47 protein-coding genes, 1 tRNA gene and 1 riboswitch (1 of these 49 only partly in view) are annotated in these 57,671 nt (G+C 66.9%); of the genes, 25 read left to right on the forward strand and 23 right to left on the reverse strand.

The genetic code is table 11. The features are described 5' to 3' along the window. Positions 1-12: 12 nt before the first annotated feature. Genes metG through nth form a run of 3 tightly spaced genes read left to right on the forward strand, consistent with a single transcriptional unit; the run spans position 13 to position 3,387 of the window. Positions 13-2,118: a methionine--tRNA ligase gene (metG, locus tag BMX32_RS00440; protein WP_089973880.1), complete on the forward strand. Its 2,106-nt coding sequence runs from the start codon at positions 13-15 to the stop codon at positions 2,116-2,118. Positions 2,119-2,143: 25 nt separating this feature from the next. After that, complete coding sequence (locus tag BMX32_RS00445; RefSeq protein ID WP_089973881.1) at positions 2,144-2,752, forward strand: RnfABCDGE type electron transport complex subunit B; 609 nt, start codon at positions 2,144-2,146, stop codon at positions 2,750-2,752. Between the two features lie 20 nt (positions 2,753-2,772). After that, complete coding sequence (gene nth / locus BMX32_RS00450) at positions 2,773-3,387, forward strand: endonuclease III (protein WP_089976757.1); 615 nt, start codon at positions 2,773-2,775, stop codon at positions 3,385-3,387. A gap of 84 nt (positions 3,388-3,471) precedes the next feature. On the opposite strand, the gene BMX32_RS00455 is transcribed toward nth, so the two are convergent. The 4 genes from BMX32_RS00455 to BMX32_RS00470 form a co-directional block, all read right to left on the reverse strand. Further along, positions 3,472-4,989: a SulP family inorganic anion transporter gene (locus BMX32_RS00455; RefSeq protein ID WP_089973882.1), complete on the reverse strand. Its 1,518-nt coding sequence runs from the start codon at positions 4,987-4,989 to the stop codon at positions 3,472-3,474. Positions 4,990-5,003: 14 nt separating this feature from the next. Then, positions 5,004-5,693, reverse strand: coding sequence for a carbonic anhydrase (locus tag BMX32_RS00460; RefSeq protein WP_089973883.1), 690 nt, complete (start codon positions 5,691-5,693; stop codon positions 5,004-5,006). A gap of 138 nt (positions 5,694-5,831) precedes the next feature. Next, positions 5,832-6,182, reverse strand: coding sequence for a hypothetical protein (locus BMX32_RS00465; protein ID WP_089973884.1), 351 nt, complete (start codon positions 6,180-6,182; stop codon positions 5,832-5,834). A 283-nt stretch (positions 6,183-6,465) separates the two neighbouring features. Next, positions 6,466-7,836, reverse strand: a complete 1,371-nt coding sequence (locus BMX32_RS00470; protein WP_089973885.1) for a hypothetical protein — start codon at positions 7,834-7,836, stop codon at positions 6,466-6,468. 209 nt (positions 7,837-8,045) lie between these two features. Here BMX32_RS00470 and rnt point away from each other — a divergent pair, with 209 nt between their 5' ends. The 6 genes from rnt to phoU all read left to right on the forward strand — a co-directional run bounded on the left by rnt (position 8,046) and on the right by phoU (position 13,452). Then, complete coding sequence (rnt, locus tag BMX32_RS00475) at positions 8,046-8,705, forward strand: ribonuclease T (RefSeq protein ID WP_089973886.1); 660 nt, start codon at positions 8,046-8,048, stop codon at positions 8,703-8,705. A gap of 145 nt (positions 8,706-8,850) precedes the next feature. Next, positions 8,851-9,867 (forward strand): phosphate ABC transporter substrate-binding protein PstS, encoded by a 1,017-nt coding sequence (gene pstS / locus BMX32_RS00480; protein WP_089973887.1) that lies wholly within the window; start codon positions 8,851-8,853, stop codon positions 9,865-9,867. Between the two features lie 118 nt (positions 9,868-9,985). Beyond that, positions 9,986-11,017: a phosphate ABC transporter permease subunit PstC gene (pstC, locus tag BMX32_RS00485; protein WP_211664158.1), complete on the forward strand. Its 1,032-nt coding sequence runs from the start codon at positions 9,986-9,988 to the stop codon at positions 11,015-11,017. Then, positions 11,018-11,887, forward strand: a complete 870-nt coding sequence (gene pstA, locus BMX32_RS00490) for a phosphate ABC transporter permease PstA (protein ID WP_089973888.1) — start codon at positions 11,018-11,020, stop codon at positions 11,885-11,887. A gap of 82 nt (positions 11,888-11,969) precedes the next feature. Beyond that, positions 11,970-12,713, forward strand: coding sequence for a phosphate ABC transporter ATP-binding protein PstB (gene pstB, locus BMX32_RS00495; protein ID WP_244511461.1), 744 nt, complete (start codon positions 11,970-11,972; stop codon positions 12,711-12,713). Between the two features lie 22 nt (positions 12,714-12,735). Next, positions 12,736-13,452: a phosphate signaling complex protein PhoU gene (phoU, locus tag BMX32_RS00500; RefSeq protein ID WP_089973890.1), complete on the forward strand. Its 717-nt coding sequence runs from the start codon at positions 12,736-12,738 to the stop codon at positions 13,450-13,452. Positions 13,453-13,494: 42 nt separating this feature from the next. Here the strand turns inward: phoU and sugE are convergent, their stop codons facing one another. The 4 genes from sugE to rnr all read right to left on the reverse strand — a co-directional run bounded on the left by sugE (position 13,495) and on the right by rnr (position 17,696). Then, complete coding sequence (gene sugE / locus BMX32_RS00505) at positions 13,495-13,809, reverse strand: quaternary ammonium compound efflux SMR transporter SugE (RefSeq protein WP_089973891.1); 315 nt, start codon at positions 13,807-13,809, stop codon at positions 13,495-13,497. A gap of 226 nt (positions 13,810-14,035) precedes the next feature. After that, on the reverse strand, positions 14,036-14,308 hold the full coding sequence (locus tag BMX32_RS00510) for a CBU_0592 family membrane protein (RefSeq protein WP_089973892.1): 273 nt from the start codon (positions 14,306-14,308) through the stop codon (positions 14,036-14,038). Beyond that, the gene (gene rlmB, locus BMX32_RS00515) at positions 14,305-15,051 is read right to left on the reverse strand and encodes a 23S rRNA (guanosine(2251)-2'-O)-methyltransferase RlmB (protein WP_089973893.1); all 747 of its coding nucleotides are present in this window, start codon (positions 15,049-15,051) and stop codon (positions 14,305-14,307) included. The genes BMX32_RS00510 and rlmB overlap by 4 nt, the downstream gene beginning before the upstream one ends. Further along, a complete protein-coding gene (rnr, locus tag BMX32_RS00520) occupies positions 15,048-17,696 on the reverse strand; it encodes a ribonuclease R (RefSeq protein WP_089976762.1) in 2,649 nt (882 codons plus the stop codon). Before rnr ends, rlmB begins: the two co-directional genes overlap by 4 nt. A 234-nt stretch (positions 17,697-17,930) precedes the next feature. On the opposite strand from rnr, the gene BMX32_RS00525 reads away from it, so the two are divergent. Then, positions 17,931-18,015 (forward strand) — tRNA-Leu (locus BMX32_RS00525). A gap of 163 nt (positions 18,016-18,178) precedes the next feature. Here BMX32_RS00525 and BMX32_RS00530 read toward each other — a convergent pair. Together BMX32_RS00530 and BMX32_RS00535 are read right to left on the reverse strand one after the other, a co-directional pair. After that, positions 18,179-18,853, reverse strand: a complete 675-nt coding sequence (locus BMX32_RS00530; RefSeq protein ID WP_211664159.1) for a Rossmann-fold NAD(P)-binding domain-containing protein — start codon at positions 18,851-18,853, stop codon at positions 18,179-18,181. Positions 18,854-19,059: 206 nt separating this feature from the next. Further along, positions 19,060-19,767, reverse strand: a complete 708-nt coding sequence (locus BMX32_RS00535) for a TetR/AcrR family transcriptional regulator (protein WP_139206644.1) — start codon at positions 19,765-19,767, stop codon at positions 19,060-19,062. A 12-nt stretch (positions 19,768-19,779) separates the two neighbouring features. Between BMX32_RS00535 and BMX32_RS00540 the strand changes: the two genes are divergently transcribed. Together BMX32_RS00540 and BMX32_RS00545 are read left to right on the forward strand one after the other, a co-directional pair. Then, positions 19,780-20,511, forward strand: coding sequence for an SDR family oxidoreductase (locus BMX32_RS00540; protein WP_089973895.1), 732 nt, complete (start codon positions 19,780-19,782; stop codon positions 20,509-20,511). A gap of 183 nt (positions 20,512-20,694) precedes the next feature. After that, positions 20,695-21,663, forward strand: a complete 969-nt coding sequence (locus BMX32_RS00545) for an NmrA family NAD(P)-binding protein (protein ID WP_211664160.1) — start codon at positions 20,695-20,697, stop codon at positions 21,661-21,663. Positions 21,664-21,709: 46 nt separating this feature from the next. Here BMX32_RS00545 and BMX32_RS00550 read toward each other — a convergent pair whose 3' ends face one another. Next, a complete protein-coding gene (locus BMX32_RS00550; RefSeq protein WP_139206645.1) occupies positions 21,710-23,650 on the reverse strand; it encodes an RICIN domain-containing protein in 1,941 nt (646 codons plus the stop codon). Positions 23,651-24,038: 388 nt separating this feature from the next. Continuing rightward, positions 24,039-24,133, forward strand: a riboswitch (glycine riboswitch). 42 nt (positions 24,134-24,175) lie between these two features. On the opposite strand from BMX32_RS00550, the gene gcvP reads away from it, so the two are divergent. From gcvP to BMX32_RS00570, 4 genes are all read left to right on the forward strand, one after another. After that, positions 24,176-27,046 carry an aminomethyl-transferring glycine dehydrogenase gene (gene gcvP / locus BMX32_RS00555; protein WP_089973898.1) on the forward strand — a complete coding sequence of 957 codons (2,871 nt, stop codon included), beginning with the start codon at positions 24,176-24,178 and terminating at the stop codon, positions 27,044-27,046. A 282-nt stretch (positions 27,047-27,328) separates the two neighbouring features. Continuing rightward, the gene (locus BMX32_RS00560; protein WP_089973899.1) at positions 27,329-27,994 is read left to right on the forward strand and encodes a carbonic anhydrase; all 666 of its coding nucleotides are present in this window, start codon (positions 27,329-27,331) and stop codon (positions 27,992-27,994) included. After that, positions 27,991-28,866 carry a bestrophin family protein gene (locus tag BMX32_RS00565; RefSeq protein ID WP_089973900.1) on the forward strand — a complete coding sequence of 292 codons (876 nt, stop codon included), beginning with the start codon at positions 27,991-27,993 and terminating at the stop codon, positions 28,864-28,866. The genes BMX32_RS00560 and BMX32_RS00565 overlap by 4 nt, the downstream gene beginning before the upstream one ends. Before the next feature lie 96 nt (positions 28,867-28,962). Continuing rightward, positions 28,963-31,359 (forward strand): GH92 family glycosyl hydrolase, encoded by a 2,397-nt coding sequence (locus BMX32_RS00570; protein WP_244511462.1) that lies wholly within the window; start codon positions 28,963-28,965, stop codon positions 31,357-31,359. 98 nt (positions 31,360-31,457) lie between these two features. On the opposite strand, the gene BMX32_RS00575 is transcribed toward BMX32_RS00570, so the two are convergent. The 3 genes from BMX32_RS00575 to BMX32_RS00585 all read right to left on the reverse strand — a co-directional run bounded on the left by BMX32_RS00575 (position 31,458) and on the right by BMX32_RS00585 (position 35,143). Then, positions 31,458-33,779: a heavy metal translocating P-type ATPase gene (locus BMX32_RS00575; RefSeq protein ID WP_089973902.1), complete on the reverse strand. Its 2,322-nt coding sequence runs from the start codon at positions 33,777-33,779 to the stop codon at positions 31,458-31,460. After that, positions 33,776-34,192 (reverse strand): heavy metal-responsive transcriptional regulator, encoded by a 417-nt coding sequence (locus BMX32_RS00580; protein WP_089973903.1) that lies wholly within the window; start codon positions 34,190-34,192, stop codon positions 33,776-33,778. Before BMX32_RS00580 ends, BMX32_RS00575 begins: the two co-directional genes overlap by 4 nt. Before the next feature lie 81 nt (positions 34,193-34,273). Next, positions 34,274-35,143: an aldo/keto reductase family oxidoreductase gene (locus tag BMX32_RS00585; protein ID WP_089973904.1), complete on the reverse strand. Its 870-nt coding sequence runs from the start codon at positions 35,141-35,143 to the stop codon at positions 34,274-34,276. A 116-nt stretch (positions 35,144-35,259) separates the two neighbouring features. Here BMX32_RS00585 and BMX32_RS00590 point away from each other — a divergent pair, with 116 nt between their 5' ends. Further along, positions 35,260-36,162: a LysR substrate-binding domain-containing protein gene (locus tag BMX32_RS00590; RefSeq protein WP_211664192.1), complete on the forward strand. Its 903-nt coding sequence runs from the start codon at positions 35,260-35,262 to the stop codon at positions 36,160-36,162. Between the two features lie 77 nt (positions 36,163-36,239). Here the strand turns inward: BMX32_RS00590 and BMX32_RS00595 are convergent, their stop codons facing one another. Beyond that, positions 36,240-36,704 (reverse strand): hemerythrin domain-containing protein, encoded by a 465-nt coding sequence (locus BMX32_RS00595; protein ID WP_089973906.1) that lies wholly within the window; start codon positions 36,702-36,704, stop codon positions 36,240-36,242. 941 nt (positions 36,705-37,645) lie between these two features. Here BMX32_RS00595 and BMX32_RS00600 point away from each other — a divergent pair. The 3 genes from BMX32_RS00600 to BMX32_RS00610 are packed head-to-tail and all read left to right on the forward strand — an operon-like array spanning position 37,646 to position 45,125. Continuing rightward, positions 37,646-40,816 (forward strand): TonB-dependent receptor, encoded by a 3,171-nt coding sequence (locus tag BMX32_RS00600; RefSeq protein WP_089973907.1) that lies wholly within the window; start codon positions 37,646-37,648, stop codon positions 40,814-40,816. Positions 40,817-40,876: 60 nt separating this feature from the next. Continuing rightward, on the forward strand, positions 40,877-43,240 hold the full coding sequence (locus tag BMX32_RS00605; protein WP_089973908.1) for a GH92 family glycosyl hydrolase: 2,364 nt from the start codon (positions 40,877-40,879) through the stop codon (positions 43,238-43,240). Between the two features lie 19 nt (positions 43,241-43,259). After that, positions 43,260-45,125, forward strand: a complete 1,866-nt coding sequence (locus BMX32_RS00610; RefSeq protein WP_211664161.1) for a glycoside hydrolase family 2 protein — start codon at positions 43,260-43,262, stop codon at positions 45,123-45,125. A gap of 21 nt (positions 45,126-45,146) precedes the next feature. On the opposite strand, the gene BMX32_RS18580 is transcribed toward BMX32_RS00610, so the two are convergent. After that, positions 45,147-45,302 (reverse strand): hypothetical protein, encoded by a 156-nt coding sequence (locus BMX32_RS18580; protein WP_170843526.1) that lies wholly within the window; start codon positions 45,300-45,302, stop codon positions 45,147-45,149. A gap of 157 nt (positions 45,303-45,459) precedes the next feature. On the opposite strand from BMX32_RS18580, the gene BMX32_RS00615 reads away from it, so the two are divergent. Further along, the gene (locus BMX32_RS00615) at positions 45,460-46,623 is read left to right on the forward strand and encodes a zinc-dependent alcohol dehydrogenase (RefSeq protein ID WP_089973909.1); all 1,164 of its coding nucleotides are present in this window, start codon (positions 45,460-45,462) and stop codon (positions 46,621-46,623) included. Between the two features lie 21 nt (positions 46,624-46,644). On the opposite strand, the gene BMX32_RS00620 is transcribed toward BMX32_RS00615, so the two are convergent. Then, positions 46,645-47,451, reverse strand: coding sequence for an SDR family NAD(P)-dependent oxidoreductase (locus BMX32_RS00620; protein ID WP_089973910.1), 807 nt, complete (start codon positions 47,449-47,451; stop codon positions 46,645-46,647). A 78-nt stretch (positions 47,452-47,529) separates the two neighbouring features. Between BMX32_RS00620 and BMX32_RS00625 the strand changes: the two genes are divergently transcribed. Next, a complete protein-coding gene (locus tag BMX32_RS00625; RefSeq protein WP_089973911.1) occupies positions 47,530-48,111 on the forward strand; it encodes a TetR/AcrR family transcriptional regulator in 582 nt (193 codons plus the stop codon). 80 nt (positions 48,112-48,191) lie between these two features. Then, positions 48,192-49,913, forward strand: coding sequence for an MOSC and FAD-binding oxidoreductase domain-containing protein (locus BMX32_RS00630; RefSeq protein ID WP_089973912.1), 1,722 nt, complete (start codon positions 48,192-48,194; stop codon positions 49,911-49,913). Between the two features lie 19 nt (positions 49,914-49,932). On the opposite strand, the gene BMX32_RS00635 is transcribed toward BMX32_RS00630, so the two are convergent. From BMX32_RS00635 to BMX32_RS00645, 3 genes are all read right to left on the reverse strand, one after another. Beyond that, positions 49,933-50,316 (reverse strand): YidH family protein, encoded by a 384-nt coding sequence (locus tag BMX32_RS00635; protein WP_089973913.1) that lies wholly within the window; start codon positions 50,314-50,316, stop codon positions 49,933-49,935. 174 nt (positions 50,317-50,490) lie between these two features. Continuing rightward, on the reverse strand, positions 50,491-51,021 hold the full coding sequence (locus tag BMX32_RS00640) for an SRPBCC family protein (protein WP_089973914.1): 531 nt from the start codon (positions 51,019-51,021) through the stop codon (positions 50,491-50,493). Beyond that, on the reverse strand, positions 51,018-51,401 hold the full coding sequence (locus tag BMX32_RS00645) for an ArsR/SmtB family transcription factor (protein WP_244511354.1): 384 nt from the start codon (positions 51,399-51,401) through the stop codon (positions 51,018-51,020). The genes BMX32_RS00640 and BMX32_RS00645 overlap by 4 nt, the downstream gene beginning before the upstream one ends. A gap of 83 nt (positions 51,402-51,484) precedes the next feature. On the opposite strand from BMX32_RS00645, the gene BMX32_RS00650 reads away from it, so the two are divergent. Further along, a complete protein-coding gene (locus BMX32_RS00650) occupies positions 51,485-54,112 on the forward strand; it encodes an excinuclease ABC subunit UvrA (RefSeq protein WP_211664162.1) in 2,628 nt (875 codons plus the stop codon). 41 nt (positions 54,113-54,153) lie between these two features. Here BMX32_RS00650 and BMX32_RS00655 read toward each other — a convergent pair whose 3' ends face one another. The 3 genes from BMX32_RS00655 to BMX32_RS00665 form a co-directional block, all read right to left on the reverse strand. After that, positions 54,154-55,164 (reverse strand): NAD-dependent epimerase, encoded by a 1,011-nt coding sequence (locus tag BMX32_RS00655; protein WP_089973916.1) that lies wholly within the window; start codon positions 55,162-55,164, stop codon positions 54,154-54,156. Between the two features lie 10 nt (positions 55,165-55,174). Further along, a complete protein-coding gene (gene tviB / locus BMX32_RS00660; RefSeq protein WP_089973917.1) occupies positions 55,175-56,452 on the reverse strand; it encodes a Vi polysaccharide biosynthesis UDP-N-acetylglucosamine C-6 dehydrogenase TviB in 1,278 nt (425 codons plus the stop codon). A 114-nt stretch (positions 56,453-56,566) separates the two neighbouring features. Further along, entirely contained in the window at positions 56,567-56,983 is a 417-nt protein-coding gene (locus tag BMX32_RS00665; RefSeq protein WP_089973918.1) for a hypothetical protein, read from the reverse strand. A gap of 190 nt (positions 56,984-57,173) precedes the next feature. Between BMX32_RS00665 and BMX32_RS00670 the strand changes: the two genes are divergently transcribed. After that, a protein-coding gene (locus BMX32_RS00670; protein WP_089973919.1) for a DUF6630 family protein crosses the window boundary here: on the forward strand, positions 57,174-57,671 show its 5' portion. It continues 36 nt past the right edge of the window; only the first 498 of its 534 coding nucleotides appear in the window; it begins with the start codon at positions 57,174-57,176; its stop codon lies off the right edge, out of view.

Raw genomic sequence — 57,671 nt, forward strand, 5'->3', positions numbered from 1 at the left:
ACCGTGCGAATCATGGCCCGCCGCATCCTCGTCACCAACGCCCTCCCCTACGCCAACGGCCCGCTGCATCTGGGCCACATGCTCGGTTACATCCAGGCCGACATCTGGGCGCGCGCGCAGCGCATGCAGGGCAACGAGGTCTGGTACGTCGCGGGCGAAGACGCCCACGGCACGCCGATCATGCTGGCCGCCGAGAAGGTGGGTAAATCCCCCGAGGATTACATCGCCGGCATCCGCGCGGGGCACGAAGCCGACTTCACCGACTTCCACTTCAGCTACGACCAGTACCACACCACGCATTCGCCCGAGAACCAGGATCTCGCGACGACGATCTACACGCGCCTGCGCGACGCCGGCTACATCGCCCGGCGCGACATCCAGCAGCTGTACGATCCCGAGCGCGACATGTTCCTGCCGGATCGCTACATCAAGGGCGTCTGCCCGAACTGCGGCACGCCCGACCAGTACGGCGACAACTGCGAGAACTGCGGCGCCACCTACGCACCGACCGACCTCGTCAATCCGTACTCGGTGATGTCGGGCGCCACGCCGATCCTGCGCGACTCCGAGCACTATTTCTTCGAGCTGTCGAAGTTCGAGACGCTGCTGCGCGACTGGTTCGCCGGCAGGCTCACCGACGGGAAACCCGTGGCGAACAGCGGCGTGTCCGCGAAGCTCGCCGAGTGGCTCGACGGCGGCCTGCGCGACTGGGACATCTCCCGCGACGCGCCCTACTTCGGCTTTCCGATCCCCGATGCCCCGGGCAAGTTCTTCTATGTCTGGCTCGACGCGCCGGTCGGCTATCTCGCGTCGTTCAAGGCGCTGTGCGAACGAACGGGCCTGCGCTTCGACGACTTCCTCGGCACCGACAGCACGGCCGAGATGCATCACTTCGTCGGCAAGGACATCATCAACTTCCACGGCCTGTTCTGGCCGGCGATGCTTCACGGCGCGAACATGCGCACGCCGACGGCGCTGCACGTCAACGGTTACCTGACCGTCAACGGCGCGAAGATGTCGAAGTCGCGCGGCACGTTCATCCAGGCGCGCACGTACCTCGACGCGGGACTCGATCCCGAGGCCCTGCGCTACTACTTCGCCACGATGCTCGGGCCGCAGCCCGTCGACGTCGATCTCGATCTCAAATCGTTCGAAGAGCGCGTCAACTCGCACCTCGTCGGCAAGTGGGCGAACATCGCCAGCCGCACCGCGGGCTTCCTGCACACGCACTTCGCCGGTCGCCTCGCCGATCGCTTCGACGACGAGGCCACGGCGCTGTGGAACGACCTGCTCGCACAGTACGACGGCATCGAGGCCGTTTACGAAGCCGACGAATTCGCCGAGGTCTCGCGCCGCTTCGTCGCCATGGCCGATGCCGTCAACGGCTACATCGCCGCGAAGGCGCCGTGGGTCATCGCGAAGGACGAAGCACGCCGCGACGAGCTGCAGCAGGTCTGCACGTTCGCCATCAACGCGTTCCGCCTGCTGTCGGGCCTGCTGAAGCCGATCCTCCCGATCACGGTCGCCGCCGCCGAGGTGTTCCTCGCCGCACCGATCGCGAGCTTCGCCGATGCGCGCCGCGAGCTGTTCGGCCACACCGTCGCCGCGTTCACGCCGCTGTTCGGCCGCCTCGATCCGAAGAAGATCGATGCGATGGTCGATGCGTCGAAGGAATCCCTCACCCCCGCGGAGCAGGCTCGCGCCAACGCCGCGGTGGCCAAGCCCCCCAAGAAAGCCAAAGAAGCTCCGAAGCCCATGACCGACGCCGCCACCGACACCGCTGCCGCCACCATCTCCATCGACGACTTCGCGAAGCTCGACCTGCGCGTCGGCAAGGTGACCGCCTGCGAGTTCGTGGAGGGTTCGGACAAGCTCCTGCGCTTCGAGCTCGACGCCGGCCCGCTCGGCACGCGCCAGATCTTCTCGGGCATCCGCGCCGCCTATGGCGAGCCGGGGTCGCTCGTCGGTCGCAACGTCGTATTCATCGCCAACCTGGCGCCGCGCAAGATGCGCTTCGGCCTGTCGGAGGGCATGATCCTCTCCGCCGGCGACGGCGGCGCGGACCTGTTCCTGCTCGACGCCGACCAGGGCGCGGCGCCGGGCGCCACCGTCCGCTGACCGCACCCCATCGGCCGCGCCAGCCATGACGCCAACGCTTGCCGACCGGATCGACGACCTGCTGCCGCAGACCCAGTGCGAACAGTGCGGTTTCCACGGTTGCCGTCCCTACGCCGACGCGATCGCCGCCGGCGACGCGCCGATCGATCGCTGCCCGCCGGGCGGTGCCGCCGGCATCGCCCGGCTCGCAGCCCTGCTCGACCGGCCGATCGTCCCGCTCGACACCACGCGCGGCATCGAGAAACCGCGCACGCTCGCGCGCGTCGTCGAGGCCGACTGCATCGGCTGCACCAAGTGCATCCAGGTCTGTCCCGTCGACGCGATCGTCGGCGCATCGAAACAGATGCACACCGTGATCGCCGACCTGTGCACCGGCTGCGAGCTGTGCGTGCCCGCGTGCCCCGTCGACTGCATCGCGCTCGATCCGATGCCACTCGCACAGGTGGACGACAGGCGGCACGCGGACGCCGCGCGAGGTCGGTTCCAGCGTTGCGAAGCACGCCTCGTCCGCGATGCGGAGCGGCGTGAGCGACAGCTCGCCGCGAGCAAGGTCGAGGTCGCCGCGCCCGCGGCACGCAACGCCGTGCTGGAAGCCCTCGCACGCGCGAAAGCGAAGAAGAAGGATCCACCGTGAAAAAGGCGAACGTGGTCGAGATGTTCAGCCGCCTGCGCGAGCTGAATCCGCACCCGAAGACCGAACTGGAATACACCACGCCCTTCGAGCTGCTGTCGGCCGTCGCGCTCTCCGCGCAGGCCACCGATGTCGGGGTGAACAAGGCCACGCGACGGCTCTTTCCCGTGGCGAACACGCCGCGAAAGATCCTCGACCTGGGCCTCGAAAAGCTCAAGAGCTACATCAGCACCATCGGGCTCTACAACAACAAGGCGAAGAACCTCATCGCCATGAGCCAGATCCTCGTCGACCGCTATGGCGGCGAGGTGCCGACCACGCGCGAGGCGCTGGAAGAACTGCCGGGCGTCGGCCGCAAGACCGCCAACGTCGTGCTGAACACCGCCTTCGGCCAGCCCACCATCGCCGTCGACACGCACATCTTCCGCGTGGCGAACCGCACCGGCCTCGCACCGGGGCCGGACGTGCGCAAGGTGGAAGACAAGCTCGAGAAGGTGATCCCGAGGGAGTTCATCCAGGATGCGCACCACTGGCTGATCCTGCATGGGCGCTACGTATGCAAGGCGCGCAAGCCGGAGTGCCCGACCTGCGCGATCGCGGATCTGTGTGCCTATAAGCACAAGACCCGCGCGGAGTAATCGATACGCGAGGTGGGAGCCGGCCTGCTGGCGAAGGGTGCCCGCGGCGAGCACCCATCGCCAGCAGGCTGGCTCCCGGCACGGTCAGGCCGGGCGGCGCGATCCTTCCACGCGCCGTCCCAGCTCCTGCCAGTCCACGATCAGCTCGCATCCGCGCTTCGACGCGTTCCTGCCCCACTCGCGCAGCAGTTCCAGCGAGGCCTGATCCACGTGGTGCAGGCGATCCATCATCACCGACAGTCGCGTGTTGTTAGGGATGCGCTCCAGCGTGCGGGCCATCGTCGGCACCTTCAGGAACGTGGCCGACCCTTCCAGATGCAGCGTGGCCGTGCCCGGTTCGTCGTGGTGCGTGACGTCCATCTTCAGCTTCGACGACAGCAGCGCCAGACGCAGCAGCGACAGGCCGAAACCGACGATCACACCGGTGAGCAGATCGGTGGCGACGATGGCGGCGGTCGTGGCGACGTAGACCGCCGCGGTGCCCTTGCCGTATGCCGCGAGATCCTTGATCTGCTTCGGGTTGACCATCTTCACGCCCGTGAAGACGAGGATGCCCGCGAGGCACGACACCGGTGTCATGCGCATAAGCCACGGCAACAGCATCACGAACGCGAGCAGCCACGTGCCGTGGAAGATCGTGGCCATGCGCGTCGCCGAACCGGCCTGTACGTTGGCGGCGCTGCGCACGATCACGCCCGTCATCGGCAGCGCGCCGAGGAAGCCGCAGATCAGATTGCCCACGCCCTGCGCCGTCAGCTCGCGGTCGTACTGCGTGCGCACGCCATCGTGCATGCGGTCGACGGCGGCCGCGGACAGCAACGTCTCGGCGCTGGCGATGAACGCGAACGTCGCGGCGGCGATCAGCAGCGACGAGTCGAACAGGCCAAAGATACTGCCCATGCTCGGCAGGCTCACCGCGGAGAAGAGGTTCGCCGGCACGTCCACGCGCTTGACGTCCAGGGCACCGAACTGCGCGACGGCCGTCATGGCCACCACGGCGAGCAACGCGCCGGGAACGAAGCGGAGCTTCGCCGGGCGGAGCTTTTCCCAGAACAGCATGATTGCGATGGTGCCGAGGCCGATCATCAGCGCGGCGGGCGCCTGCCCTTCGGCCGCTCCCGACACGGATTCCCACGCGGCGGCCGGCAGGGCCGCGAAGTTCTCGAGGCCGCGGGCTTTCGGGAGGGCATCCAGCAACACGTGCGACTGCGACGCGACGATGAGGATGCCGATGCCGGACAACATGCCGGCCACCACGGCCGGCGACGTCATGCGGAACCACACACCCACCTTGCACAGGCCGGCCACGATCTGGATGAGACCGGCGAGGAGCACGACGGGGCCAAGGGCGGCCACGCCGTGCTCGCGCACCAGTTCGAACACCAGCACCGCGAGGCCGGCTGCCGGACCGCTGACCTGCAGCGGGGAGCCGGCGATGGCACCGACCACGATGCCGCCCACGATGCCGGTGATGAGGCCGGCGCTGGGCGGCATGCCCGAGGCGATGGCGATACCCATGCACAGGGGCAGTGCGACAAGAAAAACGACCACCGATCCGAGGAGGTCGCGGCCAATCAGGCCCTGGGAGAAATAAGCGCGCATGACGAACGTTTCCTTTAGGCGGCCGAGGCGACCGGCGTCGGCGTGGAGAAGCGCGCGTGCGGCGTGGCGTCCGGCGCGCTCACGTCCCCGTCGATGAGGGGACGGAAGCGGCCTTCGAGCGGATCGAAGGCCGTGATCTCCGTGTTGGCGATGTCGTAGATCCAGCCGTGGATGCGCAGGCTGCCGTTCGCCATCGCGGCCGCGACGGCCGGCAGCGTGCGCAGGTGCTCGATCTGGCCGACCACGTTCTCCTCCGTGAGGTAGCGCAGGCCTTCCTCGCCGTGGATCGTCGGACGATTCTCGGCGACGACGTAGCGCGCGACGTCGGCGTGCTTCAGCCACTGCTCCACGGATGGCTTGCCTTTCAGCGCGGCGGGGTTCTGCAGCGCCTTCATCGCGCCGCAGTCCGAGTGGCCGCAGATCACGATGTGCTGCACCTTGAGCGCGGTGACGGCGTACTCGATGGCGGCGACCACGCCGCTGACGTGCTGCGCGTACGGCGGCACGATGTTGCCGACGTTACGGTAGACGAACAGATCGCCGGGCCCGGCGTTGAAGATCATTTCGGGCATCACGCGCGAATCCGCGCAGGTGATGAACATGGTGTGGGGGGCCTGCCCCGACGCCAGGCGCGCGAACGTATCGCGCTGCTCGTCGGTCATGTGGCGGCGGAAGTGATCGAAACCCTGGATGAGACGTTCCATGGTGTATTCCTCGTTGGGGAGTGGCGCAGCATTCGGGCGAGCGAGCGCCCGCCGGCGGACGGCCTCGCGGGCCGTCGCCTGGGGAAAGGAGGCATTCGGAATCGACGGCGCGTCAGGCGCACCGGTGCCGCGACGCGATCAGGCGATCGGGGGGCGCAACTCGGCGTTGTGCACGTGCGCGTGGGAGTCCGCTGCATGCGCCGGGGGACGCACGGGCATCGGACGCGGCACGGCCACCGCGTGCTCGGCCGGGACATCGAACGTATCGTCGAGACCGCTCGTGTTGTCCTCGATCGAGGGCACGGCGTCCTGGTCGTCGATGTCGGGGGCATCGTCGAGGGCGACCAGGGCGGCGTGCTGCGAATCGGCCGGGACCATCGTGGACGGACACGGCATGGCCTGCACACCCGCACACACGACGAACAGCGCGAGAAGCACGAAGAACGTGCTCGCGATGCGTCGGGTGAAGGCGGAGGTCGGGCGATTCATGCGCCCGAACGTACGCAGGGGATGTGACGAGTGCAAGTACGGCGATGCAACATATTCAGGATCGACGCGTGACTTTCTTCGAAAACGTGACGTAGCAAGGGTTTCCGCACGGTCTACGAGCCATTTCCGATGGACTGCGTTCAGCGTTTGGACGTCCGGATGGCCGTCATGTGCCTGAGACGATTCGTAATCAGAAATGCCTCATTCCTACTAAGCACAAAAAAACGGCGGGCTTGCGCCCGCCGTTCGTTCGTCCCTGAGTGGAACTCCCTTCCGATACCGCTTAGAAGCTCAGCATGCCCCAGAAGCCAACTTCGTTGGTCTTGTAGTGATACGGCGTCGCGAACGGGCCGTCCAGCTGGTTGTGCTTGTAGACGAGGGCGAGCTTCAAATTCTTCAGCACGTCGTACGAGACGCCGGCGTTGTAGTACTTGTCCTTGAGCTCACGCTCGATGTTCGTGACCGTCTTGTACTTGTAGCTCACGTGGTCGTAGCGAGCGAAGACGGCCCACTGGTTGTAGAAGTGCCAGTCGGCGAACGCCGAGTAACCGTCGGCCTTGTCCTTGATGGCGAGCGGAGCCGGGGTGGTGCCCTGATACTTGAGAATGTCGTCCCAGTTCTCGGAGTGGAAGTATTCCACGCCGACGCCCCAGGTCTTGTCGCGCCATGCCACGAGGGCATCGCCACGCGTCGCGGTGCGGGTCGGCTGGCCGTTCTCGACGTCGTTGCCGCGTTTGCCGGTGTAACCGCCGACCGCGAGGATCAGCTGTTCGATCGGCGAGTAACCCAGGCGGGCTTCGGTATCGACCGACTTGGAGCGCGTCAGGTTGCGGAAACCGCGACCGTTGACGACCGACACCTGGTAGTTGATCGCATTGTTGCCGGTGGTGGCGCCGAGGACGTGGACACCCCAGTCCGCCGAGTTGCCGAACGCGCCGACGCCGCCGGCGGTCGCGGTCGAACCGCTGCGACCACCTTCGAACGAACGGTCGGTGATGGTGTTCTCGACGTAGCGGTAACCGTAGGCCTTTTCGACGAACGGGATCCACGGCATGTCGGCCGAACCGAAGCGGACCGTGAAGAGCGGATCGAACTTGCCCTGCACGTAGGCCTTCTTCACGAAGAGGCTGGTCTGCGACAGCGTCGACTGGTAGTTGAAGTCGGTGGTCAGGTTGGCCGACCAGACGTCGTCGAAGGTGTGGTCGACGGTCAGGTAGAAGCGCTTGACGTCGAAGCCGGTGCCGTTGACGGCGCCGTGGCCGTCGACCTGGCGATTGCGGCCGTTGCCGACCTTCTCGTTATGGTCGATGTTCGACACGTCGAAGAACATCGTGCCGCCGACGTGGGTGTTGTCGACGACCTTGGCGAGCTTGTCGAGGCGCTTGGTCAGGTCGTCGGTCGGCTTGGCGGCGGCGACCTGCACGTCGTTGACGGCCTTGGCCGTCTCGACCTGCGCGTCGGCCTGTGCTTCCTGCTTGCTCTCCAGCTCGGAGACCTTGGCCTGGAGGGCAGCGAGCTGCGCCTGCAGCTGCTGGAGGGTGGCGGCGTCGACCGTGACCCGGGCCGGCTGCGACTTCGGCGTCGCGGCGAGCGCCGAGAAGCTGGTCAGACCGAGACCGGCGGCGATGGCCACCGTGAGCAACTTGGAACGCATGGGATGTACTCCGATATATAGGATGGAATGTGTGAGCCCCTGTCCCCTCGTTGAGACTTTTCTGTCCGAAAAACCTCAAGAGGGCCAACGGCGCGAAGGATGGGCCGCCGGGTTTACCGTTCGATGCCGTTTTTGTGACAGAACGACGACACGAGCACGTTCTCTTAACGCCCGTGCCCGTATGCACCCGGGGCTGATATCCTTCGCGGATGGATACGACGAGTAACAGCACCGCTTCGACGATGGCCGGGCGGTTCAGGGGGTTCCTGCCCGTGGTGGTCGATGTCGAGACGGGCGGTTTCGACGCCGAGGGCGATGCCCTGCTGGAAATCGCCGTGGTCACGATCGCCATGGAGCCCTCGGGGCTACTGGTCCCCCAGCCCGCGGTCTCCGCCAACGTCGAGCCCTTTCCGGGCGCCAACATCGACCCGCGGTCGCTCGAGATCACCGGCATCGACCCGGACCACCCGTTCCGGGGCGCCCTGCCCGAGCGCCAGGCCCTCGATCACGTGTTCAACGCCGTGCGCGAGGCCGTCCGCGTGGCGGGCTGCCAGCGCGCGGTACTCGTGGGCCACAATGCGGCGTTCGACCTCGCCTTCCTTAATGCGGCGGTCAAGCGCACCGGCCACAAGCGCAACCCGTTCCACCCCTTCAGTTGCTTCGACACCGCGACCCTCGGCGGGCTGGCCTACGGCCAGACGGTCCTGAGCAAGGCGGTGCTGGCCGCCGGCATCGCCTTCGACACGCGGGAGGCCCATTCGGCGATCTACGACGCCGAGCGCACCGCGGAGTTGTTCTGCGAAATCGTCAACCGCTGGCGTCGCCTGGAGCTCGCGGAACGCGAAACGGCCGCTCCCCTCATCGCCTGAGACGTTTCGTAAGTTCCTGAATATGACACCAAAGCGGCGGGTGTCATGACTCTGCAACATTCAGTACGTCTCATTGCAACACGGCAGGGCTGGAATACGGCCCCGGGCGGGCATCGCCCGACACTCTATCCACGAGGATTACTCCGTGTTCACTCGCAAACTCCGCATCGCCACGCTGGTCGCCGCATCCCTCCTCGGCATGGGCGCCGCTCAGGCCACCGACATCACGGGCGCCGGCTCGAGCTTCGTCTATCCCGTTCTGTCCAAGTGGTCGGCGAAGTACGCCGAGGCCACGGGTAACAAGCTGAACTACCAGTCCGTGGGTTCGGGCGCCGGCGTCGCGCAGATCAAGGAAGGCACCATCGACTTCGGCGCGTCGGACGCTCCGATGAGCAGCGAAGACCTCACCAAGTTCGGCCTGGGCCAGTTCCCGAGCGTCGTCGGCGGCATCGTGCCGGTCGTCAACCTCCAGGGCGTCGCCGCGGGCCAGCTGAAGCTCGACGGCAAGCTCCTCGCCGACATCTACATGGGCAAGATCGCCCGCTGGAGCGATCCGGCCGTCGCCGCGCTGAACCCGGGCGTCAAGATCCCCGACGTCAAGATCACGGTCGTGCACCGCTCGGACGGCTCGGGCACCTCGTTCAACTTCACCAACTACCTGTCGAAGGTCAGCCCGGAGTGGGCGTCGAAGGTGAAGTTCGGCACCGCCGTCGAGTGGCCGGCCGGCGTCGGCGGCAAGGGTAACGAAGGCGTCGCACAGTACGTGCGCCAGATCCCGGGCTCGATCGGCTACGTGGAATACGCGTACGCCAAGAAGAACAACATCGCCTACACGCAGCTCCAGAACGCCGCGGGCAAGTGGGTCCAGCCGAACGCCGAGACCTTCGGCGCCGCCGCCGGCACGGCCGACTGGGCCGGCGCGAAGGACTTCAACGTGATCATGACCAACGCCCCGGGCGACCAGGCATGGCCGATCACGGCGACGACCTGGATCATCATGTACAAGAAGTCGAAGAACCCGTCGCACACCAAGGTGGCGTTCGAGTTCTTCAAGTGGTCGCAGGAAAAGGGCCAGGCCGATGCCGCCACGCTCGACTATGTCGCGCTGCCGGCGACGCTGACCTCGAAGATCCAGGCCTACTGGGCTTCCGACTTCAAGTAAGCGGTCCGACGCTGCCATCCGGCTGACACGTTGGCCGGTCAGGGTACGACCATCGGGGTCGCCGCCCCCTAGCGGGGCGGCGACCCACACGTTTGCAAAGGCCAGGAATCGCATCCGCATGCACGCCACCGTCAGCACCGCCATGCCGAGCGCCGAGCGCGCCGCCGAAGCGGCCCGCAATGCGAAGGATTCGCGCGACGACCGACTCTTCGGTTGGGTCCTCAAGGGCTGTGCCCTCATCGTCCTGCTCTCGCTCGTGGGAGCCGCCGGCTCCACGCTGTGGCTGGGCATGGACGCGTTCCACACCTTCGGCTTCGGTTTCCTCACCAGCGCCGCGTGGGATCCGAGCAACGACCAGTACGGCGCGCTCGTGCCGATCATGGGCACCGTCGGCACCGCGTTCATCGCCTTGCTGTTCGCCGTGCCGGTGAGCTTCGGCATCGCCCTCTTCCTTACCGAGATCGCCCCCCAGTGGCTGCGCGGTCCCGTCAGCTCGGCCATCGAACTGCTGGCCGGCATCCCCTCGATCATCTACGGCATGTGGGGCCTCTTCATCTTCGCCCCGTTCGTCGCCGAGCACATCAAGCCGTGGCTGATGAACAACTTCAGCGCGGATCCGCCCGATGGGCAGGTCTCCTGGCTCGTGCAGCACGTGCCGTCGATCGCGAAGTTCTTCTCCAGCGAATACCCGTTCTTCGGTGCCGGCGTGCTCACGGCCGGCCTTGTGCTCGCGGTCATGATCATTCCGTTCATCTCGTCGGTGATGCGCGAAGTGTTCCAGACCGTGCCGACCCGCCTGAAAGAGTCCGCGTACGCGCTCGGTTCGAGCACGTGGGAAGTGGTCTGGGACATCGTGGTGCCCTACACGCGCACCGCCGTCATCGGCGGCGTGTTCCTCGGCCTCGGTCGCGCGCTGGGTGAAACGATGGCCGTGGCCTTCGTGCTCGGCAATACCTTCAAGCTCACCCCGTCGATCCTCGAAACCGGCAGCTCCATCGCCTCGACGATCGCCAACCAGTTCGGCGAAGCCCAGGGCCTGCAGCGCTCCGCGCTGATGGCGCTGGCCTTCCTCCTCTTCGTGGTGACCTTCATCGTGCTGCTGATCGCGCGCCTGATGCTCCGCCGGCTGGCGAACCGGGAGGGCAAGTAAATGTCGGCCTCCCTCTACACGATCCGCCGGATCAAGAACGTCGTCGCCATGGCGCTGAGCGTGTTCGCCACCGCGATCGGCCTGCTGTTCCTGGCCTGGATCCTCTGGGAAACCCTGAGCCAGGGCATCGCCGGCCTGAAGCCGCAGCTTTTCACCAAGATCACCGCCTATCGCGAAGAAGGCGGCCTGGCCAACGCCATGGTCGGCAGCCTGATCCTCAACATCATCGGTATCCTGATCGCCACGCCGATCGGCGTCGCCGCGGGCACGTGGCTTGCCGAGTATTCCTCGCGCTCGAAGCTCGGTCCGACCATCCGCTTCCTCAACGACATCCTGCTGTCGGCACCGTCGATCGTGCTCGGCCTCTTCGTCTACACGGTGATCGTGCTGCCGTCGAAGTGGCTGACCAACGGCGACGTGACGTTCTCCGGCATCGCCGGCGGCATCGCGCTCGCGCTGATCGCCCTGCCCGTCATCGTCCGCACCACCGACGAGATGCTTCGTCTCGTGCCGGGTACGCTGCGCGAGGCCGCATTGTCGCTCGGCGTGCCGCAGTGGAAACTTACGATGCAGATCCTGGTGCGCGCGGCCCGCTCGGGCATCGTCACCGGCGTGCTGCTGGCCCTGGCGCGCATCAGCGGCGAGACCGCCCCGCTGCTGTTCACGGCGTTCGGCAACAACTTCATGACGTTCAACCCGATCGACAAGATGCCGAGCCTTCCGCAGGTCATCTACGAGTACACGAAGGACCCGAGCCCCGACATCAACGTGCTCGCCTGGGCCGGCGCCTTCGTGCTCACCATGTTCGTGCTGGCGCTCAGCCTGATCGCCCGCTTCGTCTTCTCGCGTTCCAAGGTGTCCCATGACTAACATGAACGAAGTCGCCTCCCAGCCGGGCTTCGGCACGTCGCCCCATGCCTCCGGCGTGGACCTGGGCCAGGTGGCGCCGAAGATGTTCGCGCGCGACGTGAACTTCCACTACAACGATTTCCATGCGCTCAAGAACATCTCGATGGACGTGCCGGAGAAGAAGGTCACGGCCATCATCGGCCCGTCCGGCTGCGGCAAGTCCACGCTGCTGCGCATCTTCAACCGCATCTACGCGATCTATCCCGGTCTGCGCGCCAGCGGCGAGATCATCCTCGACGGCGAGAACATCCTCGACCCGAAGTACTCGCTGAACCGCCTGCGCAGCAAGGTGGGCATGGTGTTCCAGAAGCCCGTGCCGTTCCCGATGACCATCTTCGAGAACGTGGCCTACGGCATCCGCCACCACGAAAAGCTCTCGCGCGCCGACATGGAAAACCGTGTCGAGCAGGCGCTGCGCGGCGCCGCGCTGTGGGACGAGGTGAAGGACAAGCTGAAGAACAGCGCGCTCGGTCTCTCCGGCGGCCAGCAGCAGCGCCTGTGCATCGCCCGCGGCATCGCCCTGAAGCCGGAAGTGCTGCTGCTCGACGAGCCGACCTCGGCGCTCGACCCGATCGCCACCAGCCGCATCGAGCAGCTGGTGGAAGAGCTGAAGAAGGACTTCACGATCGTCATCGTCACGCACAACATGCAGCAGGCCGCGCGCGTCTCGGACATGACGGCCTTCATGTACATGGGCGAGCTGATCGAGTTCGACCGCACCGAAAAGATTTTCACGAAGCCGGACAAGAAGCAGACCGAAGACTACATCACCGGCCGTTTCGGCTAAGCCCCCGATCCCGAGGCAAGCGATGAACACCACCCACCAGCACATCATCAAGAGCTACGACGACGAACTGAAGCGCCTGACGCTCGAGATCGTTCGCATGGGCGAGCTCGCCGTCGCCCAGCTCGAGGCCGCCATCGACGTCGTCGAGCGCCGCGACGAGCGCGCCGCGCAGCGCGTCGTCGACAACGACGACGCCATCGACGCCCTCGAACAGGAGATCAGCCAGGACGTCGTCCGCCTGCTCGCGCTCCGCGCGCCCATCGCGGGCGACCTGCGCAACGTGTTCGCCGCCCTGCGTATCGCCGCCGACATCGAACGCATCGGCGATTACGCCGCCAACGTGGCCAAGCGTTCCATCCCGCTCAGCCGCGTCGCGCCGATCACGGCCGCCGGTGGCCTCGCGAACCTCGCGGAACTCGCCGCCGACCAGCTGCGCAACGTGCTGAAGGCCTATGCCGAGCAGGACGCCGAAGCCGCGTACGAAGTCTGGAAATCCGACGCCGACCTCGACGAGGCCTATACGGTGGTCTTCCGCGCCCTCCTCACGTACATGATGGAAGACCCGCGCAACATCACGCCCTGCACGCACCTGCTCTTCATGGCGAAGAACATCGAGCGCATCGGCGACCACGCGACCAACATCGCCGAGAACGTCTGGTTCGTGGTGCACGGCGAGCCGCTGGTGGCACCGCGCATGAAGCGCGACACCACGGCCAACCCGGACTTCGACAAGACCTGATCGAGGCATCCGGTGGGAGCCAGCCTGCTGGCTCCCACCGCCTCATGCCGTGAGCTTCAACCCGACGATCCCCGCCACGATCAGTCCGACGCACAGCAGCCGCAACGGTTGCGCGGATTCGCCGAACAGCACGATACCCAGCGTCACGGCGCCGACCGCGCCGATACCGGTCCACACCGCATAGGCGGTTCCCAACGGCAGTTTCTTCGCGGCGAGCGCCAGCAACACGATGCTGACGACCATGGCCGCACCCGTCAGCACGCTCGGCACGAGGCGAGTAAACCCTTCGGTGTATTTCAGGCCGACGGCCCAGCCGATCTCGAACAGACCGGCGACGACGAGGATGATCCAGTACATGGCTTGACTCCGCCTTTGGCGAGGTCGTCCCCGTTATCGAAGGCGCCGACGGGTCGTCCCGCCGGGCGGCACCGCGTTGCGCGATGCCGAGACCCATTCTACCGAAAGCATGTAACCCCCGGCTGACCACCGATCGACCGGTACTGGTGGGAGCCAGCCTGCTGGCGAAGGGTGCTCGCGGTAAGCACCCTTCGCCAGCAGGCTGGCTCCCACCGAAGAACATCGGTTACGGCAACGGTGCAGAGGAAGCCTTACGCATCCGCAGACCACGCACGATCCCGTACACGCTGATCAGGAACCACGCCAGCTCCTGCAGGAACGCCGAGAGGTTGAACGTGCCGAAGATCAGCGACAGCAGGATGCCGAAGGCCCCCACGAGGTTCATCAGCTGGTACGGCGTGCCCTGCCCCGAGAGCTTGTGGGCCTGGAGCAGGAAGAACGCCACGAGCACCAGCGCCACGCCGACGAGGCCGGCCCAGTCGTGCCAGAACAGGTTCATCGCTTCGCTCCTCGCTGACGCAGGGCCTCGAACAGCACCACACCCGTGGCGACCGACACGTTTAGGCTTTCCATGCCACCGGGCATCGGGATCTTCGCGACGAAATCGCAGGTATCCCGCGTGAGCCGCCGCATGCCGTCGCCTTCGCTACCCATCACCAGGGCGATGGGACCCTTCAGGTCGATGTCGTAGATCGACTGGTCGGTATCGCCGTCGAGCCCGGTGATCCACACGCCGGCGTCCTTCAGCAGGCGCATGGCGCGGGCGAGGTTCGTCGCCGCGATCACCGGCACCAGGTCGGCGCCGCCAGCCGACGCGCGGCGCACGGTCGGCGTGATGCCGACCGCCCGATCCTTCGGCACGACGACCGCCGTGACGTTGGCCGCCGCGGCACTGCGCAGGCACGCGCCAAGGTTGTGCGGGTCGGTCACGCCGTCGAGCACCAGCACGAGCGCGTTCGACCCCGCGGCATCGAGCAGCGCCGGCAGATCGTTCTCGCCACGCAGGGGTGGCGTTTCGTAACGCGCGATCACGCCCTGATGCCGTGCTTCGCCGCCGAGCTTTTCGAGCTGCTCCTTGCCGACGGGCTTCACCGGCAGGCCCAGCTTCCGGGCCTGCGCGGCGATGTCGTTGACGCGCGCGTTCTTCGAGTTCTGCTCGATCAGTACTTCACGGACACGATCCGGGTCGTTGGCGAGGGCGCCCTCGACCGGATTGATGCCTACGATCCACGACTCACTCATACCTGCGGCTTGCTCCTGGGTTTACGCGGCGCGCGCTTCGTCGCCGGCTTCGTCGTGCCGCGCTTTGCCGGCGCTGCCGGCGCCACGGCGGCCTGTTTCGGTGCCGTCTTCGCGGCAGCCTTCTTCGGGGCCGGCGCCTGCTTCGGGGCGTCGGCACGGTTACCGGTCCTCCGGCCTTCGCCGGCACCCCGGCCGCCGCGCGACGAACCGCGCTCGGCCGCCTGGACGGGTGCACGCTCGCCGCCACTGGCGGAAGCGCGCTTGCGGGCGAACGGTGCCGTCTCGGCCTCCGTGACGGGCGCCGCCTTCGAACGACGCGGCGACGCCGGTTCGACGACCTCGACCTTCTTCGCCTTCGCACCGAAGAGCTTGCCGACCGCCTTCGCGGCGCGACCGATCGCCTTGCCCGCCGCCGCCATGCCCGACTGGCGGACCGGCGTGGCGACAGGCGGCGGCACGGCCGGTCGCGGCTTCGGCAACGCTGCGAGGCGCGCGACAAGGCGGAAGTCGATCTTCCGGTCCTCGAGGCTCGCGCGCAGCACCTGCACGCTCACGTAATCGCCGAGACGGTAATGCGCCTGGGTCCGCTCGCCGGACAACAGGTGACGGACGGGATCGAACTTGTAGTAGTCGTTGGGCAGCTGCGAGACATGCACCAGACCGGACACACGCGATTCGGCCAGTTCCACGAAGAGACCGAACGACGTCACGCCAGTGACCGTACCGGCGAATTCCTCGCCGACGTGCTTCTCCATCCACGCACACTTGAAGCGCTCGTCGACGTCGCGCTCGGCTTCCTCGGCACGGCGCTCGCGCTGCGAGCAATGCACGGCCATGGCGGCCATCTGGGTTTCGCTGTACGTGTAATCGGCCGGCTTGCCCTTGGTCAGCGCATAGCGGATGGCGCGATGCACGAGCAGGTCGGGATAGCGACGGATCGGCGAGGTGAAGTGCGCGTACGCGTCGAGCGCGAGGCCGAAGTGACCCTGGTTTTCCGGGTGATACACGGCCATGCTCTGCGCGCGGAGCAACACGGACTGGATCAGGCCCGCTTCCGGACGATCGTGCACCCGCTTCAGCAGCGCGGAGAAATCGGCCGGCGTGACTTCGTCGGCGGGCGGCATCTTCAGCTTGAACTCGCGCAGGAACTGCAGCAGGTCTTCGTACTTCTCGGCCGGCGGCGGCGCGTGCACGCGATACAGTGCCGGGATCTTCCGCTTCGAGAGGAACTTCGCCGCCTGCACGTTCGCGGCGATCATGCATTCCTCGATCAGCTTGTGCGCGTCGTTGCGATCGCTCGCACCCATCGACACCACGTCGCCCGACGGCGCGAGACGGAACTTCACTTCCGGTGTTTCGAAATCGATCGCGCCGCGGCGCTTGCGCGCCTTCGCCATGGCCTTGTACAGCCGGTGCAGCGTCTCGACCTGCGGCAGCACGTCGGCGATTTCCTGCCGGACATCCACGTTGCGCTCGCCCACCGCCTGCCACACCTTGTTGTAGGTGAGGCGCGCGTGCGAATACATCACCGCTTCGTAGAACTTCGAACGGACCACTTCGCCGTCCTCGTCCACTTCCATGTCGCAGACCATGCAGAGCCGGTCCACCTTCGGATTCAGCGAGCAGATGCCGTTGGACAGCGTCTCCGGCAACATCGGTACGACGAAACCGGGGAAGTACGTCGACGTGCTACGTTCATACGCGTCGACGTCGAGCGGCGTGCCCACGGGCACGTAATGCGACACGTCGGCGATGGCGACGATCAGGCGGAATCCGCCGTCCTTCAGGGCTTCCGCATACACCGCGTCGTCGAAATCGCGTGCGTCCTCGCCGTCGATCGTCACCAGCGGCAGCTTGCGCAGGTCGACCTTGCCCCGGCGCTCTTCGGCCGTGACCTTCGGCTCGACTTCTTCGGCCTGGCGGATGACCTGGGGCGGGAACTCGTGCGGCAGGTCGTGACTGGCGATGGCCATTTCGACGACCAGCGACGGCTGAAGCCGCTCGCCGAGCACGGCGCGAATGGTGCCCAGCGGGCCGCGATGCGGCGTCGGCGGATCGGTGATCTCGGCGACGACGATCTCGCCCGAGCGGGCGCCGGCGTCGCGACCGGCGGGAATCATGATGTTCTGGTGCAGGCGACGATCGTCCGGCTCGACCAGCGTCACGCCGTTCTCGACGACGACGCGACCGACGAGGCGCGGCGAACGGCGCTCCAGCACTTCGACGATGGCGCCCTGCCGGCGGCCGCGACGGTCGATGCCGACGACGCTCGCCAGCACGCGGTCACCGTGCAGCACGGTACGCATCTGCGACGGCGAGAGGTAGAGATCTTCGCCACCCTCGTCCGGGCGAAGGAACCCGTAGCCTTCCGCGTTGGCGATCACGCGACCGGGCAGCAGGCTGAGCTTCTGCGCCGGCGCGTAGCTGCCGCGGCGGTTACGCAGCAACTGCCCGTCGCGGATCATCGCGCCAAGGCGCTTGCCCAGCGCGTTGATCTCGTAATCGGTGAAGAGGCGCAGCGCGCGGGCGATGTCCTCGGCCGTCAACAGCTCGCCACGATCTTCCAGCAGCGCCAGGATGGCCTCGCGACTGGGAATGGGCTGGTCGTACAGCTGGGCCTCGCGGTCGGCATGGGGATCGACCACGGGTGCCCCGTGGGTCCGGTCGCCGTACTTCGCCAACGCCTTGCCGGGCCGGCTGGCCTTCGGTTTACGAGGGCCGCGGCCGTCTTCCGAACCTTTCTTTTTCTTCGTCACGTAAGAACCTTTAGAGGGGGACGCGAAATAGTTTCACATCCGGAGTGCAAAATCGTTGACAAGTTTCCCCGACCTACCTAATCTACGCGGCTCACGGGGCGGCAACAGCGCTTCGGGACACCTGCCCAGGTGGCGGAATTGGTAGACGCACTAGTTTCAGGTACTAGCGGGTAAAACCGTGGAGGTTCGAGTCCTCTCTTGGGCACCAATTATAGACGAAGCCCCGCAGCGATGCGGGGCTTTGTTGTTTCTGGCTTCTGGAAGCCGTGGATAGCCATCGTGCACCTCCGCTCACGACGCTCCGTTCGGAGCGGTCCCGCGTGATCGTGGCGCCGTTGCACCGCCGGTGCATTCTTTTCCGGCCATGCAACTCACACCGCCGCCGCGAGCTGCTTCATCTGGCGGTTCTCATAGATGACGGTGGCACCGTCCGTCGCGCTCCGCACGAATTCCGCGACGAATGCCCGAGCGATGTCGTCCTGTTCGATCACGCCGAACTTGCCCGGAACGATGCGGCCGAGCCACGCGACGTATCCCGGCGTGTGCGCGTTGCCCGCGATGATGCCGGGGCGGAATATCGCAAGGCGCGGAAAACCGACCGCCTGTACCGCTTCTTCCTTGAGACCCATGACCCGGACGTAGCGGAGCCTGCTCTTTGCGCTGCTGCCGACGGCCGATAGCAGGGCGAATCGTTCGATGCCGCCCGCGCGACATCCGCGAGCGAATGCGCCGACGACGCCGACTTCGAGTGCGATGAGCGCTTGCTCGCTCCATCGCATGCTGCCCGCACCGACGCCCACACATGACGCGCCGTAGAAGGGTTCGCCGTGCGCACCCATCTCCCGCGCAATGGCCGCAACGGCATCGCCGAACGAGGCGGCGGACGTGTCGAGCGTGACGTGACGAAGGCGGGCGTCCGCGGAAGGCCCGACGTCCCGGCGATTGATCTGCACGACTTCCGCGCACGTCGGCTCGGCGAGCAAGCAACGCACCACGGAAGCACCAACCTGCCCCGTGCCTCCGATGATCAGCACCCGAAATGCCATCGCTCGCTCCTTTCGACTCGCTGAGAGCCTCCGCCACAGCATCGGTACGCTATCACGCTCCAACGGCCCGCGCGGTGGCAGCCAAAGGCATGCCGGTCACGCCGGCCTTCACCGCGAGGCGAGCAGTCGAGACGACGCACTGCAGACCGCGCTCGTGGGCCGTGATCCCGGCTTTCACCGGGATGACGGTACGGCACCCTGCGGCCCTATGCTTCGATCGGCCGAGCCGAAGCCTGCAGATATGCCCGGCACATGACGGGCAGTTCCGAGCGAAGCATCGCGAGTGCGCTTGGGGACACATCGTTCTCCAGTACCGCGCGGACGATGCCGCCCAGCATCGCGCGAAAGGCATCCGTAACACGGGACAGATCGTCGAAGCGGGCGTCGCTGGCGGTGGCGAGCATCCGCGCGATCGGCGCTTCGCACCGTGCGCAGATGTCGCCCATGAGATCGGTAGTCTCCAGTTCGGTGGCCACGACATAGAGGACCTGCGCGCCCGGCAGGTGGCGCATCTTGGCGTCGAGGTAGGCATGGACCAGGCCATCGCACATCGGCGCGAGGGGCAGGCCCCGGTAACGATCCGAGGCGGTCTCGAGCGCGAGGACGACATCGTCGAGGTAATCCTCGAGCACCGCGTAGAGCAAGGCGTCCTTGTGCGGAAAGTACTGGTACATCGTGCCCACGGACACTCCGGCACGGCCGGCCACCCGCGTGGTGGTCAGGCCAGCCAATCCGTCGGAGCGCAAAACCTGAATCGTCGCCTCGAAAATCGCATTCACCGTGGCGGCCGAACGGGCCTGGCGCGGTCTTTTACGGGGCTTCAGGGCGTGCTCGGGGGCGGCGGGCATATGCGAATGGGAAAGGCAGGCGGCAATACCTAATTCGAGGGATGGGGCTACCTCGCCCGTATTCAACAAGGAACCGCCATGAATCACCAAGACCGCGTCACCCTCGTCACCGGCGCCAACAAAGGCATCGGCCTGGAAGTGGCTCGCCAGCTCGGCAAGGCCGGCCACCGCATTCTCCTAGGCGCGCGCGACGCCGGCCGCGGTCAGGCGGCGGAAGCCACGCTTCGCGGCGAAGGCATCGACGTGCGCTTTATTCGCCTGGATCTCGCCGACGAAGCCTCGCTGGCCCGCGCGGCCGCCGACATCGAGGCCAACGAAGGCCGCATCGACGTGCTGGTGAACAACGCGGGCGTCGCGATCGAAGGCGACGGCAACGTCGCTGCCGCGAACCTCGATGCCGTGAAGCGCGTCTTCGACACGAACTACTTCGGCACGGTCGCCGTGACCCAGGCACTGTTGCCGCTGGTGAAGAAGTCGGCCGCAGGCCGCATCATCAACGTGTCCAGCCGCCTCGGCTCGATCACCTACAACGCCGACCCGACCTGGGATTTCGCCGCGGTGAAGCTGGTCGGCTACAACGCGTCGAAGGCCGCGCTGAACATGTTCAGCGTTATTCTCGCCGACGAGGTCAGGAACGACGGCATCACCGTCCATGTCGCCTGCCCCGGCTACACGGCCACGGACCTCAACGGCAACAGCGGCACGCAGACCCTGGCCGAAGGCGCGGAGGAAATCGTCCGCCTCGCCTCGACGGCGAATGCGGCGCCCACCGGGTCGTTCACGGGTCGCGAAGGCCCCGCCCCCTGGTGATCGTCGACGCGCACGGCCGGGAACCCAGTCTGGCGATGGGCACGCCATCGCCACGCCACCCCGTCAAGGCGGCTCGGCAGGTCAGGGTTCCATTGCCACATCGACGCGTGCAGCGGGCCTGGCCCGATCGCACACGACCCGGCCGGGAAACGGGTCGTCGGACAGGATGAAACGGATAACGCCGTGCGATGTCCCGCCAAGACGTGGCGGTGGTTTCGTCGCACTTTCACAACGCTTATATTTTGTCTGACATTCCATTTGAAGAGGCTGTCGATGGCAAAGAGCGAATCCACCATCCTGGTCGTCGGGGCCGCGGGAAAATTCGCGGGACTGGTCGTTCCCGAGCTGGTCGGGCGTGGCGCCACCGTGCGCGCGCTCGTTCGCGATGAGGCGAAAGCTTCGCTCGCCCGATCGATGGGCGCGAGTGAAATCGCCATCGGCGATCTGGGGGATGCCGACAGCCTGGTCGACGCCTGCCGGGGTGTGGGAGGCGTCTTCCATATTGGCCCCGCGTTCGTCGCGAACGAAGCCGCGATGGGCGTGTCACTCGTCGAAGCCGCGGAACGCAGCGGCGTCACGAAGTTCGTGTTCTCCTCCGTCATCCAGCCGACCAACATTGCCCTGGAAAACCATGCGAGCAAGATTCCCGTCGAGGACGCGCTTTATTCGTCCCGACTGGTCTATACGGTTCTGCATTCCGCGAATCTCATGCAGAACATCGGCCTCGCATGGCCTGCGATCGTCCGCGACGGTCGCTTCGGCGAACCGTTTCCCAGCGAGAGCCGGGTAGCGCGCGTGGACTATCGCGATGTCGCGGAACTTGCCGCGGTCGCCCTCACCGGCGAGCGGCTGGACTACGCCACGCTGGAACTGGCAGCGGGAATGTACAGCCGGCATGACATCGTCGCCGCCATCGCCGACGTCCTTGGGCGCCCCATCGAAGCGTTCGCACCCGCGTTCGACGACTGGGTGCGGGCAGCCCGCCCGCCTTACGACGAACGCCAGCTACGCATGCTCGAGCGCGTCTTCCATCACTACGCCAGCTGTGGGCTCGGCGGAAACAGCCTGACGCTGACCGCCGCACTGGGTCGCGAGCCGCGCTCGCTGCGGGATTACGTGCGGGATCTGGCCGGCACGGGCCGTGCTGCCTGATGCACCAGAAGACGGACGAGCGCCTCGGCGACGCTCGTCCGGCAGCTCACAGCTCGGGCGTCAGCCCCGCGCGCAACACCACCACGCTCCAGCGCTGCTCCGGGCCGACGGCGCCGTAGCTTCGTTCCCAGCTCGCCGGCACCAGTCCGGCGGCCGTATTGAACGGCGCCGGGATCAATTCGCCGGCCACGGGCGCACGTGGGTAACCCGACCAGGGGGGCAGGATCGCGTTGTGCGGGTTCGATGGCGTGTCTTCGAAACGACCCGCCGCATCCACCCGCAGCGTTCCGCCATCGACGAAGAGGCGATGGCGTCCATCGTCGAACCGGCTGTGCAGACGATCGGCGCGCCATTCCCAGCGCTGATCGTTGCCCAGCGTGCAACGCCCGACGGTAAGGCGATCGCGTGCCGGGTCGGCGGTCAGGCAGAGCCCGCTCGACCGATTGACGTAGCGGCTTTCGCTGTCGAGACCCCACATCTGCGTGCGGCTGGATGGATCGCACGTCGCGATCGAGACGTTGTCGCCGGTCTGCGCGAGGCACCCGCCGTTTCCGAACGCGGAGCGAACGAGCACGGTGATCTCGCGCGTCAGGAAGGGATGCGACATGTCGAGCACGTAGCGTTTCTTCACCGACACCGGCACGGTGGCATCCGAGGAACGCCAGTTGCTGCGATCCCACCACCACTTCTTTTCGTTGAGTTCGTAACCGCCTTCGATCTCGACGGTCGCCATGCCCTCGTAGCTTCCGGGCAATTCCCACACGGACCAGGTATCGAAGGTCGCGCTCCGCATCATCGGCGTCATCCGCGCCTCGGTGAGCTTCACGCTGTCCGCCCGCACGTTGTCCAGCAGGACGTTCTCGAGCTTCGGCGCGATCCGTGCCTCCCATTGCGCCGCCTGCCCCGCGTCGACCGGCCTCGCCAGCATGGAATAGTCCGTGAAACTGTACCGGATCGTCTCGGTCGTTTCGTTCTGGTAGCTGAAAGAAAGATTGAACGGCAGTTTCGCGGCAAGACCGGCGTCCGGCTGTCCATCCGCCGACGCGCCCTCGCCCGTCCCGCCGCCGATGTTGATGCTGCGCCGCTTCACCTGTTCGTAGTCGATCGACGTGCGCCCGTCGCTCTCGGGCAGGCTGTCCACCATCTGCGGCTGCACACCGTCGGCGCTCACGCGATGACTGACCCGGTAGACCCATGGCAGATAGGCGGCCGAGAGGTTCACCGCCGGTCTCATGTCGTGACCCGCAAAAATACCGGCGTTCTTCGGTGTGATGATCGGCCACGCGTGCACGTGGATTTCCTTGTCGTCTTCGGTGCGGGTGCTGGTGCGCAGCACCTTGATCACGGCACGACCGGTGATGTCGTCGGTCCCCGTGTCGATCAGGCCTTCGTGAAAGGTGACCATCGGGAGGCCGCTGGCCTGGGGGGTGTCGTTTGCGATCGCGTCGGCTTCGACCGATGGGCGGAACGACATCGCCGCGGACGCGGCCCGACGCGACCACCGCGGCGACCAGTGCGCCTCCGGAGCCGTATTCCCGAGCACCGCGACCTCGCCGTCGCTCTGGCGCACGTACAACGTGTCGCCTCCGGGCGGGGCGATGCCGAAGACACGGGCGACGTCGGCGCGGGAGTCGTCGTCGACGCAGACGAAGACCGGCACGCCCCGGTCGAACAGGTGCATCAACATGGGGCGCGCGGCGAGGGTGACGAGATCGCGCGCCGCCACGACGGCGATCGCGCGTGCGGCCGGATCGGCGAAGCGCTCGATATCCGGCGCCGACAGCGCGGCGCCGTCGACGATCGGCGAGACATGCGCCGCGAGATCGCCCGCGTGCTCGATGTGCGACGGGTCGCCGAACACCAGAAGCGTATTCGGCGGTTCGGCGGGCGCGTCGCCGCGCGATGCGAGAGCCTGGCCCGCGGCGCCCAGCAGGAGCGCGCCGAGAGCGGTGACGAGGGTTCGACGGGTGAAAGCGTGGGGGGACATGGACGTTCTCCGTGTGGGGTCCGGGGTCCACGCTAGGCGCCGCCGTCCGCGCCGCGGTGAGAACAATCTCATCATCCTGGGATCGGCCGCTCGTGGCGTTCACGCACGTTCGGTGCCGTTCAGCACCGTATCGCAGCAATTGCGTAATCCCCTCCAGACCGGACGGGCCATCCCGGTCACTCCCTGCCACCGTCGGCCTACGGTCCGAAGAGGGCTCGCCTGCCATCCGGGCAGGTCGGAACGGCCTCCCGGCAGCCGCGATCGCATGTCATCCCCGCCCGCCCGGACGCCTGTATAATCGGTCGGGTAACGCCCGGTGGGAGAAGCGGAAGGACCCGCTGCCGAAGACGCAACGCCCGTAATCGCTCAGGCTCCCATACCACCGCGCGGTCATCACTCTGGAGAGACCGGTTCGATCCGGCGCCGAAGGTGCAAGAGGCTCGCCGCCTCCAAACTCTCAGGCAAAAGGACAGAGGGGCGCCCCACGTGCCGGCACGGCACGGTCTTTGCGGATGCCTCCAAGCCATGAGCCAGAAAACCTCTCCCTCGCTGCGCGACCTCGAGCACCATGGCGCGTTCATCGAACGCCACATCGGCCCCAACGACGCCGAGATCGGCGAGATGCTCGCCGTCGTCGGCCACGCCTCGCTCGACGCCCTGACGGACGCCATCGTTCCCGGCTCGATCAAGTCGCCGGCACCGCTCGCCCTGCCCCGCGCCGTGACGGAAGAAGAAGCGATCGCGAAGATCCGCCGGATCGCCGACCGCAACACGGTCTTCCGCAGCTTCATCGGCCAGGGTTACTACGGCACGCTCACCCCGAACGTCATCCTGCGCAACGTGCTCGAAAATCCGGCGTGGTACACGGCCTATACGCCGTACCAGGCGGAGATCTCGCAGGGTCGCATGGAAGCCCTGATCAACTTCCAGACGATGGTCGCCGACCTCACGGGCATGGACATCTCCAATGCCTCGCTGCTCGACGAAGGCACCGCCGCCGCCGAAGCGATGACGCTGGCGAAGCGTTCGGGCAAGTCGAAGTCGAACGTGTTCTTCGTGTCGCAGGACGTCCATCCGCAGACGCTCGACGTGCTGCGCACGCGCGCCGACGGCATCGGCATCGAGCTGCACATCGGCCCGGACGCCGACGCCGCCACGGTCGAGAGCTTCGGCATCCTGCTGCAGTACCCGAACACGTTCGGCCGCATCAACGATTACAAGGCGCTGGCCGACGCCACGCACGCGCGCGGTGCGGTGGTGTGCGTCGCCACCGACCTGCTCGCGCTCACGCTGATCGCCTCGCCGGGCAGCTGGGGCGCCGACATCGTGGTCGGCAACACGCAGCGTTTCGGCGTGCCGTACGGCTTCGGTGGCCCGCATGCCGCCTACCTCGCCTGCCGCGACGCCTATAAGCGTTCGATGCCGGGCCGCCTCATCGGCGTCTCGATCGACAGCGAAGGCAAGCCGGCCTACCGCCTCACCCTGCAGACGCGCGAACAGCACATCCGTCGCGAGAAGGCCACGTCGAACATCTGCACCGCGCAGGTGCTACTTGCCGTGATGGCGAGCATGTACGCCGTCTACCACGGCCCCGAGGGCCTGGTGCGCATCGCCCGCCGCACGCATCGCCTCGCGGCGATCCTCGCCGGCGCGCTCGGCCAGGCCGGTGTCGCCGTCGGTGCCGACTTCTTCGATACGCTGCACGTCACGGGCGTCGATGCGAAGGCCCTGCACGCGAAGGCCGCCGCGGCGCGCGTGAACCTGCGCGCCATCGACGCGACGAGCGTCGGCATCTCGCTCGACGAAACGACCACCCGTGCCGACGTCGCGACCCTCGCCGGCCTCTTCGGCGCGAACGTCGCCGACATCGACGCGCTCGACGCTTCCACGGCCGACGCCCTGCCGCAGGGCCTGCTGCGCGACATCGACTTCCTGCAGCACCCGGTCTTCAACACGCACCATAGCGAGCACGAGCTGCTGCGCTACCTGCGTGGCCTCGCGGACAAGGACCTCGCGCTCGACCGCACGATGATCCCGCTCGGCTCCTGCACGATGAAGCTCAACGCCACCGCGGAGATGATCCCGGTGACGTGGCCGGAGTTCGCGAACATCCATCCGCTCGTCCCGGCCGACCAGGCGCAGGGCTACAAGCAGCTGATCGACGAACTCGAGGCCATGCTGGTCGAGTGCACCGGCTACGACGCCGTCAGCCTGCAGCCGAACTCCGGCGCGCAGGGCGAATACGCGGGCCTGCTCGCCATTCGCGCCTACCACCGCTCGCGCGGCGAAGGCCATCGCGACGTCTGCCTCATCCCGGAATCCGCGCACGGCACCAATCCGGCGTCGGCGCAGATGTGCGGCATGACCGTGGTGGTGACGCGGTGCGACGCCAACGGCAACGTCGACGTCGACGACATCCGCGAGAAGGCCGAGAAGTACGCCGACCGTCTCGCCGCGATCATGATCACCTACCCGTCCACGCACGGCGTGTTCGAGGAAGACGTCGTCGCCATCTGCGAAGCGGTGCACAAGCACGGCGGCCAGGTGTACACCGACGGCGCGAACATGAACGCGCTGGTCGGCCTCGCCAAGCCCGGCAAGTGGGGCTCGGACGTCTCGCACCTCAACCTGCACAAGACGTTCTGCATCCCGCACGGCGGCGGCGGCCCGGGCGTCGGTCCGTGCGCGGTGAAGTCGCATCTCGCCCCGTTCCTGCCCCGCGCGTTCGGTGGCGAGGGCGAGGTGGGCATGGTCAGCGCCGCCACGTTCGGCTCGGCATCCATCCTGCCGATCTCGTGGATGTACATCACCCTGATGGGCACGGAAGGCCTGCGCAAGGCGACCCAGGTCGCGCTGCTCAACGCCAACTACGTCGCGAAGCGGCTCGCCCCGTACTTCGAAACGCTCTACACCGGCCGTAACGGCCTGGTGGCGCACGAGTGCATCCTCGACCTGCGTCCGCTCAAGGACGCGACGGGCGTGGGCGCCGAAGACGTCGCCAAGCGCCTCATCGACTTCGGCTTCCACGCTCCGACCCTGAGCTTCCCGGTCGCCGGCACGCTGATGGTCGAGCCGACCGAGAGCGAATCGCTGCACGAGCTCGACCGCTTCATCGACGCGATGATCCAGATCCGCGAGGAAATCGCCGCGGTGCAGGATGGCCGTCTCGACCGCGAGGACAACCCGCTGCGCAACGCCCCGCACACGGCCACCATGGTCACGGGCACGGAGTGGACCCACGCCTACCCGCGCGAGCTGGCCGCCTTCCCGCTGCCGTCGCTGAAGCTGTCGAAGTACTGGCCGCCGGTTTCCCGCGTCGACAACGTGTTCGGCGACAAGAACGTGATGTGCGCCTGCATCCCCATCGACGCGTACAAGGAAGACGCCGAGGCGTAAGCCCTCCTGAAAGCCTGACCCCAGAAGCCGCCCGGTTCCGCCGGGCGGCTTTTTTTGTGGGAGCGGCCTTGGCCGCGATGGGTGCTTGCCGCAAGCACCCATCGCGGCCAAGGCCGCTCCCACCAACAACGGCTAGCCCCGCCAGCGGGAACAGCCGTACGTCACGAGGGTAGCTTTCTCCAACCCACCCATACGCCGCCGAATCCACCCCCGGGGCGTTTGGCATAAACTTCCCCTCCTGACCGCCCCGTAGTCCGTGGCGGCATTGATCGAGGTGAAAGCATGAGCCAGGAAACCCCCAGCGACGACAGCCTCATCGGGCTGTTGAAGGGCGTCGAAGACTTCAGCCAGAACGTCTTCCCCGAAACGCAGGAACTCTTCAGCGAGCTGGCAGAAGGCCAGAGCCCGCATACGCTCTTCATCACCTGCGCCGACTCGCGCGTGGTGCCGGAGATGATCACGCAGACGCAGCCGGGCGAACTCTTCGTCTGCCGCAACATCGGCAACATCGTGCCGGGTTACGGCGAGATGCTTGGCGGCGTGTCCGCCGTGGTCGAGTTCGCGGTCGCGGTGCTTCGCGTCCGTCAGGTGGTCATCTGCGGTCACAGCGATTGCGGCGCCATGAAGGGCCTGCTCAACCCCGAGTCCACGAAAGACCTGCCGACCGTGACGGCATGGCTGCGCAACGCCGAGGCCGCGAAGAGCGCCGTGTTCGCGCGCAAGCTCGAAGGCGCCGATGCGATGGCGGCGGTCATCCAGGAGAACGTGCGCCTGCAGCTCGCGCACCTGCGCACGCATCCGGCGGTCGCCGCGGCGCGCGCCAACAACGCGATCACACTGCAGGGCTGGGTGTACGACATCGGCAACGGCACGGTATCCGTCCTCGACCAGGCAAGCGATCGCTTCGTGGCGCTGGCGGAAGCCATCGGGCGCAAGAACGCCGGATGATCGTCCCCGGGCGCGCCCACCTCGGACACATCCTGCGCTACGTCGGCCGGCCGTTGATCTGGCTGCTGGGCTGGGACATCGCGGTGACCGCGCTCTGGTACACCGTCGATCCGGACTGGATCGAATTCCCCGCCCTGCCCCTCACGCTGCTCGGTTCCGCCGTCGCCGTGTATCTCAGCTTCCGCAACACCACCGCGTACGCGCGCTGGTGGGAAGCGCGCACGCTGTGGGGCGCGATGGTGAACGCCTCGCGCACGCTCGCCCGCGAGGCGCTCACGCTGCTGGGCGACCGCGCGGTCGCCGTGACGGTCGCCCACCGGCAGATCGCCTTCGTGCACGCCCTGCGCCTGCACCTGCGCCGTCAGGCGCCGTGGGACGAACTGGCGCACCGCCTCCCGACCGACGAACTGTCGTCGCTGCGCGAGGTGGCGAACGTGCCCAACGCCATCCACGCGCGTACCGCGACGCTCATCGCCGACGCGCGGCCGGACCCGATCCTGCTCACCACGCTCGCGCGCACGCTGTCCGACATCACCAACGCGCAGGGTGGCATGGAGCGGATCAAGAACACGCCGCTGCCCCAGCAGTACGCGACCTATCCCGCGATCTTCACGCACGGCTTCTGCCTGCTGCTGCCGCTCGGACTCGTCGAGACCCTGGGCCTCTACACGCCGCTGGGCTCCACGGTGGCCGGGTTCCTGTTCCTCGCGTTGCTGCAGATCGGCAACGACATCCAGAATCCCTTCGAGAACCTCGAAGACGACGTGCCGCTCACCACGCTCACGCGGGCGATCGAGATCGACCTGCGCGACGCGCTCGGCGAGAAACACGGGCTGGAGCCCGTGAAGCCGGTGAACGGCATTCTCTGGTAGCCGTCACACCGACCATGACCCATGGCACGGGACATCCCGTCTCCATCGGATTTCAATCGAGATAAATCCCGGTTCCACGGAGAATGCCTCTTGCGCGTGTTTCGACCGATCGCCCTCGCCGCCGCCCTGGTTCCCGCCCTCGCCGCCGCTTCGTCCGGCCCCGCCGAGCTCGTCAACCCGCTGATCGGCACGACGAACGGAGGTAACGTCTTCCCGGGCGCGGTGGTGCCGTTCGGCATGCTGCAGTTCAGTCCCGAAGCCTCGCCGCTACCGGGGAAGAAAGCGCCGATCGCCGCGCCGGGCGGCTACGAATACCGCGCGGACGCCATCCGCGGCTTCAGCCTCACCAATGTCGAAGGCTGGGGTTGCGCCGGTGCCTCGGGCGACATTCCGCTGATGCCCATCACCGAAGACGTGGTCGCCTCGCCGTCGACCGACTTCCGCCATGCGTACGCGTCGACGTTCTCGCACGCGAACGAAACCGCGAAGGCCGGCCACTATCGCGTCGCGCTCGATAACGGCGTGACCGTGGACCTGACCGCCGCGCTGCATTCGGGCGCGGCGCGTTTCGCCTTCCCCGCCGGCAAGCCGGCCAACGTCCTCGTCCGTGCGTCCGATTCCGAAGTGGGCTCGGAGCACGCGAGCGTCACGGTCGACAAGGCGAACCGGCGCGTCAGCGGCGAGGTCACGAGCGGCAACTTCTGCGGCTACATCAACGAAGCGGATCGTCGCAGCTATTACACGCTGTACTTCGTCGCCGAATTCGACCAGCCTTTCGCGTCGACCGGCGCGTGGCAGGACACCACGGTCACGCGCGGGGGCACGAAGGCGCAGGGCGGCACGGGCTACGGTCCGAAGGGCTTCCCGGAAGCCGGCAAGGGCGCCGGCGCCTGGGTCGGCTTCGCGAAGGGCACGGGCGCGGTGAACGTACGCGTCGGCATTTCGTATGTCAGCGCCGCGAACGCGCAGGCCAACCTCGACGCGGAGAACCCGAAGGGCACCACGTTCGAAGCGCTGCGCGACAAGGCGGTCGCCGCGTGGAACGATCGCCTTTCGCACATCGACATCGAAGGCGGCACGCCCGACCAGCGCACCGTGTTCTATACCGCGCTGTACCACTCGCTGATGCACCCGAACGTCTTCAGCGACGTGAACGGCGAATACCGCGGCTTCGACAACAAGGTCCATCGCGTCACGGGTACGCAGAAAGCGCAGTACGCCAACTTCTCCGGCTGGGACGTCTATCGCTCGCAGCTGCCGCTCGTGGCGTGGCTGGAACCGAAGACCGCGAGCGACATCGCGCAGAGCCTGTACAACCAGGCGCAACAGAACGGCGGCGTGTGGGATCGCTGGACGCACAACAACGGCGGCACGCACGTGATGAACGGCGATCCGGCCGCACCGTCGGTCGCCGGCGTCTACGCGTTCGGCGCGCGCGACTTCGACGCGAAGGGCGCCCTCGCCTCCCTGGTGCACGCGGCGGACAACCCGACCGCGCTGGACACGTCGCACGATGGGTGCGAAGTGGAATGCGTCGGCCAGCGTCCCGGTCTCGACGCATGGCTGAAGCTGCACTACATCCCGGTCGGCGCACCCGCCTGGGGGCCTGCCGCCGACACGCTCGAAACCGTCGCCGCGGAATTCGGCATCAGTGCGCTCGCGCAGCGCCTTGGCGATACCGCCACGTCGAAGCGTTTCCTTGGCCGCGCGCAGTACTGGCGCAACCTGTTCGATCCGAAAGCCACCGCGGAAGGCGGCTACATCCGCAACCGCAACGCGGACGGCAGCTGGGCGCTCGTGAAGGACGACGACGATAAGGAAGCCCACGCGTTCACGCCGTCGACCGGCGACGGCTTCGTCGAAGGCAGCGCCGCGCAGTACGTGTGGATGGTACCGTTCAACGTCGGCGGACTCTTCGATGCGATGGGCGGTCGCGACAAGGCGCGGAAACGTCTCGACGCGTTCTTCTACCAGCCCGACGGCGCGTTCGCGGTCACGAAGTCCGGCCCGCTGCACGCCGAACTCGACAACGAACCGTCCATCGGCACGCCCTGGCTCTACAACTACGCCGGCCAGCCGTGGAAGACGCAGGAACTCGTGCGCCGCGTGCTCGACACCATCTGGCTCAACGCGCCGAACGGCATCCCGGGCAACGACGACCTCGGCGAGATGTCGTCGTGGTACGTGTTCGCGTCGCTGGGTATCTACCCCGCCATTCCGGGCCGCGCGGAACTGGTGGTCGGCAGCCCGCTGTTCACGCGTGCCGTGATCCATCGCGAGCACGGCGACGTGACCATCGAGGCACCCAACGCCGGGGCCGGCAAGCCGTACGTCACGGCGCTGAAGATCGACGGCAAGACGTCGGCACGCTCATGGCTGCCGGAAGACTTCGCACTGAAGGGTGGCAAGCTGGAGTTCGATCTTTCTGACAAGCCGAACAAGGCATGGGCGAGCAAGGCGGAAGACGCACCGCCGTCGTTCGACGCGCGGTAAGGCCCCGATAGCAGGCCTCTCTGGTGGGAGCCAGCCTGCTGGCGAAGGGTGCTCGCGGTAAGCGCCCTTCGCCAGCGGCCTGGCTCCCACCGGCACCGTCAGATCGTCGCGGACCGCAAGCGCAGCGCGTTGCCCACCACTGACACCGAGCTCAGGCTCATCGCCAGCGCCGCGAACATCGGCGAGAGGGTGATGCCCAGCAGCGGATACAACACGCCCGCCGCCAACGGCACGCCCACGGCGTTGTAGACGAACGCGAAGAACAGGTTCTGCCGGATGTTCTTCACCGTCGCCTCCGATAGCGCGCGGGCCCGCGCGATACCGGCGAGATCGCCCTTCAGCAGCGTCACCGACGCGCTCTGGATCGCGATGTCGCTGCCATTGCCCATCCCGATGCCTACATCGGCCGCCGCGAGTGCCGGTGCGTCGTTCACGCCGTCGCCCGCCATCGCCACGACCGAACCGCGGGCTTTCAGCGCGGCGACGAGGTTCGCCTTATCTTCGGGTGAAACACCGGCGTGCACCTCGTCGATCGGCAGCGATGCGGCCACCGCCTTCGCGGTCGCCTCGTTGTCGCCCGTCGCCATCACGAGGCGCACGCCCGCCTCGCGTAAGGCGTCCAATGCGGCGGCGGTGGATGGCTTGACCGCATCCGCCAGCGACAGCACGCCGGCCAGGCGCCCGTCGATGGCGAGGAACATCGCCGTCGCGCCCTTGCGGCTCGCTTTTTCCGCGACGTCCCGGCCTGCCGCGGTCTCGACGCGCTCGTCTTCCATCAGACGCGCGTTACCCAGCGCGACGTCGTGACCGCCGACACGTCCGGTCACGCCTCTCCCGACCAGTACACGGAAACCGGACACCTCGGGAATCGAGAGCGCCTCCCCTTCCGCCGCCGCGACGATGGCCGCGGCGAGCGGATGCTCGCTGGGACGCTCCAGCCCGGCGGCGAGCGCCAGTACCTCGGCGCGCTCGTGCCCAAAGCCGCGCACGTCGAGCAGCGTCGGCCTGCCTTCCGTCAACGTACCCGTCTTGTCGAACACCAGCGTGTCGACATCGCGGAGGCGTTCGATCGCGGCCGCGTCGCGGAACAGCACGCCAGCCCGCGCACCGCGCCCGCTCGCGACCATGATGGACATCGGCGTCGCCAGCCCCAGCGCGCACGGGCACGCCACGATCAGCACCGACACGGCGGCCACCAGCGCATGCGCGAACACCGGTACCGGCCCGGCGAACCACCAGACCACGAACGCCAGTACGGCCACCGCGACCACGGCGGGAACGAACCACGCGGCGACCCGGTCCGCCATGCGTTGCAACGGTGCGCGCGAGCGCTGCGCCTCCGCCACCATCGCGACGATGCGCGAGAGCACGGTGTCGTCGCCGATGTGGCCGACCCGCATCGTCAGCGCGCCGTGCTGGTTCTGCGTGCCGCCCGTCACCGTATCGGAGGCCTTCTTCGGCACCGGCATCGATTCGCCGGTGAGCATCGATTCGTCGACGTGGCTCTCGCCATCGATCACGCGGCCGTCGGCGGGAACGGTCTCGCCGGGCCGCACGCGCAGGAGGTCGCCCACGTGCAAGGCGTCGAGAGGGACATCGCTTTCGCTGCCGTCGTCGGCGATGCGGCGCGCCGTCTTCGGCGCGAGCCCGAGCAATCCGCGCAGTGCCTCGCCGGTTCGCCGCCGCGCGCGCAGCTCCAGGAAATCGCCGAGCGTCACCAGCGTCACGATGACCGCGGCGGATTCGAAGTACACGCCGATGTGACCGTGCATGTCACGCATCGACATCGGGAACCACGCCGGCACCGCGAACGCCACCGCGCTATAGAGCCACGCCACGCCGGTGCCGAGCGCGATCAGCGTGTACATGTTCGGCGACCACGGCACCAGCGAGCGCCAGCCGCGCGCGAAGAACGGCGCGCCGCCCCACAGGACCACCACGGTCGCGAGCAGCGCTTCGGCCCAGCGTGCGATGCCCGCGAACGGCTCGGGCCACATCCATCCGAACAGATGCGGGCCCATGGCGACGATCAGCACGGGAAGCGTTAGCGCCACGAGCAGACCAAGGCGACGGCCGAGCGCGCGCACCTCGCCGTCATCGTCGTCGAGCGACGGCATTGCGGGTTCGAGCGCCATGCCGCACTTCGGGCACGACCCCGGTCCGACCTGACGCACCTCCGGATGCATCGGGCACGTGTAGACCGTGCCCGCCGGCATCGGCGCTTCGGGTTCTTTCGGGCCCAGGAAACTCATCGGCGCGGCGACGAAGCGCTCACGGCAGCGTGCGCCGCAGAAGTGGTAGTCGTGCCCGTCATGCGACGCATGGTGCGGCGTCTTCGCCGGATCCACCGTCATGCCGCATACGGGATCGATGACGGTCGCGGCCTCCGCCGCACCGTGTCCACAGCCGGCGTGGTTCATGGCGTCGTCTCCCCCAGCGCCTTGAGGATCGGACAATCCTCCGGCGCACCGTGCCCCGGGCACGCGTCGACGAGCTCGGCGAGCCCGGCGCGCACCCGCTGAAGCTCGGCGATGCGGTCGTCGATGGCCCGGAGCCGCGCCGCCGCGCGTTCGCGGACGCCTTCGACACCGACGTGACGGTCGGCCGAGAGGGCCAGCAGCTCGCGAATTTCCTCCAGCGTAAAGCCGAGGTCTTTCGCGCGACGGATGAACCGCAGCCGCGACACGGCGCTCTGATCGTACTCGCGGTAACCGGAGGGCCGGCGGCGAGGCTCAGGCAGCAGCCCTTCCCGCTCGTAGAACCGGATCGTATCGATGGCCACGCCCGCGCTCTGCGCGATGCGGCCGATGGTGAGAGCGGATTGAGTCGTCATGGGTCAAGTCTAGACCCTTGATACAGGTCCAGAGTCAAGCCTGCCCTGGATCACGGTCGGCCGGCCGGACCCCGCCTCGTTTCACGCCGGGCTCGCGATCGCGTCCAGCATCGCCAGTGCGTCTTCCGGAAGGGTCAGCTCGCCGGCCCGCAGGTTGTCCTTGAGATGGGCGACCGACGACGTGCCGGGAATAAGAAGAATGTTCGGCGAGCGGTGCAGCAGCCAGGCCAACGCGACCCGCAGCGGGCTCGACCCAAGTCGCTTCGCGACATCCGACAGCGCATCGGACTGCAGCGGGCTGAAGCCGCCGAGCGGGAAGAACGGTACGAAGGCGATGCCATTTTTCGCGAGTGCGTCGACCATGGCGTCGTCTTCGCGGTGTGCCAGGTTGTACTGGTTCTGCACGGAGACGATCTCGCACATGCCGCGCCCTTCGGCTACCTGTGCGGGCGTGACGTTACTCAGGCCGATGTGGCGGACGAGGCCTTGCCGCTGCAGCTCTACGAGTGCCGCGAGCTGCGGTGCGATCGAACCTTCCTTCGGCCCGGCGGTGTCGAACATGACACGCAGGTTCACCACGTCGAGCACATCGCGCCCGAGATGGCGCAGGTTGTCATGCACCGCCGCGACGAGTTCGGCCGGCGACGAGGCCGGAAGCCACGCGCCCTTTTCGTCGCGACGCGCACCGACCTTGGTGACGAGGGTGAGGTCGTCCGGATACGGCGACAACGCCTCGCGAATGATCTGGTTCGTGACGTGCGGGCCGTAGAAGTCGCTGGTGTCGATGTGGTTGACACCCGCGGCGACGGCTTCGCGCAGCACGGCGACCGCGGCGGCGCGATCCTTCGGCGGACCGAACACGCCGGGGCCGGCGAGCTGCATGGCGCCGTAGCCGATGCGGTTGACGATCCGGTCGCCGAGACGAAACGTGGACGGAATGGCGGTGGTCATGGGGGATGCTCCGGTCAGGTGCTGAACAAGGTAGACCCGGATGCCTTGTTCGATAAGCCGTTAGTATCCGCACACGTCGTGCGGATACCCGAACAATGACTCTCGACCTCAACGATCTGGATGCCTTCGTCAAAGTGGCACGCGCCGGTGGCTTTCGCGACGCGGCGCGCACGCATGGCGGCAGCGCGTCGGCCTTGAGCGAGGCCGTCCGGCGCCTCGAAAACGGGATGGGTATGCGACTGCTCAACCGGACGACGCGCAGCGTCGCCCCGACCGAAGCCGGGCGCGGACTGCTGGAGCGTCTCGGGCCTGCCCTTGCCGAGGTCGAGTCGGCGGTCGATGCGGTGAACCGCTACCGCGATCGCCCGGCGGGCACGCTGAAACTCAACGTGCCACTGAGCGCCGCGCGGCTCGTATTGCCCGCGCTGGTATCGCCATTTCTTGCCGCCTACCCCGACATCCGGCTCGAAGTCATGGTCGACGAGAATTTCGTCGACGTGCTGGCCGCGGGGTGCGATGCCGGCATCCGCTACGACGAACGACTCGAGCAGGACATGATCGCGATCCCCATCGGGCCCCGCACACAACGCATGGCAGCCGCCGCCTCGCCAGCGTATCTCGCGGCGCACGGACGGCCGGTCCACCCGCGCGAGCTCGTCGGGCACGCTTGCCTGCGCGGTCGATTTCCCAGCGGGTCGATCCCGCCCTGGGAGTTCGAACGCGGCGAGGAATCGATCGCCATCGAAGCTGTCGGTCCTCTTCTCGTCGGGCTGGGCGGCGCCGCGGATCTTGCCGTCGACGCGGCGATCGCCGGGACGGGGATCGTCTATCTGTTCGAAGACTGGCTCGCGCCTCACCTGCGCCGCGGCGCACTCGAGCCCGTCCTTGAAGACTGGTGGCCGACGTTCTCGGGCCCGTTTCTCTACTACCCCGGCCGGCGGCTCGTCCCGGCGCCGCTGAAGGCTTTCGTGGAGTTCGTGCGCTCGGCGTCGGCCGCCCCCGCAGGCAACGCCGTGTAGGAGCGATTCTGGCCGCGCTGGGTGCTTGCGGCAAGCCCCCAGCGCGGCCAGATTCGCTCCTGCACGGCCGCCGTTGCTCAGGCCGCCTTGAGCTGCTTCAGCAGCTGCAGCTTTCGCGCCTGCATGCGTTCGCCGAGTTCCTGGAGCTGCGCCTTGTCGAGCAGCTTCTTCGCGTCCTTGAACATCTCGGTTTCTTCTTCTTCGATGTGGTGCTCGATCAGCTCCTTAAGCACCTTCGCGCGCCCGGAGAACTGCTCCGTGCCCGGATCCGTCTTCATGAGGTCGGGGAGGACGAGGTCTTCGGCGGCGCGGTGTTCTTCCAGCGCCTCGAAGTACATCTTCTCTTCCTCCTTCTTGCCGGCCTCCCTGAACGCCGGATAGAAGATCTCTTCTTCGATGGTCGTATGGGCGGCGAGGTTCATGTGGATCTGCTGGAGCAGATCCGTGCGCTTCTTCACGGCGCGCGTCGACGAACCGGTCAAGTCCTCGAGCAGGGCCTTGACGAGTTTGTGGTCTTCTTTGAGCAGCGAAATGGCATCCATCGTGGTGTCCTGGCGTCGGCGGGGATGGATGAGCTTCACGTCACCACGGTGATGGACGCGTCGCCGATTCGCGCATTGCCGAACACATCGTTCCCTTCCAGCGATCCGCGATGGCCGGTCGAGGATCCGAGAACGACCCCGGTGACACCACGCTCGTCTGGGTCTTCGAGTCATGTACGTTCGCATGAAAACGATTACGTTTCACGCGACAACGACGCGTCGTCATTCGCCGCATTTGCACATCGGCATCACGCGGCCTCGCGACGATCCATCGACACGCCTCCTCCGCAACCCCATGCATTCATTGGCATTCCTTCCACCCGATGCCATGGCGCGTCGTCCGAACTGCGACGCAGGACACGTCATGCCAGACGAATTCCCGTCGACGCCATCACATTTTTTTTGCGGCGCAGCGTGACAGGTTGCGAGCGCAGCGTCTTAATGCGCCCCGGGGAGTTAGATCGATCCAAGTCGGGGCCCATTCGCGCATGCCAAGGCGACGAACCGGTGTCCGACCTTGGGGGCGGCGGGAGGGGTTTCGGGAGCGCGCGACGAGCGCCAACCGGCTGAAAGCTTCTTCCCGCCAGATGTGTCGAGGGGTTTGGGAAGCCGTCGCATGAAACACCGAAGCGTCCGTAGCTGCATGTTGACCGATTCGTCCGTGGCCGCCATGGCCGCGGTCGTCTGCCATCCGGCAGGCGGCTTTGCCCTGCGCCACGCCGCCGACCGAGATCCCGTCCCGACCTCATCCGGTCTGAACCCGCATCACTGAAGTAACCGTCGCTGGCGTGCCCGGGGGCCGCCGGCTATCGAAATTTTGGATCGATCCAAGGGCAAGGGGGACGCGTGACCTAAGCAATTCGCGCATCGAAAAACGGCGATCGACGGGGGATCGCCGCGCATAGCTCCAAGTGCAAACACCATCGAGGGAAACAACAACAATGTCTCATCAGCCGCAAACACTTACGCGTAAACCGCTGGTCACCGCCCTTGCCACGGCGACGCTCTCGCTGCTCGGCTACCTCGGCACCGCCGACGTCGCCTTCGCCCAGACGGCGGCTCCTGCCGCGTCTTCCACGGCCGCGCCGGCGCAGGACGCCGATGCCGCGAACCCGGTCGACAAGGACGGCAAGAAGAAGCCGAACGGCGCCACCAACCTCGAAACCGTCACGGTCACCAGCTATCGCCAGTCGATCGACCAGAGCGTCATCGAGAAGCGCGACGCGAACTCCATCGTCGAAGTGATCAACGCGCAGAACATCGCGCAGTTCCCGGCGAAGAACATCGCCGACGCGCTCGCTCACGTGCCCGGCGTCGTCATCAGCCGCGAGTCCGGCGAAGGCAAGACCGTCAGCATCCGCGGCCTCGCGCCGGAGCTCACCTATACCCAGCTGAACGGCAACTACGTGGCGTCCGCCGATACGTCGGCCGGCCTCACGCGTTCGTTCAACTACACGCTGTTCCCCGCGAACATGTTCTCGGACATCAAGCTCTACAAGAGCCTCGAGGCGCGCCTCGACGAAGGCGGCATCGGTGGCAACGTCGACCTGCGCACGCGTCGTCCGCTCGAAATGGATGCCAACGAAGGCTTCGTGACCGGCACCGCCGCCAGCTCGGACAACAGCTCCAAGACGGAACCGCAGGGTTCCGCGCTGTGGTCGTGGAAGAACAAGGACGAGACGTTCGGCGTCCTCGTCGCCGGCGCGTATCAGAAGCGCTCGGCCGTCACGTACTCGGCCGATGCGTCCAGCTGGCACTGGTGGTCGGATGACTGCACGGACCACACCACCTGCACGCAGCCGCCCGTCAACGTCCACGGCAAGCCCTATGGCGCCGCCGTCGACAACAACATCGACCTCTGGGGCAACGGCGTCGTCGACCAGGCCGGCAACGTTTCCAACGGCTTCTGGATGCCGCAGCAGTTCGCCACGAGCAAGAACAACCTCGACCTGAAGACCAAGGGCGCCCAGGCCACCCTGCAGTTCAAGCCGAGCGACCACTTCCTGCTGACGGGTAACTACTTCCGCTTCGAGCGCTCGCAGAAGCAGATCACCAACACGCTCGAAATCCCCGAGTGGGGCCTGCCGAACAACTCGAACTTCGCCGACCAGAACGGCCGCCTGCTCGCGCCGAACGGCCTGACGTTCGACAAGTCGGGCACGATCGTCACGGGTGCCAACTACGTGCTGCCGCCGGCAGGCGTCGGTTGTAATTCCGCGGTGAACCCGGTCACCGGCGCGACGCGTCAGGCCGTCGACATCTGCAACACCGAAATCCCCTGGCTCAACGGCAACTACTCTGTCGAGAAGGCGAAGTCGCAGACGATCAACCTCGAAGGCGAGTGGGATACCGGCGGCGCGCTCAGCGGGTCGTTCAACGTCGGCCGCACCTGGGCCACGGGTGGTCCGTCGATCGAACTGGGCATGGCCGCCAAGCCGCGTAACTTCGTCAACGGCCAGTGGGTGAACGGCAGCAACGGCGCGTCGTGGGATCTCAGCGGCAAGCCGGGCATCAGCGCCGAGCAGAGCACGCTGAACAACATGCTCGCCGGCGCGGGCCAGGTCGACCTGGGTTCGACGGGTTCGAACATGGTCAACACCTCGAACTCGCAGAACTTCGCGCAGGCCGACTTCACGTGGTCGCTCGATTCCAGCTGGCTGCAGTCGATCCAGTTCGGTGGCAAGTACACCGACTCGAACGCCGAGCAGCAGAGCAACGAAGTGCGCTGGTACTGCAAGGGCACCACGCTGCAGTTCCAGACCTGCGATCCAAACGCCGGCCAGCTGCCGCCGGGCTTCCTGCTGCCGAACTACCTCGACGGCGTGAACCATGCGTACGGTGACGACATCTTCCCGGCGATCAACTTCCCGGCCTACTACAACCACCTGAACTCGACGTACGACCGCGTCATCTACAACAAGCCGCAGAACAAGTCGTCGATCGGCGAGAAGATCGCCGCGGCCTACGTGCAGGCGAACTTCGACACGGGCAACGTTCGCGGTAACGTCGGCGTCCGCTTCGTGACCACGAAGCAGGACCTGACCGTCGCCAACCAGATCACCACCAACAACGCCACGTACTACCACGACGCAGGCGGCAACATCCTGATCTGCCCGGCCTCGGGCGTGAACGCGGGCGGCGGTGCGTGCGCCCCGGGTGACTTCCAGTACCTGCCGCGCGAGATCGCGGTCGTCGAAGGCTTCTCGAACTCGACCACGAACAAGCGTTACAACAAGTTCCTGCCGAGCTTCAACATCGCCTGGACCATCGCGGAAGACTTCGTGCTGCGTGCCGCCGGTTCGCAGGCCCTCGCCCGCGCGAACTACACCGACCTCGCGCAGCTGGGTCAGCTGACCAACAACACGCAGGAGTACTACAACGACCGCAAGCAGTTCGGCGCACCGCTGCCGGGCTGGTACGGTTCCGGTGCCAACGCCGACCTGAAGCCGTTCACGGCCACGCAGTTCGACCTGGCCGGCGAGTGGTACTACGCGACGCATGGCGTGATCGGTATCGATCTGTTCCAGAAGAAGGTGAAGAACTTCGTCGTCCCGGTCACCGTCAACAACATCGACGTGGACGTTGCCGGTACGCCGACTAACTTCCGCCAGTACAGCACCAACGCCAACGGCCGTTCCGGCACGTCGAAGGGCATCGAGCTGTACGCGCAGCACACCTGGGACAACGGCTTCGGCTACATCGCCAACTACACGCTCAACAAGACCAACGAAACCGCGGTCTCGCTGGGCGACACGCAGGTCGGCAAGGCCGAGCTGATCGGTAGCGCGAAGTACGCCGCCAACGTGTCGCTGTTCTACGAAAAGAACGGCCTGCTGCTCCGCGCCAGCGACAACTGGACGGGCCGCCGGATGAACGGCCTCGCGGCCGGCTTGCCGATCTACTCGCAGCCGTATCACCAGATCGACCTCAACGGCGACTATGAATTCAACAAGCACTTCATGGTCACCGCGTCGATCATCAACTTCAACAAGGCCACGCCGCACACCTACCTGGGTGGCGATACGCGCGCTCGACTGGTGCAGCTGCTCTACCCGGGCCGCCAGTACTACGTGGGTGTGACCTACAAGTTCGGTGGCGAAAGCAACAAGTGACAAACCAGCGGGGCCGGGCGATGAGCCCGGCCCCGCTTCCTTTTCGACGAAGGAAACTCCATGACATCATTCGCGCGTCTTCCCCACCGCGCGCCGATCGCCCTCGCCTGCGCCCTGCTGGCGGTGGGTACGATCGGCACCGGTTACGCGGCCACAGAGAAACCGAAGTCGTCGGCCAGCGTCGACATCGCCAGCCCGCTCGTCGGCACCGCGCCGCTCGATCGCCAGGAACTGATCGGCAACTCGCCGCCCCCGGGCGAACCGCTCTACACCGGCATGACCACGCCCGGCGCGAGCCTTCCCGAGAGCGCCACCGAGGCCGCTCCCGTCAACATCAACGCGGACCTCGGCTTTGCCACGGGTGTCCCCGTCGCCTACGACTATCGCCGCCCGGCGATGATCGGATTCACCGGTGGTGGCTCCACGTATGGCGCGCGCGGCGCGCCGATGGTGATGCCCGTCGTCGGCGACTGGACCGTGCCGCCGGACTACGCCACTTCCTATTACGACAAGGCGACCGAAAAGGCGTCGCCCGGTTACTACGCCGTCGATCTCGCCACGTTCCACACCAGGGTGGAGCTCACCGCGACGCAGTGGACGAGCCTGATGCGCTTCACGTTCCCCGAGAGCCACCGCTCCAACGTGGTGGTGAACCTCCGGCGCGCCGGGGGCGACGTGGAAGTGGTCGGTGACCGCGTCATCCGCGGCGTCGCGACCGCCGGTCGCCGCGACCGCGACGCCGACGGCCCCTATTTCGTCGCCGAGTTCTCGAAGCCGTTCACGATTTTCGGTACGTTCCACGCCGAGATCACGGACAAGGGCGAAGGCCTCGGTCGCGAAGACGTCGAAGCCGGACGCCGCAAGATCGCCGGCGACTACGCCGGGGCGTACGTCACCTTCGACACGAAGCAAGGCGACCAGGTCACGGTGCGCATCGCGCACGGCCACAGCGCCGAGGAAGCCGAACAGCGCCTGCATGCGCAGGACAGCGACACGGATTTCGATCGCGTGCATGCGAAGGCGCGTGCGACCTGGGCCGACCTCTTCGACCGCGTTCAGGTCACCGGCGGCACGCCGAAGCAGCGCATGCTGTTCTATTCCACGATGTACCACTCGTTCGCGAGCCCGCGCATGATCGCACGCAAGGGTGAGCACTACATCGACGCGCAGGGCAAGGATCAGATCGCCGATTACGACCATTACGGACCGGTGCCCTTCTGGGACACGGGCCGCAACCAGATCGCGCTGCTGATGCTGATGCAGCCGAAGGTCGTGCAGGACGTCATGCGTTCCGAGCTCGATCGCGCCCGCGAGCGCGGCTACATGAACACGTCGTTCCACGGCGACCATGCCGTGTTCCTGTACGACGGCGCCTGGCAGCGCGGCATCGACTTCGATTACGCCGCCGCGTACGAGTATCTGCGCAAGAACGCCACCGACCCGAAGGGCCCGCGTGGTTACCTCGCCGAGTACGACAAGCAGGGCTGGATCTCGGACATCGTGCCCGACGGCAATCCCAGCCCGCCCTATGCCGGCGGCAAGGCCGGCGTGGCCAAGACGCTCGAGTATTCGTGGGACGATCACGCCCTCGCCGACTTCGCGCGGCGCCTCGGCAAGACCGAGGACGCGGCGATGTTCGAAAAGCGCGCATCGAATTTCCGCAACGTGTTCGATCCGTCGGTCGGGTTCTTCCGCGGCCGCACGGCCGACGGCAAGTGGATCTCACCCTTCGATCCGGGCGAGCCGTACTACAACTTCATGATGAAGGAAGGCTCGGGCTGGTCGACGCTGTGGCTCGTGCCGCAGGACGTGCAGGGCCTGATCGACCTGCTGGGCGGTCGCGACGCGTTCAACGCCAAGCTCGACGCGTTCTTCTCCACGCCGTACACCGCCAAGGGCATCTGCCGCGACTGCACGGGCCTGATCGGCCAGTACGTGCACGGCAACCAGCCCGACCAGCAGGCCGCGTACCTCTACGCGTGGAGCGGACAGCCCTGGAAAACGCAGGCGCTCGTCCGGCGCATCCTGGCCGACATGTACGGCAGCGATGCCACCGGTTATGGCTATCCGGGCATGGACGACCAGGGATCCACTTCGTCGTGGTACGTGCTCAGCGCGATGGGTTTCTACCCCGTCGATCCGGCGACGCCCGATTACATCATCGGCAGCCCGATCTTCGACGACGTGCGCCTGCGCCTCGGTAACGGCAAGACGCTGGAAATCGTCGCGCGGAACAACTCGGCGAAGAACATGTACATCCAGTCGGCGAAGCTCAACGGCAAGCCGTGGACGAAACCGTGGTTCAGCCACGCCGACATCGCGAACGGCGCCACGCTGGAACTCGTCATGGGCCCCACGCCGAGCAAGACCTGGGGCACCGACCCGAACGATGCGCCGCCGTCCATGTCGGCGGCCAGGCAGTGAATCGATAAGGACGTAACGGATGAAGAACACGATGAAACGGAAAGGCGTGAGCACGTGCGTCGGTCTCGCGCTGGCGATGGGCCTGACCTCGATGGCGATGGCGGCCGACAAGCCGGCGGTGTGGAACGGCATGACGCCACCGCTCGCCACGCCGTGGACGGCCGAGGTCTCCCCGGACAACGCCCTGCCCGAATACCCGCGGCCACAACTGGCCCGTCCGTCGCTCGAGCACCCGCAGTGGCTCAACCTCAACGGCCTGTGGGAATTCTCGGCGACGACGAGCGACGCGAAGCCGGTCTTCGGCCAGGCGCTGAAGGACAAGGTACTGGTGCCTTATCCCATCGAGTCGGTGCTTTCGGGCGTGCAGAAGCACGCGGACTTCATGGTCTACCGGAAGATGGTCGACGTGCCCGCCGCTTTTACGGCGAACGGCCAGCACGTGCAGCTGAACTTCGGTGCGGTGGCGCAGGAAGCCACCGTCTACGTCAACGGCAAGCAGGTCGCCAAGCACAAGGGTGGCTACACGTCGTTCAGCGCGGACATCACGTCCGCCCTGCGACCGGGCGGCCCGCAGGAAATCGTCGTCGCGGTGCATGCGCCCGTCGACAGCGAGAACGTGATGGTCGGCAAGCAGCGCCTGAAGCCCGAAGGCATCTTCTACACGGCGGCCTCGGGCATCTGGCAGACGGTGTGGATCGAGCCCGTCGCGGCCACGCGTCTCGCGCAGCTGACGTTCACGCCGGCGACCGGCCTCGACGCGTTCACGGTGACCCCGCGCGTGCAGGGCGACGCGGCGAAGGCCATGCTGCACGTCACGGCCTTCGCCGACGGCAAGCCCGTCGGCGAGGCGAATGGCCCGGCCGGCAAACCGCTGAAGCTCGCGATCGACAAGCCGCACCTGTGGACGCCGGACGACCCGTTTCTCTATACCTTCAAGGCCACGCTCTCGAACGGCAGCCAGCACGACGAGGTCACCAGCTACGCCGGCATGCGCACGATCGCGATCCAGAAGGTGGGAGGCCGCAACCGCATCGTGCTCAACGGCAAGCCGACGTTCCTGCTCGCGACACTCGATCAGGGCTACTGGCCCGACGGCCTGCACACGGCGCCCACCGACGCGGCGCTGAAGTTCGACGTGCAGAAGACGAAGGACTTCGGCTTCAACACCATCCGCAAGCACATCAAGGTGGAGCCGGCGCGCTGGTACTACTGGACCGACCGCCTCGGCCTGATGGTCTGGCAGGACATGCCCTCCCTTCCCAACGGCCACAACGAGAAGCTCACGGATGCGGACAAGGCCGGCTTCCGTGCCGACGTGACGTCGATCGTGGAGCAGCTGAAGGGTGAGACGTCGATCGTGGGCTGGATCCCATTCAACGAAGGCTGGGGCCAGTGGAGCATCCCCGCCGCGGCCGAACTGGCGGCGCAGATCAAGAAGCTGGATCCCTCGCGCATCGTCAATGCACGCAGCGGCCTGAACTGCTGCGACACGAAGGGCGACCCGAAGGCGGGCGACGTCTACGATGTCCACGACTACCAGGGCCCCGGCCTGCCGAAGCCCGATGCCACCCGTGCCTCGATGGATGGCGAGCATGGCGGACTGACGCTGGGCGTGCCCGGCCACCTCTGGCCCAACACGGCCATCAATCCCTATGGCGAAGTGAAGGACAGCCAGGCACTGACCGATGGCTATGTCGCCAACACCGCCGTGTTGCGCGACAAGGGCATGGTCGTCGGGATGTCCGGTAGCGTGTACACGCAGATCACGGACGTCGAGGGCGAGCACAACGGCCTGTACACCTACGACCGCAAGGTCGAGAAGCTGGACGAGGCCAAGGTGCGCGCGATCAACGAAGCGGTGATCCAGGCCGGCGCCAGGCCGTAAGCATCGTATCGAAGCGGGACGTCAGCGCACGCCCTCGTCCCGCTTCGATGCCTTGTCCATCTTTTCCTCGCCCTCCTTGATGGCCTTGTCGCGCTTGTCCTGCTGCGGCTTGTCCTGATTCGCGACGTCGTTGTCGTTGCGGTCGCCCGATTGGGGTTTGTGGGTCTGGTCGGCCATGTGAGTGTTCTCCGCGTGGTGTTCGATGGCAGCATCGCCCGGCCGGCGTGTGCGCGGTCGTAAACGACCGTGAAGGGCGGCGCACGAAATCGGGGTCCTGTCCCCACCCCCTCTTCAGATCGCCGGGGCCACGATGTGGCTTTCCCCGGAGACGACGATGAAGGCACTCACCTATCACGGTTCCAAGGACGTTCGCGTCGAGACCATGCCCGATCCGACGATCCTGGCCGGCGACGACGTACTGCTTCGCGTGACGGCCACCGCGATCTGCGGCTCCGACCTTCACCTCTACCACGGCAAGATCCCCGAAACGAAACACGGCGACATCTTCGGCCACGAGTTCATGGGCATCGTCGAAGAAGCCGGCCCCGACGTGACGAACGTCCGTGTCGGCGATCGCGTCGTGATTCCCTTTGTCATCGCATGCGGCAAGTGTTTCTTCTGCGAGAACGATCTCTTCGCGGCGTGCGAAACCACCAATCCGGATCAGGGTGCCAGCTTGCGCAAGCGCGCGAAGATGACGCCGCCGGCCGCGCTGTTCGGCTATTCGCACCTCTACGGCGGCGTACCCGGCGGTCAGGCGGAGTTCGTGCGCGTACCGAAGGCGAACGTGGGTCCCTTCAAGGTGCCGGGCAGTCTCGCGGACGAGCGCGTGCTGTTCCTGTCCGACATTCTTCCCACCGGCTACCAGGCGGTGCTCAACGCGAAGATCGGACGGGGCTCCAGCGTGGCGATCTTCGGTGCCGGACCCGTCGGCCTCATGGCCGCCGCCTGTGCCCGCATGCTCGGCGCCGAGCGCATCTTCATGGTCGACTCCGAGCCGTATCGTCTGGACTTCGCCGTCACCGCGTTCGACGTGATCCCCGTCGACTTCGGTCACGTCGATCCGTCGGAATTCATCCTCGAACAGACGGCCGGTCGCGGCGTCGACGCGTCGATCGACGCCGTCGGTTTCGAGGCAAAGGGCAGCACGACCGAAACCGTGCTGAGCACGCTGAAGCTCGAAACGAGCTCCGGCGAAGTCGTCCGTCAGTGCATCAGCGCGACGCGGCGCGGCGGTGTCGTGAGCATTCCGGGCGTGTACGCGGGTTTCATCCACGCCTTCCTGATCGGCGACGCCTTCGACAAGGGCCTGACCCTGGCGATGGGGCAGACGCACGTCCAGAAATTCCTGCCCGAGCTGCTGGAGTTCATCGAAGAAGGCAAGCTGCAGCCCGACATCATCATCTCGCACCGCATGAAGCTCGCCGATGCGGCACGCGGCTACGAGATCTTCGACAAGAAGGAAGAAGACTGCCGGAAGGTGGTGCTGACTCCGTGAGCGTAAGGCGACGCGCGCCGATCAGAGTGTCGGCGTCGCGCCGCCATCGACACGGAATATCGTTCCCGTCATGAAGTCGTTCAGCGGGCTGGCGAGCATGCAGGTCACGAACGCGATGTCGTCGGGCATGCCCGTCCGGTGCACGGTCTGTTTCACGACGTTGCGAAGGATGTGCGCCCTGCCGACATTCGGATCCTCGCTCCCGAGCTGCCGTGCCGTCATCGCGAACCATTCGTCGAGCTGCGGTGTGTAGATCAGTCCCGGCATGATCGCATTGGCCGTGACGCCGCTGCCCTCCAGCGATTTCGAGAGGCTTAGCGTCAGGTTGTTCAGCGCGGCCTTCGCGGCGCCGTAGGCGGCGAACTGATGGTGGGGCGAAATGGCGTTGCGCGACGAGATCTGGATGACGCGCCCCCAACTTTTATCGCGCATCGCCGGCACGAATGCCTTGATCAACCGCACGGCCGCCAGCGTGTTGGAACCATAGTTATCGGCCCACTCGTCGAGCGAAGCACCAAACCAGTCGGGATGCGACACGTCGCTGGATCCGCCGACGTTGTTCACCAGGATGTCGATCGTGCCGAAGGCCGCGCGTGCTTCGTGGACCATCGCTTCCGCTTGGCCGGGCACGGCCAGGTCGCCGAGGCACAACGCCGCCGTCCCGCCCGCACCTTCGATCGCTGCGACCACCGCTTCGGCGCGTTGCCGATGACGACCGTGTACGACGACGGCGACACCCTCCCGGGCGAGTGCCAGCGCGATGGCTGCACCGATGCCGGAGCTGCTGCCCGTGACGAGTGCGGTCTTACCTGCGAGTTTCAGATCCATACGGGAGCCCGGTCGATATGTATACACTAGTATACTTACCGAGCGACCTATGTCTACAGCTGTTTACTTGAGGAAGCCATGACGAACGACGCACCCGTTAGACGCCGCGACGCCGCCGCGACGCGCGCCGCCATCCTGATGTCGGCGCGACGGGCTTTCGCCGCCCGCGGGTACGACGGTGCCGGGGTGCGCGACATCGCCGAACAGGCCGGCGTGACGGCGATGCTCGTCAATCGCTACTTCGGGTCGAAGGAAGCCCTCTTCACCGAGGCGGTGGCGGTGACGTTCGCCGACCCGCAGATCCTCCGCGACGATGTCCTCGCGTCGCCGACGCGGGCTCACGACCTGGCAGAGGTGCTTATCGCCGAAACCACCGGCGACGGGTTGCGCCTCGAAGGATTCCTCATCCTGCTCAGGTCGTCCGGCAATCCGCGCGCCGTCGCGATCTGTCGCGAGCAGATCGAGCGACATCAGCAGCGACGGCTGGCGAGCACCGTCGACGCCACCGATGCGGCGGAGCGCGCGGCGGTCGCGCTGTCGCTCATCGCCGGCTTCCAGTTCATGCGTCAGATGGTCGGCCTCGGCGCGCTCGACGCGTCGTCTCCGGATCGCCTCGCCGCCGTGCTGACGCCGGCGCTAGCGGCCCTGCTCGACGCGTGACCGCGGCGCACGCGGTGGGTTTTCACTAGCCCGCCGCCCCCGATCCGGCCTACCCTGCGACGTCGGCAATGGGGTGAATCATGGCGATTCTCGTCTCCGTCAACGTAGGTGGCGTGCGCGATCTCGACTGGGGCGGACGGCGCGTGCCGAGCGGTATCGACAAACGCCCGGTGGACGGTCCCGTCGCCGTCGGTGCGATCAACCTGGCGGGCGACGATCAGGCCGATCGCATGGGTCATGGCGGGGAGCATCGCGCGGTGCTGGTCTACCAGATGGCGTCGTACCGACACTGGGCCGCGTTCCTGCAACGGGACGATCTCGAGCCCGGCGGGTTCGGGGAAAACCTGACCGTCGACGGCTTATCCGACGAAGAGGTCGCGATCGGCGATCGTTTCGCGATCGGCAGCGCCGTGTTCGAGGTGACCCAGCCGCGTGTCACCTGCTACAAGCTCGGCGCGCGGCTCAAACGGCACGACATGCCTGCCCTGCTCGTCGCCCATCGCCGACCGGGTTTCTACATGCGTGTGATCCGGCAGGGCACGATATGCGCGGGAGACACGATCGCACGCGTCGCCACGGCCGCGACGCGTATGAGTGTCGCCGACATCGACACCCTGCTCTACCGCGAACCGCGCCCGCGCGACCTGCTCGAACGCGCCATCGCGATACCGGCACTGAGCGAAGGCTGGCGGGGCTCGTTTCGCGGTTACCTGAACACGCCCGCCGTCGAGGTGTCCACACCCGCGTGGCCGGGGTTTCGCGGCCTTCGGCTGCTGTCGCGCACGCCAACGGGTTCCGACATCTGCGCGTTCGTGCTCGGCGCGCCCGACGGCACGCCGTTGCCGCGCGAGCTGCCCGGCCAGCACGTGGCGGTTCGCCTGCGCCACGCCACGACCGGCCAGGTGTCGGTTCGCATGTATTCGCTGTGCGGCGGTCCACCGGGCACGTATCGCATCGGCGTGAAGCGCATCGAGGGTGGCGTCAGCGCATGGCTGCACGATCACCTCGCGGTGGGCGATTCGCTCGACACGAGTGCGCCACGCGGCACGTTCCTGCTCGAGTCCGACGACCGCCCGGTGGTCCTCGTGGCGGCCGGCGTGGGTGTCACGCCAATGCTGTCCATGCTTCGCGCGGTCTGCGGCGACGCGACGCGGCGCGCCCCGGTCTGGTGGATTCAGGCCGTTCGCGACGGCGCCCACCTGCCCTTCAACGACGAAGTGGAGACGCTGCTCGCCTCGGCGCCACGGGCGCGCCGGCTTCGTTTCTTCAGCGCGCCGTCGGAAGCGGACGTGCCCGGCGTCGCCTTCGAACACGCCGGTCGCCTGACGCTCGACGTCCTCACGAGGGAGGGCGTGCCCCTCGACGCGGCGTTCTACGTCTGCGGGCCCGATGCCATGATGACCGCCATGGGCACGGCGCTCCGGAACGCGGGCGCGTCGCCCGCCGCGATCCATCAGGAGACGTTCGGGTCGCTCGACGCGTTCGCGCCCGGCCTCGATGCCCGCACGTCACGCCCTCCCCACGCGCCCGAAGGCGAGCAAGGCGGCGGACCTTCGGTGACGTTCGCCCGCAGCCGCCTCACGGTGCCATGGCAGGATCGGTTCGCCTCGCTGCTGGAACTGGCGGAAGCCTGCGACGTCCCGGTGCGCTGGTCGTGCCGCACGGGCGTCTGCCACAACTGCCAGACGCCCATGCTCGATGGCGACGTGACGTACGCACCGGAACCGCTGGCCCCGCCCGATCCGGGACAGGTGCTGCTGTGCTGCGCGCGGCCGAAAGCGGCCATCGAGCTCGACCTCTGACCCGACGCCTCTCGCGCGTTCAGCTCAGCACGATGAGCTGCTGGGCCACGTAACCCACGAGAAAGATCGCGACGATGACCACGAGCGTCGCCAGCACGCGTTCCGGCCCCGCACCCGAATATTCGTGCAGTTCTTCTTCGGCGATGAGCTGGCGATTGCGGCGGTAACGATGCGTGGCGAGCAACGTCATCAACGCACCGACGAGGATCAGCCCCAGCCCGACGATCTCGGACATACGGACGTGCAACGTCGGCACGGCGTGCGCGTCGCTCCGCGCCGCGAACGCGATGAACAGGTCGAAACGCTCGATCAGGAAGCCGAAGGCCATCACGGCGATCGCGGTACGCACCCACGCGAGGTACGTGCGCTCGTTGGCCGAGTGGTCGGTGAATCGTGGGATCACGAGGCGTTCTCCGCTGTGCCGTGCAGGTTCGGAGAAAGAAGAAACGCATGCGCCCTCGCCGGCTGGCTTGGCGATTCCTGTCCGCCCGTGTGGGAGCGGCCTCGGCCGCGATTGGGTGCTCGCGGCAAGCCCTCAATCGGAGCTCGCCGCGAAGGCCAACGCACGCCCCTGTCCTCACGGAAGCCGCGTGTCGTACTCTTCTTTCAGCGCCAGCCAGCCATCCCAGAACGGCTCGGGTTCGGTGCCCGACAGGCGGGCCGCGAGTACGGCGAGGTGCATGTGCCATCCGGCGCTGACATAGAGGCGCGTGGTGCGTTCGGCGACGCGACGATGGATCAGGGTCAGCAGCACCTGATCGCCCCTGGCTTCGAGTTCGAACGACACGCCGCCGGTGTTGCCCCATGTGTAGGCCAGTCGACGCGGCGGGTCCAGCTCCGTGATGACGGATGTCATGCGATGGTCGTCTTCGAAGCCTTCGGGCCGCTTGCCGGGTGGCGTCGTCAGTTCGTCGTTGCGCCAGACGAGTTCGAACTCGCTGCCGACGGCCATCGTCATGTCGCCTGCCGCCAACCACTGCCGACGAAGATCGCTCTGGGTCAGATAGGCCCAGACACGCTCGATCGGCCCCGGAAGCACCCGCTGGATGCGCAGGGTCGTCGGTTCGATCAGTGTGCCGTAGGTATCGCTGGTATCCGAAACGCTCATGACTCGCTCCCTCGGGGTGATCTCGTCTTGGTCTTGCCCGCATCGGTTGCGCGAAGCAGCCGGTCGAGCACGTCGAGCCGGCCGGTCCAGAAGCGCTCGTAGAACGCCAGCCACTCCTGCACGCTGGCGAGCGGCCCCGGATCGAGCCGGCATACATGGACGCGCCCGCGGACTTCCCGCTGGATGAGGCCCGCCTGCTCCAGCACCTTGATGTGCTTGGAGGCCGCCGCGAGCGACATCTCGAACGGGTCCGCGAGCTCGCCGACGGTTCGATCACCGTCGGCCAGGGCGCGGAGCATCCGCCGCCGTGTGCGGTCGCTCAGGGCGTGGAAGACCGGATCGAGCTGGGGTGCGTCTGATTCAACCATGTGGTTGAACATACGCCTCTGGGAGACTAATAGTCAACCATCTGGTTGAATATATCGAAACGCGACGCATGCAGCCGCCCGGCGATAATCGCCCGATGAGCAAACGATCGGAACGAGCGGCTGCACCTCAGGGATTCGTCCGCGTGCGTGGCGCGCGCGAACACAACCTCAAGGACATCGATGTCGACATCCCGCGCGACGCGCTGGTCGTATTCTCCGGCGTATCCGGCTCCGGCAAATCGTCGCTCGCGTTCGGCACGCTGTACGCCGAGGCGCAGCGGCGCTATTTCGAATCGGTGGCGCCTTACGCGCGGCGCCTGATCGATCAGGTGGGCGTGCCGGACGTCGACGATATCGAGGGCCTGCCGCCGGCCGTGGCGCTCCAGCAGCAGCGCGGCACGCCGGGCACGCGATCGTCGGTGGGCAGCGTCACCACGCTGTCGAGCCTCGTGCGCATGCTCTATTCGCGCGCGGGGACGTATCCGCCGAACCAGCCGATGCTCTTCGCCGAAGACTTCTCGCCCAACACGCCGCAGGGTGCGTGTCCGCACTGCCATGGCCTGGGCAAGGTCTACGAGGTCACGGAAAAGACCATGGTGCCGGACCCGTCGCTGACGATCCGCGAGCGTGCCATCGCGTCCTGGCCGCCCGCATGGCATGGACAGAACCTGCGCGACATCCTGGTCACGCTCGGGTACGACGTGGACATCCCGTGGCGCGACCTGCCGAAGAAGCAGCGCGACTGGATCCTCTTCACCGAGGAGCAACCGGTCGTACCGGTCTATGCGGGTTTCACGCCGGCCGAGACGCGCGCCGCGCTGAAGCGCAAGACCGAACCGAGCTACATGGGCACCTACATGGGCGCGCGGCGCTACGTGCTGCACACGTTCGCCACGACGCAGAGCCCGTTGATGAAAAAGCGCGTGTCACGCTACATGATCGGCAGCGTGTGCCCCGTCTGCGACGGCAAGCGCCTGAAGAAGGAGGCCCTCTCGGTCACGTTCGCCGGCGTGGATATCGGCACGCTCGCCGCGATGTCGTTCGACGACCTGGCCGAGACATTGCGACCGGCCGCCGAAGGGCGCTTCGATACGGCGGCCACCGGCAAGGCGCGGAGCCGCGCCGCGGGCAAGGCGGCGACGGCACGGCGCATCGCCGCTGGCGGCGCATCGCACGAAGGATCCTCCGACGTGCGCCGCACACCGAACCTGTCGGAAGAGAAACGCATCGCGGCACAACGTATCGCGCAGGACCTCATGTCGCGCATCGCCACCCTGCAGGCGCTGGGCCTCGGTTATCTGTCGATGGACCGCGGCAGCCCGACGCTGTCGCCCGGCGAACTGCAGCGCCTGCGACTCGCGACGCAGATCCGTTCGAACCTGTTCGGCGTGGTCTACGTGCTCGACGAACCGTCCGCCGGCCTGCACCCCGCCGATGGCGAGGCGCTGCTCGCCGCGCTGGAACAACTGAAGCGATCCGGCAACACCATCTTCGTCGTCGAGCACGACCTCGACGTGATGCGTCGCGCGGACTGGCTGGTCGATGTCGGCCCGGATGCCGGCGAGCGCGGCGGCCGCATCCTCTACAGCGGGCCGCCCGACGGCCTCGCCACCGTGCGCGGCTCCCACACGGCGCGTTATCTCTTCGCGGACCACGCGACGGCGACGCGCGACCCGCGCACGCCGAAAGGCTGGCTCGAACTCCGCGGCATCACGCGGAACAACCTCTCGAACCTCGACGTCGCCTTTCCGCTGGGAACCTTCACGGCCGTCACCGGGATTTCGGGCTCGGGCAAATCGAGCCTCGTCAGCCAGGCGCTCGTCGAATTGCTCGGCGACCATCTCGGCCACGAACTGCCGCCGGCCGAGGACGATGGCGGCGACACGGAGCCGACCATCGTGACCCGCAGTGGCGGCCGGATCCACGCCGGCGCCGAATCGATCACGCGCCTCGTGCAGGTGGACCAGCGACCTATCGGGCGCACGCCGCGCTCCAACCTCGCGACGTACACCGGCCTGTTCGACCACGTGCGCAAGCTCTTTGCCGGCACCCGGGCCGCGAAGGCGAAACGCTACGACGCGGGGCGCTTTTCGTTCAACGTCGCGAAGGGACGCTGCGACACCTGCGAAGGCGAAGGCTTCGTGAGCGTGGAGCTGCTCTTCATGCCGAGCGTCTACGCTCCCTGCCCCACCTGCCACGGCGCGCGTTACAACGAGCAGACGCTGAAGATCGAATGGAACGGCAGGAACATCGCCGACGTGCTGCGCCTCAATGTCGAAGAGGCGTGCGACTTCTTCGCGGGCGAGCCGGCCGTCCTGAAACCGCTGCTCCTGCTGCGCGACATCGGCCTCGGTTACCTGCGCCTCGGCCAACCCGCCACGGAGCTATCGGGCGGCGAGGCCCAGCGCATCAAGCTCGCGACCGAACTCCAGCGCACGCAGCGCGGCAGCAACTTCTACGTGCTGGACGAACCGACCACGGGCCTGCATCCGGCGGACGTCGACCGGCTCGTCGCGCAGCTGCAGGGGCTGGTGGACGCCGGTAACACCGTCGTCGTGGTGGAGCACGAGATGCGCGTGGTCGCGGTCAGCGACTGGGTGATCGATGTGGGGCCGGGTGCGGGGAGCGCGGGTGGGCGTATCGTGGCGCAGGGAACGCCTGCAGACGTTGCGCGCGTCGCCGAGAGCCGCACGGCGCCCTATCTGCGCCGTCTCGCCGGTTGATCGGTGGCAGCCAGCCTGCTGGCTCCCACCACCGCCGTCGCTCAGACGCGGTAGTACTCGCGATACCAGCGGACGAAGCGATCGACGCCCTCCTCCACCGACACCTGCGGCGCGTAGTCGATCGCGCGTTGCAGTTCGCTCACGTCGGCCGCCGTATCGGGCACGTCGCCCGGTTGCAACGGCAGCAGGTCCATCACCGCTTCGCGGCCGAGGCATTGCTCGAGGCGGCGGATGTAGTCGAGCAGTTCCACCGGTTGCGCGTTGCCGATGTTGAACAGGCGGAACGGCGCCACGCCGCTCGATGACGGATCGGGGTCGGCGCTGTTCCAGTCGGTGTCGACGGTCGGCGGGCGGTCGAGGCAACGGATCACGCCTTCGACGATGTCGTCGACGTAGGTGAAGCTGCGCCGGTGCCTGCCGTGGTTGAACACGGGAATGGGGTCGCCCTGCAGGATCGCCTTCGTGAAGAGGAACAGCGCCATGTCGGGGCGCCCCCAGGGGCCGTACACCGTGAAGAAACGCAGACCGGTGCAGGGAACGCCGTACAGGTGCGCGTAGCTATGCGCCATCTGCTCGTTCGCTTTCTTCGTCGCGGCATACAGCGTGAGCGGATGCTCGGCGGAATCGTGTTCGGAGAACGGCATGGTGCGGTTGGCACCGTAGACCGAACTGGTCGAGGCGAACACCAGGTGTTCGACGCCGAGCGAGCGGCAGCCCTCCAGCACATGGAGGAACCCCGTGACGTTGCTCGACACGTAGACGTGCGGATTCTGCGCCGCGTAACGCACGCCCGCCTGCGCGGCGAGATGCACCACGCGCTGCGGCCGGTGCGTCGCGAACAGCGCCTCCATCGCGTCGCGATCGGCGAGATCGGCGTGCACGTGGGTGTAGCGCGGATCGTCGCGAAAACGGTCGAGGCGTGCCTGCTTCAGCGTCACGTCGTAGTAGTCGTTGAGGTTGTCGAGACCGACGACCTCGTCGCCGCGCGCCAGCAGCCTCATGGCCACGTGCGAGCCGATGAACCCCGCCGTGCCGGTCACCAGTACCTTCATCGCCGCACCCCTAGAGTCGTCCGTCCACCGCGTCGCGCGGCAGTACGTATTTCACGTCGTAGATCACGGCGCCCGGCTTGCCGAATGCGCGGATGCCGTCGGCACCGAGCGCGTGGAATTCGCGATGGCCCACCGCGATGACGATCGCGTCGTAGCCGGCGACATCGGGCTCCGCCACCGGACGCAGGCCATATTCATGCTCCGCCTCGGCGGCATCCACCCACGGGTCGTGGACGTCGATGGTGGCGTTGTACGTCTTCAGCGAGGCGATGATGTCGACCACGCGCGTGTTGCGCAGGTCGGGGCAGTTTTCCTTGAACGCCAGGCCGAGCACGAGCACGCGCGCGCCCACGGGGTTCAGGCCCTTGCAGACCATGAGGCGGATCAGCTCGCCGGCGATGTACGGCCCCATGCCGTCGTTGGTGCGACGCCCGGCGAGGATCACGTCGGGATGGTGACCGACTTCCTGCGCCTTGTGCGTGAGGTAATACGGGTCGACGCCGATGCAGTGGCCGCCGACCAGGCCCGGACGGAACGGCAGGAAGTTCCACTTCGTGCCCGCGGCTTCCAGCACTTCGAGGGTGTCGATACCGAGCTTGTTGAAGAGGATGGCCAGGTCGTTCACGAGTGCGATGTTGAGGTCGCGCTGGGTGTTCTCGATGACCTTGGCGGCCTCCGCGACCTTGATGCGGCTGGCCTTGTACGTACCCGCGTCGATGATGCTCGCGTAGAGGGCATCGACGAAGTCGGCGGCAGCCGGCGTCGAACCGGACGTGACCTTGCGGATCGTGGTGACACGGTGCTGGCGGTCGCCCGGGTTGATGCGCTCGGGGCTGTAGCCCACGAAGAAATCGCGGTTGAACGCAAGACCCGAGACACGCTCGAGGATCGGCACGCAGACTTCTTCGGTGCAGCCGGGGTAGACGGTCGACTCGTACACCACCACGTCGCCGGGCTTCAGCACCGCACCAAGCGTCTCGCTCGCTCGGGTCAGCGGGGTCAGGTCCGGCCGCTTCGCGCTGTCGATCGGCGTGGGCACGGTGACGACGAAGACGTTGCAGGCGCGCAACGCGTCGAGCTCGCTGCCGAAGGTCAGCCGCGTAGCCGCCCGCAGGGCCTCGGTTTCCACCTCCAGCGTGCGGTCGGCCCCGGCGCGCAGCTCGTCGACGCGCGACGCGTCGATGTCGAAGCCCAGGGTCGGGTAGCGCTTGCCGAACTCGACGGCGAGAGGCAGGCCGACGTAGCCCAGCCCGATGACGCCGATCTTTACCTTGTCCAGCTGCTGCATCGCCGCTTCCGTTGGAAGTACGGCACGACCGGGGCTGGCCCGGCATGGCCGTGGAGCCCGGAAGCCTAGCGGATCGCCCACGCGGCGCGCCAGCGCCGCGCCGGGGGATGCCCCTTAACCGCCTTCGGCGGTCGGCAGCTCGCTGACGTCGCGCACGCTGTAGACGTCGATGCCATAGGGCGCCTTGTCGTCGCCGGTGGCCTTGAAGCGCCCGAAGACGGTCGCGTCGGCCCGTACGCCCTTCGCGCCGACGGTGCGGCGGAACGACGAGACGTCGCGCTTGCGGCTGGACGCGTCGTCCATGCTCAGGCTGAGCGAGGCGGCGCACTGCGCGTCGGAAAGCATGGTGACCTTGCCGTCGGTGCTGGCGACCCCCCTCACCGTGACCGTCGTGCCCACATAGCGCTGGGCCGTGCCGACCACGCTGCAGATCGAGTCCGGTGCCGGCTCGTCGCCGCGTGCCGAGGCGCCGGCGGATGCCAGCACGAGGATGGCGACCCCCGTCGCCCGTACGAAAGTAACCGCGTTCATAGGTAATCCCCCTTGATGCCGGCCCATGGACGGGCCGAGCCGATTGGACGGCTAAACCAAGGACACCGCGTTTTCGGCAACCGGTCAATAAGAAAAATGGGTAGGAAGGGCGCCACGGCGCGTTCCGTGGCCGGTTCGGGCCGGAGATGCGCGATAATCCCGGCATTCCCCTGCCCGACGGACCCGCCCCATGGCTTCCTACGAAGACGACGATTTCGACGATCGTTTCGACCACGACGACGAGGACGGCGAGGCCTCCGTCGAAAACCAGGTCTACGCCCTGCTCCAGCTGATCAACCCCGGCGACGAGGAGAGCGCCCTGCAGCAGTTCAACGACTGGCGCGAGCGAACCGAGGACGAGGGCGACGACGACCCGGTCCGCATCGTCGGTCAAGTGATCGACTGGAAGGCCGGTTTCGAGGTCGACATGGACGACACCCGCGCGCTGGTCGAGGCCATCAACGAACTGATCGGCCGGTGGAACCTCTCGATCGACTGGGACGGCGACCCGGACGACGACGAGTTCCATGAGGACACGGACGGCCCCGCGCTGTTCGGCCGGGCCTTCGACCAGCTGAGGGAGCACGGATACACCCTGTGGTCCCGCGAGGCGGACGACGAGGTCTACGCCGGCTGGATCACCGCGTCGCGCGACGACGAGACGATGCGCGAACTGGCGACGTCGCTA

This window comes from Luteibacter sp. UNCMF331Sha3.1 (assembly GCF_900109915.1).
Classification (GTDB): Bacteria; Pseudomonadota; Gammaproteobacteria; order Xanthomonadales; family Rhodanobacteraceae; genus Luteibacter.

What these genes read in the sequence shown, in the direction of transcription:
- metG (WP_089973880.1), top strand. Translation starts at nt 13, where the DNA reads ATGGCCCGCCGCATCCTCGTCACCAACGCCCTCCCCTACGCCAACGGC.
- BMX32_RS00445 (WP_089973881.1), top strand. Translation starts at nt 2,144, where the DNA reads ATGACGCCAACGCTTGCCGACCGGATCGACGACCTGCTGCCGCAGACC.
- nth (WP_089976757.1), top strand. Translation starts at nt 2,773, where the DNA reads ATGTTCAGCCGCCTGCGCGAGCTGAATCCGCACCCGAAGACCGAACTG.
- BMX32_RS00455 (WP_089973882.1), bottom strand. Translation starts at nt 4,989, where the DNA reads ATGCGCGCTTATTTCTCCCAGGGCCTGATTGGCCGCGACCTCCTCGGA.
- BMX32_RS00460 (WP_089973883.1), bottom strand. Translation starts at nt 5,693, where the DNA reads ATGGAACGTCTCATCCAGGGTTTCGATCACTTCCGCCGCCACATGACC.
- BMX32_RS00465 (WP_089973884.1), bottom strand. Translation starts at nt 6,182, where the DNA reads ATGAATCGCCCGACCTCCGCCTTCACCCGACGCATCGCGAGCACGTTC.
- BMX32_RS00470 (WP_089973885.1), bottom strand. Translation starts at nt 7,836, where the DNA reads ATGCGTTCCAAGTTGCTCACGGTGGCCATCGCCGCCGGTCTCGGTCTG.
- rnt (WP_089973886.1), top strand. Translation starts at nt 8,046, where the DNA reads ATGGATACGACGAGTAACAGCACCGCTTCGACGATGGCCGGGCGGTTC.
- pstC (WP_211664158.1), top strand. Translation starts at nt 9,986, where the DNA reads ATGCACGCCACCGTCAGCACCGCCATGCCGAGCGCCGAGCGCGCCGCC.
- pstA (WP_089973888.1), top strand. Translation starts at nt 11,018, where the DNA reads ATGTCGGCCTCCCTCTACACGATCCGCCGGATCAAGAACGTCGTCGCC.
- pstB (WP_244511461.1), top strand. Translation starts at nt 11,970, where the DNA reads ATGTTCGCGCGCGACGTGAACTTCCACTACAACGATTTCCATGCGCTC.
- phoU (WP_089973890.1), top strand. Translation starts at nt 12,736, where the DNA reads ATGAACACCACCCACCAGCACATCATCAAGAGCTACGACGACGAACTG.
- sugE (WP_089973891.1), bottom strand. Translation starts at nt 13,809, where the DNA reads ATGTACTGGATCATCCTCGTCGTCGCCGGTCTGTTCGAGATCGGCTGG.
- BMX32_RS00510 (WP_089973892.1), bottom strand. Translation starts at nt 14,308, where the DNA reads ATGAACCTGTTCTGGCACGACTGGGCCGGCCTCGTCGGCGTGGCGCTG.
- rlmB (WP_089973893.1), bottom strand. Translation starts at nt 15,051, where the DNA reads ATGAGTGAGTCGTGGATCGTAGGCATCAATCCGGTCGAGGGCGCCCTC.
- BMX32_RS00530 (WP_211664159.1), bottom strand. Translation starts at nt 18,853, where the DNA reads ATGGCATTTCGGGTGCTGATCATCGGAGGCACGGGGCAGGTTGGTGCT.
- BMX32_RS00540 (WP_089973895.1), top strand. Translation starts at nt 19,780, where the DNA reads ATGAATCACCAAGACCGCGTCACCCTCGTCACCGGCGCCAACAAAGGC.
- BMX32_RS00550 (WP_139206645.1), bottom strand. Translation starts at nt 23,650, where the DNA reads ATGTCCCCCCACGCTTTCACCCGTCGAACCCTCGTCACCGCTCTCGGC.
- gcvP (WP_089973898.1), top strand. Translation starts at nt 24,176, where the DNA reads ATGAGCCAGAAAACCTCTCCCTCGCTGCGCGACCTCGAGCACCATGGC.
- BMX32_RS00560 (WP_089973899.1), top strand. Translation starts at nt 27,329, where the DNA reads ATGAGCCAGGAAACCCCCAGCGACGACAGCCTCATCGGGCTGTTGAAG.
- BMX32_RS00565 (WP_089973900.1), top strand. Translation starts at nt 27,991, where the DNA reads ATGATCGTCCCCGGGCGCGCCCACCTCGGACACATCCTGCGCTACGTC.
- BMX32_RS00575 (WP_089973902.1), bottom strand. Translation starts at nt 33,779, where the DNA reads ATGAACCACGCCGGCTGTGGACACGGTGCGGCGGAGGCCGCGACCGTC.
- BMX32_RS00580 (WP_089973903.1), bottom strand. Translation starts at nt 34,192, where the DNA reads ATGACGACTCAATCCGCTCTCACCATCGGCCGCATCGCGCAGAGCGCG.
- BMX32_RS00585 (WP_089973904.1), bottom strand. Translation starts at nt 35,143, where the DNA reads ATGACCACCGCCATTCCGTCCACGTTTCGTCTCGGCGACCGGATCGTC.
- BMX32_RS00595 (WP_089973906.1), bottom strand. Translation starts at nt 36,704, where the DNA reads ATGGATGCCATTTCGCTGCTCAAAGAAGACCACAAACTCGTCAAGGCC.
- BMX32_RS00600 (WP_089973907.1), top strand. Translation starts at nt 37,646, where the DNA reads ATGTCTCATCAGCCGCAAACACTTACGCGTAAACCGCTGGTCACCGCC.
- BMX32_RS00605 (WP_089973908.1), top strand. Translation starts at nt 40,877, where the DNA reads ATGACATCATTCGCGCGTCTTCCCCACCGCGCGCCGATCGCCCTCGCC.
- BMX32_RS00610 (WP_211664161.1), top strand. Translation starts at nt 43,260, where the DNA reads ATGAAGAACACGATGAAACGGAAAGGCGTGAGCACGTGCGTCGGTCTC.
- BMX32_RS18580 (WP_170843526.1), bottom strand. Translation starts at nt 45,302, where the DNA reads ATGGCCGACCAGACCCACAAACCCCAATCGGGCGACCGCAACGACAAC.
- BMX32_RS00615 (WP_089973909.1), top strand. Translation starts at nt 45,460, where the DNA reads ATGAAGGCACTCACCTATCACGGTTCCAAGGACGTTCGCGTCGAGACC.
- BMX32_RS00620 (WP_089973910.1), bottom strand. Translation starts at nt 47,451, where the DNA reads ATGGATCTGAAACTCGCAGGTAAGACCGCACTCGTCACGGGCAGCAGC.
- BMX32_RS00625 (WP_089973911.1), top strand. Translation starts at nt 47,530, where the DNA reads ATGACGAACGACGCACCCGTTAGACGCCGCGACGCCGCCGCGACGCGC.
- BMX32_RS00630 (WP_089973912.1), top strand. Translation starts at nt 48,192, where the DNA reads ATGGCGATTCTCGTCTCCGTCAACGTAGGTGGCGTGCGCGATCTCGAC.
- BMX32_RS00640 (WP_089973914.1), bottom strand. Translation starts at nt 51,021, where the DNA reads ATGAGCGTTTCGGATACCAGCGATACCTACGGCACACTGATCGAACCG.
- BMX32_RS00645 (WP_244511354.1), bottom strand. Translation starts at nt 51,401, where the DNA reads ATGTTCAACCACATGGTTGAATCAGACGCACCCCAGCTCGATCCGGTC.
- BMX32_RS00650 (WP_211664162.1), top strand. Translation starts at nt 51,485, where the DNA reads ATGAGCAAACGATCGGAACGAGCGGCTGCACCTCAGGGATTCGTCCGC.
- BMX32_RS00655 (WP_089973916.1), bottom strand. Translation starts at nt 55,164, where the DNA reads ATGAAGGTACTGGTGACCGGCACGGCGGGGTTCATCGGCTCGCACGTG.
- tviB (WP_089973917.1), bottom strand. Translation starts at nt 56,452, where the DNA reads ATGCAGCAGCTGGACAAGGTAAAGATCGGCGTCATCGGGCTGGGCTAC.
- BMX32_RS00665 (WP_089973918.1), bottom strand. Translation starts at nt 56,983, where the DNA reads ATGAACGCGGTTACTTTCGTACGGGCGACGGGGGTCGCCATCCTCGTG.